General features: G+C 69.4%; 44 protein-coding genes (1 of these 44 running past the window's edge). 19 read left to right on the plus strand and 25 right to left on the minus strand.

Going from position 1 to position 57671, the window contains the following annotated elements; genetic code table 11:
* Positions 1-259: 259 nt before the first annotated feature.
* The 4 genes from ASD47_RS14430 to ASD47_RS14445 all read right to left on the minus strand — a co-directional run bounded on the left by ASD47_RS14430 (position 260) and on the right by ASD47_RS14445 (position 4672).
* Positions 260-1285 carry an IS110 family transposase gene (locus tag ASD47_RS14430; RefSeq protein ID WP_056757798.1) on the minus strand — a complete coding sequence of 342 codons (1026 nt, stop codon included), beginning with the start codon at positions 1283-1285 and terminating at the stop codon, positions 260-262.
* A 222-nt stretch (positions 1286-1507) separates the two neighbouring features.
* Positions 1508-2497 carry an alpha/beta hydrolase gene (locus tag ASD47_RS14435; protein WP_056757801.1) on the minus strand — a complete coding sequence of 330 codons (990 nt, stop codon included), beginning with the start codon at positions 2495-2497 and terminating at the stop codon, positions 1508-1510.
* Positions 2498-2576: 79 nt separating this feature from the next.
* Positions 2577-3383, minus strand: coding sequence for an RNA methyltransferase (locus tag ASD47_RS14440; protein WP_056757804.1), 807 nt, complete (start codon positions 3381-3383; stop codon positions 2577-2579).
* A 17-nt stretch (positions 3384-3400) separates the two neighbouring features.
* Positions 3401-4672 (minus strand): MFS transporter, encoded by a 1272-nt coding sequence (locus ASD47_RS14445; RefSeq protein WP_056757911.1) that lies wholly within the window; start codon positions 4670-4672, stop codon positions 3401-3403.
* Between ASD47_RS14445 and ASD47_RS27015 the strand changes: the two genes are divergently transcribed.
* Positions 4605-4835, plus strand: coding sequence for a hypothetical protein (locus tag ASD47_RS27015; RefSeq protein WP_162251647.1), 231 nt, complete (start codon positions 4605-4607; stop codon positions 4833-4835). The two genes, ASD47_RS14445 and ASD47_RS27015, sit on opposite strands and share 68 nt — an antisense overlap.
* 56 nt (positions 4836-4891) lie before the next feature.
* On the plus strand, positions 4892-5947 hold the full coding sequence (locus ASD47_RS14450) for a LacI family DNA-binding transcriptional regulator (RefSeq protein ID WP_056757807.1): 1056 nt from the start codon (positions 4892-4894) through the stop codon (positions 5945-5947).
* A gap of 6 nt (positions 5948-5953) precedes the next feature.
* Here ASD47_RS14450 and ASD47_RS14455 read toward each other — a convergent pair whose 3' ends face one another.
* On the minus strand, positions 5954-7477 hold the full coding sequence (locus tag ASD47_RS14455; protein ID WP_056757810.1) for a TolC family protein: 1524 nt from the start codon (positions 7475-7477) through the stop codon (positions 5954-5956).
* Positions 7478-7570: 93 nt separating this feature from the next.
* On the opposite strand from ASD47_RS14455, the gene ASD47_RS14460 reads away from it, so the two are divergent.
* The 3 genes from ASD47_RS14460 (at position 7571) to ASD47_RS14470 (ending at position 10841) form a co-directional block, all read left to right on the plus strand.
* Complete coding sequence (locus ASD47_RS14460) at positions 7571-8254, plus strand: ABC transporter ATP-binding protein (protein ID WP_056757812.1); 684 nt, start codon at positions 7571-7573, stop codon at positions 8252-8254.
* Positions 8251-9462: an ABC transporter permease gene (locus tag ASD47_RS14465; protein WP_056757816.1), complete on the plus strand. Its 1212-nt coding sequence runs from the start codon at positions 8251-8253 to the stop codon at positions 9460-9462. The genes ASD47_RS14460 and ASD47_RS14465 overlap by 4 nt, the downstream gene beginning before the upstream one ends.
* Before the next feature lie 68 nt (positions 9463-9530).
* Entirely contained in the window at positions 9531-10841 is a 1311-nt protein-coding gene (locus tag ASD47_RS14470) for an HlyD family secretion protein (RefSeq protein ID WP_056757820.1), read from the plus strand.
* A gap of 111 nt (positions 10842-10952) precedes the next feature.
* Here ASD47_RS14470 and ASD47_RS14475 read toward each other — a convergent pair whose 3' ends face one another.
* The 5 genes from ASD47_RS14475 to ASD47_RS14495 all read right to left on the minus strand — a co-directional run bounded on the left by ASD47_RS14475 (position 10953) and on the right by ASD47_RS14495 (position 16741).
* Positions 10953-11426, minus strand: coding sequence for a hypothetical protein (locus ASD47_RS14475; RefSeq protein ID WP_056757823.1), 474 nt, complete (start codon positions 11424-11426; stop codon positions 10953-10955).
* 239 nt (positions 11427-11665) lie between these two features.
* Positions 11666-12205 (minus strand): RNA polymerase sigma factor, encoded by a 540-nt coding sequence (locus ASD47_RS14480; RefSeq protein ID WP_056757825.1) that lies wholly within the window; start codon positions 12203-12205, stop codon positions 11666-11668.
* Between the two features lie 65 nt (positions 12206-12270).
* Positions 12271-15237 carry a TonB-dependent receptor gene (locus tag ASD47_RS14485; protein WP_056757828.1) on the minus strand — a complete coding sequence of 989 codons (2967 nt, stop codon included), beginning with the start codon at positions 15235-15237 and terminating at the stop codon, positions 12271-12273.
* 158 nt (positions 15238-15395) lie between these two features.
* Positions 15396-16010, minus strand: coding sequence for a TetR/AcrR family transcriptional regulator (locus ASD47_RS14490; RefSeq protein WP_056757831.1), 615 nt, complete (start codon positions 16008-16010; stop codon positions 15396-15398).
* A 116-nt stretch (positions 16011-16126) separates the two neighbouring features.
* Positions 16127-16741 carry a TetR/AcrR family transcriptional regulator gene (locus ASD47_RS14495; protein ID WP_056757834.1) on the minus strand — a complete coding sequence of 205 codons (615 nt, stop codon included), beginning with the start codon at positions 16739-16741 and terminating at the stop codon, positions 16127-16129.
* 318 nt (positions 16742-17059) lie between these two features.
* On the opposite strand from ASD47_RS14495, the gene ASD47_RS14500 reads away from it, so the two are divergent.
* From ASD47_RS14500 to ASD47_RS14525, 6 genes are all read left to right on the plus strand, one after another.
* Positions 17060-17920 carry a metal-dependent hydrolase gene (locus ASD47_RS14500; RefSeq protein ID WP_056757837.1) on the plus strand — a complete coding sequence of 287 codons (861 nt, stop codon included), beginning with the start codon at positions 17060-17062 and terminating at the stop codon, positions 17918-17920.
* The gene (locus tag ASD47_RS14505) at positions 17917-18321 is read left to right on the plus strand and encodes a DUF2147 domain-containing protein (protein ID WP_056757839.1); all 405 of its coding nucleotides are present in this window, start codon (positions 17917-17919) and stop codon (positions 18319-18321) included. Before ASD47_RS14500 ends, ASD47_RS14505 begins: the two co-directional genes overlap by 4 nt.
* Positions 18322-18385: 64 nt before the next feature.
* Entirely contained in the window at positions 18386-18757 is a 372-nt protein-coding gene (locus ASD47_RS14510) for a hypothetical protein (protein ID WP_056757842.1), read from the plus strand.
* A 51-nt stretch (positions 18758-18808) separates the two neighbouring features.
* Positions 18809-20053, plus strand: coding sequence for a TolC family protein (locus ASD47_RS14515; protein ID WP_056757844.1), 1245 nt, complete (start codon positions 18809-18811; stop codon positions 20051-20053).
* Positions 20050-21210 (plus strand): efflux RND transporter periplasmic adaptor subunit, encoded by a 1161-nt coding sequence (locus ASD47_RS14520; RefSeq protein ID WP_200945262.1) that lies wholly within the window; start codon positions 20050-20052, stop codon positions 21208-21210. Before ASD47_RS14515 ends, ASD47_RS14520 begins: the two co-directional genes overlap by 4 nt.
* Before the next feature lie 3 nt (positions 21211-21213).
* Positions 21214-24381: an efflux RND transporter permease subunit gene (locus ASD47_RS14525; RefSeq protein ID WP_056757847.1), complete on the plus strand. Its 3168-nt coding sequence runs from the start codon at positions 21214-21216 to the stop codon at positions 24379-24381.
* Positions 24382-24449: 68 nt separating this feature from the next.
* On the opposite strand, the gene ASD47_RS14530 is transcribed toward ASD47_RS14525, so the two are convergent.
* From ASD47_RS14530 to ASD47_RS14550, 5 genes are all read right to left on the minus strand, one after another.
* The gene (locus tag ASD47_RS14530) at positions 24450-27389 is read right to left on the minus strand and encodes a TonB-dependent receptor (protein WP_082564623.1); all 2940 of its coding nucleotides are present in this window, start codon (positions 27387-27389) and stop codon (positions 24450-24452) included.
* A 337-nt stretch (positions 27390-27726) separates the two neighbouring features.
* Positions 27727-29442: a glycoside hydrolase 43 family protein gene (locus ASD47_RS14535; protein WP_369800308.1), complete on the minus strand. Its 1716-nt coding sequence runs from the start codon at positions 29440-29442 to the stop codon at positions 27727-27729.
* A 17-nt stretch (positions 29443-29459) separates the two neighbouring features.
* A complete protein-coding gene (locus ASD47_RS14540) occupies positions 29460-31430 on the minus strand; it encodes a glycoside hydrolase family 97 protein (RefSeq protein ID WP_056757851.1) in 1971 nt (656 codons plus the stop codon).
* 213 nt (positions 31431-31643) lie between these two features.
* Positions 31644-32651, minus strand: coding sequence for a LacI family DNA-binding transcriptional regulator (locus ASD47_RS14545; RefSeq protein ID WP_156402254.1), 1008 nt, complete (start codon positions 32649-32651; stop codon positions 31644-31646).
* A 161-nt stretch (positions 32652-32812) separates the two neighbouring features.
* Complete coding sequence (locus ASD47_RS14550) at positions 32813-34273, minus strand: glycosyl hydrolase family 28 protein (RefSeq protein WP_056757854.1); 1461 nt, start codon at positions 34271-34273, stop codon at positions 32813-32815.
* Between the two features lie 441 nt (positions 34274-34714).
* On the opposite strand from ASD47_RS14550, the gene ASD47_RS14555 reads away from it, so the two are divergent.
* The 3 genes from ASD47_RS14555 to ASD47_RS14565 are packed head-to-tail and all read left to right on the plus strand — an operon-like array spanning position 34715 to position 38106.
* Positions 34715-35971: an oligosaccharide MFS transporter gene (locus ASD47_RS14555; RefSeq protein WP_056757857.1), complete on the plus strand. Its 1257-nt coding sequence runs from the start codon at positions 34715-34717 to the stop codon at positions 35969-35971.
* A gap of 3 nt (positions 35972-35974) precedes the next feature.
* On the plus strand, positions 35975-37177 hold the full coding sequence (locus ASD47_RS14560) for a glycoside hydrolase family 88 protein (RefSeq protein WP_200945263.1): 1203 nt from the start codon (positions 35975-35977) through the stop codon (positions 37175-37177).
* Positions 37174-38106, plus strand: a complete 933-nt coding sequence (locus tag ASD47_RS14565; protein WP_056757860.1) for an ROK family protein — start codon at positions 37174-37176, stop codon at positions 38104-38106. Before ASD47_RS14560 ends, ASD47_RS14565 begins: the two co-directional genes overlap by 4 nt.
* A gap of 1 nt (position 38107) precedes the next feature.
* Here ASD47_RS14565 and ASD47_RS14570 read toward each other — a convergent pair whose 3' ends face one another.
* The 3 genes from ASD47_RS14570 to ASD47_RS14580 form a co-directional block, all read right to left on the minus strand.
* On the minus strand, positions 38108-39214 hold the full coding sequence (locus ASD47_RS14570) for a LacI family DNA-binding transcriptional regulator (RefSeq protein ID WP_230983680.1): 1107 nt from the start codon (positions 39212-39214) through the stop codon (positions 38108-38110).
* A 213-nt stretch (positions 39215-39427) separates the two neighbouring features.
* Entirely contained in the window at positions 39428-39925 is a 498-nt protein-coding gene (locus ASD47_RS14575) for a type II toxin-antitoxin system VapC family toxin (protein WP_056757863.1), read from the minus strand.
* Positions 39925-40179: a type II toxin-antitoxin system Phd/YefM family antitoxin gene (locus tag ASD47_RS14580; RefSeq protein WP_056757867.1), complete on the minus strand. Its 255-nt coding sequence runs from the start codon at positions 40177-40179 to the stop codon at positions 39925-39927. Before ASD47_RS14580 ends, ASD47_RS14575 begins: the two co-directional genes overlap by 1 nt.
* A 206-nt stretch (positions 40180-40385) precedes the next feature.
* Here ASD47_RS14580 and ASD47_RS14585 point away from each other — a divergent pair, with 206 nt between their 5' ends.
* Positions 40386-41753 carry a cation:proton antiporter gene (locus tag ASD47_RS14585; RefSeq protein WP_156402255.1) on the plus strand — a complete coding sequence of 456 codons (1368 nt, stop codon included), beginning with the start codon at positions 40386-40388 and terminating at the stop codon, positions 41751-41753.
* 79 nt (positions 41754-41832) lie between these two features.
* Here the strand turns inward: ASD47_RS14585 and ASD47_RS14590 are convergent, their stop codons facing one another.
* The 5 genes from ASD47_RS14590 to ASD47_RS14610 form a co-directional block, all read right to left on the minus strand.
* Positions 41833-43602 (minus strand): hypothetical protein, encoded by a 1770-nt coding sequence (locus ASD47_RS14590; protein ID WP_056757872.1) that lies wholly within the window; start codon positions 43600-43602, stop codon positions 41833-41835.
* A 94-nt stretch (positions 43603-43696) separates the two neighbouring features.
* Positions 43697-45256, minus strand: a complete 1560-nt coding sequence (locus tag ASD47_RS14595; protein ID WP_056757876.1) for a tryptophan halogenase family protein — start codon at positions 45254-45256, stop codon at positions 43697-43699.
* A 69-nt stretch (positions 45257-45325) separates the two neighbouring features.
* Positions 45326-46846: a globin-coupled sensor protein gene (locus ASD47_RS14600; protein WP_056757878.1), complete on the minus strand. Its 1521-nt coding sequence runs from the start codon at positions 46844-46846 to the stop codon at positions 45326-45328.
* 197 nt (positions 46847-47043) lie between these two features.
* On the minus strand, positions 47044-48771 hold the full coding sequence (locus ASD47_RS14605) for a hypothetical protein (protein ID WP_082564625.1): 1728 nt from the start codon (positions 48769-48771) through the stop codon (positions 47044-47046).
* 112 nt (positions 48772-48883) lie between these two features.
* Positions 48884-50440: a glucan biosynthesis protein G gene (locus tag ASD47_RS14610; protein WP_056757881.1), complete on the minus strand. Its 1557-nt coding sequence runs from the start codon at positions 50438-50440 to the stop codon at positions 48884-48886.
* Between the two features lie 236 nt (positions 50441-50676).
* On the opposite strand from ASD47_RS14610, the gene ASD47_RS14615 reads away from it, so the two are divergent.
* Genes ASD47_RS14615 through ASD47_RS14630 form a run of 4 tightly spaced genes read left to right on the plus strand, consistent with a single transcriptional unit; the run spans position 50677 to position 54240 of the window.
* Positions 50677-51792 carry an MlaE family lipid ABC transporter permease subunit gene (locus ASD47_RS14615; RefSeq protein WP_056757883.1) on the plus strand — a complete coding sequence of 372 codons (1116 nt, stop codon included), beginning with the start codon at positions 50677-50679 and terminating at the stop codon, positions 51790-51792.
* 35 nt (positions 51793-51827) lie between these two features.
* A complete protein-coding gene (locus ASD47_RS14620) occupies positions 51828-52664 on the plus strand; it encodes an ABC transporter ATP-binding protein (RefSeq protein ID WP_056757933.1) in 837 nt (278 codons plus the stop codon).
* The gene (locus ASD47_RS14625) at positions 52664-53602 is read left to right on the plus strand and encodes an MlaD family protein (protein WP_056757885.1); all 939 of its coding nucleotides are present in this window, start codon (positions 52664-52666) and stop codon (positions 53600-53602) included. Before ASD47_RS14620 ends, ASD47_RS14625 begins: the two co-directional genes overlap by 1 nt.
* Positions 53599-54240, plus strand: a complete 642-nt coding sequence (locus ASD47_RS14630) for an ABC-type transport auxiliary lipoprotein family protein (RefSeq protein ID WP_056757888.1) — start codon at positions 53599-53601, stop codon at positions 54238-54240. Before ASD47_RS14625 ends, ASD47_RS14630 begins: the two co-directional genes overlap by 4 nt.
* A gap of 317 nt (positions 54241-54557) precedes the next feature.
* Here ASD47_RS14630 and ASD47_RS14635 read toward each other — a convergent pair whose 3' ends face one another.
* Together ASD47_RS14635 and ASD47_RS26160 are read right to left on the minus strand one after the other, a co-directional pair.
* Positions 54558-56183 carry a glycoside hydrolase 43 family protein gene (locus ASD47_RS14635; protein WP_056757890.1) on the minus strand — a complete coding sequence of 542 codons (1626 nt, stop codon included), beginning with the start codon at positions 56181-56183 and terminating at the stop codon, positions 54558-54560.
* A 57-nt stretch (positions 56184-56240) separates the two neighbouring features.
* Positions 56241-57671 carry the 3' portion of a glycoside hydrolase family 43 protein gene (locus ASD47_RS26160; RefSeq protein WP_082564627.1) on the minus strand. The gene runs 210 nt beyond the window's last position, so only the last 1431 of its 1641 coding nucleotides appear in the window; the start codon falls outside the window, past its right edge — the gene reads right to left on this strand; it ends in the stop codon at positions 56241-56243.

The raw sequence follows: 57671 nt of genomic DNA on the forward strand, positions 1-57671 counted from the left end.
AACCATCTGTGGACGCCCCCTTCAGCGCAAGACGGATTTGAAGCTTTGACGCTCGATCGGATGCTGCCATCTGTCCGGCCTGTTGTGCGCCCTTCAGCGCTGGCCTGTATGGAAGTTCGCGGATCAGGTCCAAATCACCCATAGCGTGCTCAAGAGAGGCACGGTGGTAAGCCCTGGTTTTCCCGATCCCGTCTCACCGACTGTGCGCCATACCCTCCGTCGTCCGACTACGCTTCGACGCCTCTGGAGCCGGCGGCTGTTAGGCCGTCAGCGCCGGAGCCCTGTAGACGCCGCCTCTAGCCAGCAGCGCCCAAATGATCCTCGCGGTCTTGTTGGCCAAGGCCACAGCCACGAGCATTCGCGGCTTGCGGGCCAGCATCTGCGCCAGCCATGATCCAGGCGGCGCGCCACGGATGAGCGCCTGCTTGATCACGGCGCTGGCGCCGATCACCAGCAATCGTCGCAAGGTTCGCTCGCCCGCCTTGGTGATCTGGCCCAGCTTCTGTTTGCCGCCGCTCGATCGTTGGACAGGCGTTAGGCCCAACCAGGCCGAGAAGTCCCGCCCGCAGCGGAAGGACTCTGCTCCCGGGGCCAGGGCGACCATGGCCGAGGCCGTGACAGGTCCAATGCCTGGGATCGTCATCAGCCGCCGAGCGACAAGATCCTCCTTGGCGCGACGGGCGATCTCGGCATCGAGGCTGGCGATCTCCGTCTCCAGCGCGGCCAGCATCCGCACCATGACTTGCAGGCTAACGCGGGCAGCCGGCGGCAGTTGGCTCGCGGGATCCTCGATCTCGGCAACCAGGCGCTGGACGTACATCACCCCCTTTGGGGCGACATACCCGAACTCGGCCAGATGGCCGCGCAGGCCGTTCATGATCTGCGTGCGCTGGCGCACCAGCAGATCCCGGGCGCGGAACACCACCCCGCTGGCCTGTTGCTCGCGGCTCTTCACGGGCACGAAGCGCATCGTCGGCCGCTGGGCCGCCTCGCAGATGGCCTCCGCATCGGCCTCGTCGTTCTTCTGCCGCTTCACGAAGGGCTTCACGTAGGCCGGCGGGATCAATTTGACCGTATGGCCGAGCGCCTCCAGCTCACGGCCCCAGTGATGGGCTCCGGCGCAGGCCTCTATGGCGACCAAGCAGCGAGGCTGCCCGGCGAAAAACGCCAGCAGCCGGCCTCGCCCAAGCTTCTTCCGGAATATAACCGTGCCGGCTGCATCGGCTCCGTGGGCCTGGAATACTGACTTCGCGATATCCAGCCCGATGATGGTAAGCTCGCCCATGGGCGCCTCCCTCGAGTGAAGTTCAACACACCTCACTCTGGCACGTAGATGCCGTCGGGGGGCGTCCACCCCATCACCCNTGATGGTAAGCTCGCCCATGGGCGCCTCCCTCGAGTGAAGTTCAACACACCTCACTCTGGCACGTAGATGCCGTCGGGGGGCGTCCACCCCATCACCCATAACGGACGTCCGGAGCGTCGCCTCAGCAAGCGGCGTCGCCGTTCAAACCCCGTGGCGCTTGGCGAAGGTCTCGAACAAGGTGGGCCACGCCGCGACCGGCTTGCCGTCGATCGAGCGCAGGCCGAAGCCGTGGCCGCCCTCCTCGAAGACATGCAGTTCGGCCGGAACCGCCTTGGCCTTCAGGGCGGTGAACATCATCAGGCTGTTGACCACCGGCACGGTCTTGTCGTCGGCCGCGTGCAGCAGGAAGACCGGCGGGACGCGGTCGGTGACGTTCTGGTCGGGCGAATAGAGCGCCACCTGCTCGGGCGTCGGCGACGGGCCCAGCAGTTGCTTGCGCGAGCCGGCGTGGGCCGGCCCCTCCACCATCGACACCACCGGATAGATCAGGCCCGACAGGTCGGGCCGGGCCGACAGGTCGTCGGCGGCGTCGACGCGGTCATAGACCTTGGCGTCGAAGCGGGTGGTCAGGCTGGCGGCCAGGTGCCCCCCCGCCGAAAAGCCCATGATCGCCACCCGGGCCGGGTCGAACCTCATCGTCGCCGCCTTCGAGCGGACCAGGCGCACCGCGCGCTGGGCGTCCTGCAGCGGCGCGTCGGGGCCCGCGCCCCAATGGTCGCCGGGCAGACGGTAGAGCAGGACGAAGCAGGTGTAGCCGCGGTCGGCCAGCCAGCGGGCGGTCTCGAAACCCTCCTTGTCGCTGACCACGCGCTCGTAGCCGCCGCCGGGCATCAGCACCACCGCCGCGCCATTGGCCTTGGCCGGGCGGAACACCGTCAGGATCGGCTTGCGGGTGTGGGTGGTGGCCCGGTCGGGAAGACCGCCGGCGACCGTGCGGTCGATCAGGGTCTCGACGGCCGTGACGCCGGCCGAGCCCGGCGGGTCGCCGGGCCACAGGGGAAGGACTTCGGTCGGATCCATCGGGGCCTTCGCGGGCTGGGTCGTTTTCGGGTCGGCCAGGGCGGCGCCCGCCAGCAGCGATGTCAGCAGGCCGCCCGTCAGGCTGGCCAGGGTTCCCCGGCGATTGAACATGCGACCTCCCTAAGCGACGCGCAGGAACCCTATGGCGGGGTTTCCACGGCGGCAAGTCACCGGTGTCATTCCTCGCTCGTCACCGCTTCGCGAACCGCAGATGGTGCAGCACGATCCCGCTGGTGGTGGCCACGTTCAGCGAGTCAAAGCCGTTCGCCATGGGAATGCCGATGGTGCGCGCCCGATCCATGACCGTCTTCGACAATCCTGGCCCCTCGGCCCCCAGCAGCACCGCCGCCCGGGCCGGCGGATCGAGCTCCGCCAGGGTCTCCCTCGCGCCCGGACTCAAGGCCAGCGCCTGGAAACCGTGGCGCGCCAACAGAGCGACCAGGTCCTCGCCCGGCGCCAGCCCGGCGGTCGGCACGCTGAGCGTGGCGCCGATCGAAACCCGGATGGCCTTGCGATAGAACGGATCGCAGCAGTCGCCGTCCAGGATCACCCCGTCGACGCCGAACGCCGCGGCGTTGCGGAAGATGCCGCCCAGATTGTCGTGGTTGGCGATGCCCATCAGCACCAGCACGACCGCGCGCGGGCCCACGCCGGCCAGCAACGCCTCCGCGGACAGCGGCTTCGGCTTGGCCCCGACCGCCAGGACGCCGCGATGCAGGTGAAAGCCGGCGATGGCGTCCAGCACGGCCTGGCCGGCCACGTGCACCGGAACGCCTGGCGGCAGGCCCGCCAGCACCTCGCCCAGCTTGTCGATCCGCTTGCCGTCGATCAGCAGCGACTGGACGCGCTGCGGGGCGTCGCGCACGAAGGCCGCCAGCACGGTCTCGCCCTCGGCGATGAACAGCCCCTGGCGCCCGACCAGGTCGCGCTCCTTGATGTCGCGATAGGCGGCGACGCGCGGATCGTTCGGATCGTCGATGGGGATCAGGTCGGGCACGGGGTTCTCGAAAAAGGCTAGCGCACGCCCCGTATCGGAAGGATGGCCAGACCGCCAGCCGCCGCCAGCCCGGCCGCCACCAGATAGAGCGCGTGATAGTTGACGTGGGCCGGACCCAGCACCCACATCGCCAGAATCGGCGCCATGGCCTGGGGCAAGGTGTTGGCCAGGTTGATCACCCCCAGGTCCTTGCCGGCGTCCTTCTGCGAGGGCAGCACCTGGCTGACCAGGGCGATGTCGACGGCGTAGTAGCAGCCCACCGCGCAGCCGAAGATCACGAAGCCCGCCACCACGACCGGCCAGCCCGGGACCAGCGAGAACACCAGCATCGCCGCCGCCAGCCCCATGGCCGCGCCGGCCGCGAACAGCTTGCGACGCTTCAGGCGGTCCGACAGCATGCCGCCCAGCATGCCGCAGGCCACGTTGGCGCAGGTGGCCACGGTGGTCAGCAGGGCCATGCCCTGCTCGGCGCGACGGCCCGGGAACAGGTCGGAATAGTGCAGCGCGTCCTGCAGGTAGAACAGCATGTAGCTCTGGGTCAGGGTGATCGCGACCAGCACCATGAACCGGCTGGCCCAGGCCAGGGCGAAGTCGGGGTGGGCGCGCGGATCGATCCAGAACCCGGCCACGAAAACGCGCCAGTCGAACGGCGGCCGCTCGCCCGGCGGCAGCGGCGGGTCGTTCAGACCCAGGGCGAACGGGGCGATCGCCAGCAGAAGCACTACGGCGATGGCCAGATAGCGCGAGGCCTCGCCGACCAGCAGTCCGCCGACCAGGATCGCCCCGGCCATCGCGCCGATCGGATGGCCCAGGCTGAGGAAGGCCGCCACCCTGCCCTTCTGGGCGTCCGGCACCCGGTCGGGCAGCACCGCCAGCAGCGCCGCGAACAGCAGGTTGAAGGCCACCTGGAAGCAGACGATCCCGGCCATCAGCTGGATCGCGCTGTGGGCGATCATGATCAGGAAATACGAAGCCACCGTGCCCAGGGCGCCGGCCACCATCCAGGGACGCCGTCGGCCGAAGCGCGAGGTGGTCCGGTCGCTGATCGCCCCGGCCAGCAGGTTGGCGAGGCTGGCGCTGATCGAGCCCAGGATGGCGACCTGGCTCAGCAGGATGGCCTTGCCGGCCGAATCGATGGTCTGGGCCTTCAGCGGCAGCAGCACCTGGAACAGGGGCATGAAACTGACATAGGCCCCGATCTGGGCCAGGGTGAACGCAGCGATGAAGCTGGGTTTCACCGGTATTGTCGGCCTTGCCCTGTCGATTCCCACCGCCTCCGCCGCCGTCATCATCCCTCCCCTGCCGGACGCGATCTCCGCCGCGATTGGCTCGGACACTGGCCTTCCGGGCCGGGGGACACAAGGCGCGAGCGGCGACAAAGCCCGCATTGCAGCTCTCGACCGCGCTTTTTTTGGATTCCGAACGTCGCCTTATGGCGCGCAGTTGCACTAGGCTGCCGGCATGAAGATGAGTCCCCACCACCAGGACCAAGGCGAACGGGCAGGCCCATGGCGTCGGTGACGATCTATGACGTCGCGGCGCGGGCCGCCGTGTCGATCAAGACCGTCTCGCGGGTCATGAACAACGAGCCAAACGTCCGGCCGCAGATGCGCGAGCGCGTGCTCGAGGCCGCCGGAGCCCTGGGCTATGCGCCCAACCTGTCGGCCCGCAGCCTGGCTGGCTCGCGCTCGTTCGTGATCGCCGTCTTCGTCGACGCCTCCCTGACCCTGGACCACTGGCGCAGCGAGCGCGGCTCGGACTACCTGCAGCGCATCCAGCTGGGGGCCACGGTCGAGACCAGGGCCGCCGGCTATCACCTGCTGGTCGAACTGGTCGACCACGACGGTCCACGCGTGCGCCAGGAAGTCGGCGCCCTGCTGGCGGCCCTCAAGCCCGACGGCGTGATCCTGACCCCGCCCTCGTGCGACAACGAGGTGGTGCTGGAACTGCTGGACAAGGCCGGTACGCCCTATGTGCGCCTGGGCCCGGAAAAGCCCGAGGGCCGGGGTCCCCGCGTGCACATGGACGACGTCGCCGCCGCGCGCGAGATGACCGACCACCTGATCGGCCTGGGCCACAAACGGATCGGCTTCATCACCGGCGACCAGCGCTACGGCGCCAGCCAGGCCCGTCTGGAAGGCTACGTCGCCGCCATGGAAGCGGGCGGCCTGACGATCGACAAGGCCTGGATCCGCCCGGGCGACTTCACCTTCGAGTCCGCCCACACGGCCGCCGCGGCCCTGTTGGGCCTCGACGAACGGCCGACGGCGATCTTCGCCAGCTCCGACGAAATGGCCCTGGGCGCCCTGGCGGCGGCGGCGGAGGCCGAGCTTTCCTGTCCAGGCGACCTCTCGGTGGCCGGTTTTGACGACAGCCCTGTCTCGCGCCTCAGCCGCCCGCAACTGACCACCATCCGCCAGCCGCTGGTGGAGATGTCGACCCTGGCCACCAAGATGCTGATCAATGGCGTGGCCCGCAACGCCGAGGCCGGCGCCCGTCCCAGGGACGAACTCATTCCCTTCACCCTGATCCACCGGGTCTCGACCGCCTCGCCGAAAGGGTGAGCCGCTTCAGTCCTGAAGGCTGACCTTCCAGGTGTCGAGGGTGGCGCCCAGCTGCTGGTCCAGCGTGGTCAGGGCGTTGAGATAGTTGATCGAGGCGCTCAGCGCCTGCAGGTCGGCCGAGCGCAGATTGGCCTCGAAGGTCAGGAGCTCGAAGTTCGAGGCCCGCCCGGCGCTCAACTTCTCGCGTTCCAGCTCCAGGGTCTTGGCCGCCAGGTCGCGCGACAGGCGCGTGGCCTCCACTTGCCGCCAGGCCAGTTCCACGCCCTGGACCGCGTCGCGCACCTGGGCCTCGACGGTCTGGCGCAGGTCGTCCAGGCGCAGCTCCTGGGTCCGCACCAGGGTTTCGGCCTGGATCTCGGCCTGGCGCGGGCGGTAGTCGCCCAAGGGGACGCGGAACTGCACGCCGACCGCGCCGCTGGTGCGGGGCAGGCCGGCGCCGGCCAGGGGGGCGCCGGTGATCGGATTGTCGAACAGGTCGCCGCGTTCGGTCTGGCGTTGCACCGCGCCATAGACCGACACGTCCCACAGACGGTTGTTCCGCGCCAGGATCAGTCCCTGGCGCGCCTGCTCGACCGCGCGCTTCTGCGACAGGAAGTCGGGACGGTTGTCCAGGGCCGTGGCGATCGCCTGGTCCAGGTCGACGGCCAGAGGCTTGGCGTCCAGCGCGTCGGCGGCCACCACGTCGGTGTGCAGGTCGACGGCGAGCAGGGCCAGCAGCGCGATCTGGGCGCTGTTACGCTGCTGCTCGGCCTGCAGCAGCGCCACCTGCTGGGCGGCGATGTCGGCCTGGGTCTGGACGATGTCGGCCGCGGCCATCCGTCCGGCGTCGATCAGCGCCTGGTTAGTGGCCAGCTGGGCGCGCGAGCGCTCCAGCGACTGGCGGGCGATCACCAGTTGCTGCTGGGCCTGCGCGAGGTTGCGATAGGCCAGGATGATGCGGCTGACCGTGTCCGACACCGTCGCCTTCAGGCTCAGGCGGTCGATGGCGTCTTGCAGCCGGGCCAGGCGCACGGGCGCGGTGTTGACGGCGACGCCGGCCCCACGCAGCAGCGGCTGGCTGACGCCGAGGGTGGCCACCTGCGTCGTCAGGTCGTTTCCGCCGCTGCGGACGGTCTGGCGCGCCCAGCCGAAATCGAACTGCGCCCCGGTCGGGACTAGCCATGAGGCGCTTGGGTTCACTTGCAGGGTCGAGCCGCGCAGGTCTCCCGCCCGGGTGGCCTCGGCCGAGCCGATGATCGCCCCGATCGGCCGAAACCGGGTCTCGGCCACGAACAGGTCGTACTTCTCGGCGGCCCGCACCACATAGGCCGACTTGATGGCGCGGTTGTCGCGCAGGCCCAGGAACACCGCGTCCGCCAGGCTGAGCGCCAGGCGCGGACCGACTGCGGCGGGCGGCGGCCTGGCCGGCGAGGCGACCGGCGCCTGAGCCCTGGCCGGCGAGATCGGGGCGAAGGCCAGCGCCGCCGCGACCAGCCGCCACCCCGTAAGGCGTGGGCGCGGGCGAGGCTCGGCAACCCGATACGCAGACATCCTCGCGCCACCCGACCACCGATATTGACACTAAAGTCAACAAAACACGCTCCGGGCTCTTGTTCAAGTTGCGCCGCTGCGCAAGATGAACGGGTGCTGGAAGTCCTCGACCTGACCAAGACCTACGGCCCGCCCGACCAGGCCACGCCCGTGCTGCGCGGCGTCAGCTTCAAGGTCGAGGCGGGGGCGTTCTGCGCGGTCGTCGGCCCATCAGGCTCCGGCAAGAGCACTTTGATGAACATCATCGGCCTGCTGGACCGGCCCACCAGCGGCGTCCTGCGCCTGGACGGCCTGGATGTCACGTTCGGCGATCGCGGACGGGAGGCCCGGTTTCGTGGCGCGACGATCGGCTTCGTCTTCCAGTCGTTCAACCTGCTGCCGCGCCTGAACGCCTGGGAAAATGTCGCCCTGCCCCTAGTCTATGCCGGCGTTTCGGCCCGCGAGCGCGAGCAGAGCGCCCTGGCCATGCTGGATCGGGTGGGCTTGTCGCATCGCGCTCAGGCCCGTCCGGCCGAGCTGTCCGGCGGTCAGCGCCAGCGGGTGGCCCTGGCCCGGGCTCTCATCCGCCAGCCCCGCCTGATCCTGGCCGACGAGCCGACCGGCAGCCTCGACAGCGTCACCGCCGGCGAGGTCATGGCCTTGCTGCGCGACCTCAACCAGCGCCTGGGCGTGACCGTTCTGATGGTCACCCACGACAGGGACCTGGCCGCCCGCTGCGAGCGAAGGATCGAGGTGCTGGACGGCCGGGTCGTGGCCGAGGCGGGCGCGGCGGCATGACCGTCCTGACCTCCCCCTCGCCGCGCGCGGCGCTACGGACCTGGAGCCAGTCGGGCGCCGAGGCGCTGGCCAACCTGCTGGCCCAGCGGCAGCGCTCGGCCCTGGCCCTGCTGGGCATCCTGATCGGCGCCGCCTCGATCGTGGCCATGCTGACCATCGGACACATGGCGCAGCGCGAGACGCTGAAGCTGTTCGCGCACATGGGCGTGGACATGCTGCAGATCCACGCCAATCCGGTGGGCCCCTTCCCTGCGACGATGGATCGGGCGGCGATCGAGGCCCTGCCCCGCACCGACCCGGACGTCGAGGCCGCCGTGCCCCTGACGATCGACCGGGCCAAGGTGGCGATCGGTCCGGCCAGCCAGGACGCTGGAATCATCGCGGCAGCCCCGAACCTGCCCGACCTGGTCCACCTCTCGACGGCCAGCGGACGGCTGTTCGCCTCGGTCGACGAGGGCAATCTGGTGGCGGTGCTGGGCGCCGACACGGCGGCGGCCCTGTCCGCGCCGGGCGCGCCGACGGGGCCGGGCTCGCGCATCCGCATCCGGGGCTATGTGTTCACGGTGATCGGCGTGCTCGCCCCCGTGGCGTTCACCGCCATGGACCCGACGGACTACAACACCGCCGTGCTCGTGCCGCTGGGCGACGCGGCCCGGATCATGGCCACGCCGGAGCCGAGCACGGTGCTGCTGCGCCTGCGCCCGGGCGCGGACGCCAAGGCGGTGGGCGGGCGGCTGGTCGCCCGGCTGGCCAATCCGACCTCGGCCCCGCAGGCCGTGAGCGCCCAGGAGCTGATCCAGAGCCTGAACGCCCAGAAGGCCATCCACAGTCGCCTGCTGACGGCGATCGGCGCGATCTCGCTGCTGGTCGGCGGCATCGGGGTGATGAACGTCATGATGATGGGCGTGATGGAGCGCCGGCGCGAGATCGGCCTGCGGGCCGCCCTGGGCGCGACGCCACGCGACATCCAGGCGATGTTCCTGATCGAGGCGGGGATCCTGGCCCTGATGGGCGGCCTCGTCGGCCTCGCGTTCGGCCTGCTGGCCGCCTTCGTGGCCGCCAGGGCGTCGGGCTGGACCTTCAGTCTGTCGGCCTATGTCCTGCCCCTGGGGCCAGGCCTGGCCGCCGTGGTGGGGATGATCTTCGGCTTCTACCCGGCGCTCCGAGCCTCCCGGCTGGACCCGATCGTGGCGCTGCGCGACGAATGAGCCGCCCGGGCCACCATCTACTGACATTGTTGTAGACGGCGATGCGACCTCGATCCTAAGGTTGAGCCATGGCGGCGCGCGGACAGGCCCTGGCGATCTGGCGTTCTCGAAAGTGGACGGTCGTGGCGGCCGTGTCCGGGGTCGCCGTTCTCGGGCTGTGCCTGGCCCTGGCGCCGCGCCGGGACGCCACCCCCGATCCAGCCGCGCCCCAGACCCTGACGCTTTCGCCCCGCCCCTTCGCCGCCACGCTGAGCCTGGTCGGTTCGGTGGTCCCCGGCGACAGCCTCGACGTCGTCGCCCCGTTCGACGGCGTGGTGCGACGCCTCGGCTTCGAATACGGAACCAGCGTCACGCCAGGCCAGGTCCTGGTCGAGCTGGATCCCGCCGAGATCGGCCAGCGCCGCAACGAGGCCGAGGCGGCCTATCTGAAGGCGTCGAAAACGGCCGAAACCCTGGCCGACTGGTCCAGCGGGACCGAGGTCGCCCGCGCGCGGCGCACAGTGGACGCCGCCGCCCTCGACCTTGCGGATCTCGACCGCAAGCTGGCCGAGACCCGGGGGCTGCTCGACCGCGGGCTGGTGGCGCGGGGCGAATATGACGGCCTGGCGCAGCAGAAGCGGAACCAGGAGATGGTGCTGGCCGGCGCCCGCCAGGACCTGGCCGCGGTGCTCGCCCAGGGCGCCGGCGCCAACCGTCGCGTCGCGGCTCTGGATCTGGCCAACGCCCGCGCCCAGCTCACCCGCCTGGACGGCCAGGCGGCGGGCGCGATCGTTCGCGCGCCGGAAGCCGGCGTCATCGTGCGGCCGGTGGGCAAGGGCGACGAGGCCGAGCCGCTCCACGCCGGCCAGGCGGTGACCCGGGGGCGGTTGATCGGCTCGATCGCCCGGGCCGGCGGGCTGGCGGTGGCCTTCCAGCTCAGCGAGACCGACGCCAACCGCGTGCAGCCGGGCATGGCCGTGACGGTCACCGGGCCGGGCTTCGGCGGGCTGGCCGTGGCGGGCCATGTGACCTCGGTCGCCGGCCAGGCCGCGGCGCCGGCCGTGGCCGGAGGACCGCTGGCCAGTTTTCCGGCCATGGCGCGCCTGGACGCCCTGACGCCCGATCAGGCCAAGGCCATCCGCATCGGCATGACGGCCAACATCACCGTGGACCTCTATCGCAATCCGGCCGCCCTGGTGGCGCCGCCGGCCGCGATCCAGGGCGCGGCGCTGGCCGCCTGGGTCAAGGTTCAGGATCGCCGCGGCGGTCCGCCGCGCACCGTCCCGGTCAAGCTGGGCCGGATCGCGCCGGACGGGGTCGAGATCGTCTCGGGCGTGAAGGCCGGCGACGTGCTGATGTGGGCGACGCCCACGGCCGGAGCCGCCTCCCCCGCATCATGAACCACCCGACTTTCGTGCAAAAAAGCGCCCTGACAACGGAGTCGTCAGGGCAGGACCGGTCCTGCGTCGCTGGGGTAGGGGGAAGGCGACGTCTCCGGGAGAGGGCGTGATTTAGGGGACGATGGTCAGGGCCGGGCTGGTCTGGACCGAGCCGTTGATGGCGCAGTCCGGGCTCAGGGTCTGGTTGTCGAAGGTGATCAGCCCCCCCGCGCTGACCGAGACGTTCACGGTGCTCGGGCCGCAAGTGCCGAACAGCGAGGCCGTCACCGCCACGCCCGTGATGGTGGCCGTGCCGGCGCCGGTGCCGGTCGCCGAAGTGGCGGTGGCGTTCCAGGTGCCGGTCTTGTGGATCAGGCCGCACAGGCCGCCACCGCCGCTGAACGTGGCGGTGTCGATCACGCCGAGGCCACCCGTGGTGTGGCCCGTGAAATTGGCGGTGCAAGGGATGGTCAGCGAGCCCTTCTTCAGGCTGGTGGTGCCCGTACCGGTGAAGGTGCCGTTGGCCGGGCTGAACGAGGCGGCCGAAGCCGAGGCGGCGAACGCGGCCGTGGCCAGCAGAGCGACGGCGGAAGCGAAGATTTTCATGGCGTTTCCCTAGTATTTATGAGGCGCTACAGCGCCGTTCGGGCGATTGCCTCACCCGATGTATTAGACGCCTCATAATAGAGTTAGGGGGGTATGTATCTTAAAAATATTCAATCATAGATTATGCACCTTATTATTCTGACTGATATCGGTGACCGGCGCACAGGTGCGACACAAAGCTTTGAAAGCCTTGCGGTCGAGCCTTGTGCAGAGATCGTCTTGCCGCGAGCGGCGGTGGGTCAGGCGCCCTTCAGGGCTTGGTCGAGGTGGGTGTTGGCGCGTCGCAGGAGCTCCTTGACGGAGTCCTTCGAGATTCCCATGCGTTCGGCGATCGCGCCGTAGCTGAGGTCCTCCATGCGGTTGAGGCGAAAGGCCATGCGGGTGCGGGGCGGCAGGCGCTCGATGACCGCCATGGCCCGGGCGTAGTCCTGCCGCGCGCCTACGATGCGCTCCGGCGACAGGTCCTCGGCGGCTTCGGACCATTCGGCGAACGAGCGTCGCAACTCGGCCGCGCGCACGCCCAGCCGCCTGGCCCGGCTGATCAGGACATTGTGGGCCACCGTGAACAGGTAGCGCTCGACCTCGACGATCGGCTCGTCGAGCTGGGCCGCCTGGACGCGCAGGAACACGTCCTGGACCAGGTCCTCGGCGTCGGCGCGCGGGGCCCGGCGCGTGAAGTAGCGACGCAGCCGGGGCCCATGGGTCGTCATCCAGGCGCCCAGGTCGGGGCGGGGCGGCGCGGAGTCCGCGGCGGGCGCGGGCGCGCGGGGTGATGCCATCGTTCGAACTCCGGCACGACAGCGGCGCCCGCCCCGCGGCCGGGACGGGCGCCGCGGGGTTTGGATCAAAAGCGCTTGCGGATGCTGGCGCCGATCATTCGCGGATCCAGGGTGAAGACATTGGTGGTCAGGGCGGTGTCGTCGCTGTTGATGAAGGCCCCGGTGATGGGCGTGTCATCCAGCAGGTTCTTGGCGTAGAGCTCGAACTCCAGGCCGTCGTCCGGCTTGGCCAGGGTCAGGCGCAGATTGACGTTGTACCAGCCGTGCAGCTTGTCGATCGCGTCCTCGTAGACGCGGGCCCAGGACTGCGACTGGTGATAGACGTCGCCGTGCACGCCGCCGACCCAGCCGCCCGACAGCGGCAGGGCGTAGTCGACGCTGATCGACTGGGTCCATTTGGGCTGGTTGGGCAGGCTGTGGCCCGACACGTCGGCATAGAAGCCGCGACCGACATTGGGCAGGTCAGCCTCGGTCGGGGCCGGGAACAGGAACAGGCCCAGGATCGAGCCGGGGCAGACGGCGCTGAGGCTGGCGTAGTCGGGCAGGCCGAAAGCGGCGTTGGTGGCCAGCAGGCTGGCGACATAGCTCTTGGACACCACGCAGTTGGACGGCAGGAACGGGCTGCCCTTCATCACCGTGAAGTCCGTATTGCCCTGGGTGCGGTTCTCCACGTCGATCGATCGGGAGCCGTCGGCCAGCTTGCTGCCCTGGTAGCCCAGGTTGACGGTCAGGCGCAGGTCGCGGGTCGGCCGCCAGGCGGACTCCAGCTCCAGCCCCCAGATCCTGGCGTCGAAGTTCTCGTTGATCGCGGTGCGATCCTGGATCTGCGAGACCTGGTAGCCCTTGTAGTCATAGTAGAAAGCCGCGCCGTTCAGCGTCAGGGCCCCGCCCAGCAGGGTGTTCTTCGCGCCCAGCTCGAAGGCGTTGACGTATTCGGGCTTGAAGGTGTCGGGATACGAGGTCAGCTGCACCAGCGGCGGCAGGCCCGGCTGGAACGGCTCGTCGCTGTAGCCGATGGCCGGCGGGTTGGCGCCGCCGCCCTTGTAGCCGCGATTGTAGAAGGCATAGACCAGGGTCTGGTCGGTGAACGACAGCTTCGGCGACCAGTCCAGGCCCACGCGGCCGGTCACGGCGCCCCACTTCTGCTTGATGTCGTCGCCGATCGGATAGCCGCCATCCACCGTGCCGCCGTTCGAGGACGACAGCAGCACCTGGGTCGGCACCGGCGTGAAGGTCTTGCGGTCGCGGGTGTAGCGCAGGCCGGCGGTCAGCTTCAAGTCGGGCGCGAACTCGTAATACAGCTCGCCGAACACCGCGGCCGACTTGACCTTGTAGATGTTCTTGCTGCGGAAGTAGTTGTGGCCAAGGCCGTCGATCTGGTCCAGCGGATGGGGATCGATATAGATGCAGCCGGTCGCGCCGTCCGGCGTGATCGTCGGCGTCGAGCCGTCGAAGCTGGTGCCGCACTTGGTCGGGTCGAGGCTGTTGTTGCCATAGCCGCTGCTCTGGGCGATGGCCGAAACGATGTTGAAGAAGACGTAGTAGTCCTCAGTGGTGCGATAGTCGGTGTAGTTGCCGCCGAGACTGAAGTTGACCGGACCATCGAAGGCCGACGACAGGCGCAGTTCCTGCGAGAACTGGCGGCTCTTGGCGCGCACCTGATCCAGGCCGGCGATCGTGCTGGAACAGCCCAGTTGCGGATCGCAATAGACGCCGCCGGGCGTCAGGTTCGGGGCCGGGGCGCCAGGCACCACCGCATTGTCCAGGCCGGTGGAGTCGTTGAACACCCCAGGCATGGTGTTGAAGCGGTTGTAGTCCTCGCTGGAGAAGTAGCGGTCGCGGTTGTAGGCCGTCTGCGAGGTCAGGGTCAGGTTCGGCGCCACGTCGATGTCGACGTTCAGCTCCAGCACGTCGGCCTTGGCGCGATACTTCGGATCGAAGATCGACGAGATGCGTCGCAGGTCTTTGGACTGCATCATGCCGCCGTAGGGGTCGGTCACCTTCATCAGGTTGACGGGGCCCGACACGCCGTCGGGATTGAGGCCCAGCACGGCGGTGTTGGTCACCGAGGCCAGGACGAACGGGATCGACAGGCCGTTAGGCGTGCCATAGGCCGCGTCGTCGTAGAGCGAGGCGTTCAGGCATCCCTGGCTGAAGAAGGCGCTGGCCTGCGGGCTGAGCGTGAAGCCGCCCATGGTCTGGGGGCCCGGATCGCGGGTGCACAGCTGCTTGGTGCTGCGGGCCCGGCTGTCGTTTTCGCTGAAGTGTTCCCAGATCAGGGCGCCGCGCACCGTCTCGACCGGCTTGAAGCCCAGGGTGACGCGGGTGGAATAGAGATCGCGACCGTCGATCTTGTTGCCGGTGACGTCGTTCTCGGCGAAGCCGTCCCGGGTGGTCGAGGCGCCGGCCAGCCGCAGGTCCAGCTTGTCGCCCGACAGCGGAATGTTGACGAAGCCGCTGAGCCGGCGGCTGTCATAGTCGCCGACCTCGCCCTTGATCTCGCCTTCGAAGACGTCGGTCGGCCGGGCCGAGATGATGTTGACCGCGCCGGCGGTGGCGTTGCGCCCGTACAGCGTGCCCTGCGGACCCCGCAGCACCTCCACGCGCTCGACGTCGAAGAATTCCTGCTCGAAGAAGCGGTTACGGATAAAGGCCGTGCCGTTGAAATTGATCGATACGCCGGGGTCGGTCGAAACCGACACGGCCTGGGTGCCGATGCCGCGGATCGTCAGGTTGACGCCGCTGAAGTTGGTCTTGGTGAAGCTGACGTTCGGGATCGCCTTCAGCAGGTCGGGCCCGCCCTCGATCTTCGCCGCGTCGAGGGCCTCCTGCGAGAAGGCCGAAATGGCGATCGGCACGTCCTGGGCCGCTTCTTCCTTGCGCTGGGCGGTGACGACCACCTCGTCGACCAGGTTGGACTTGGCCGGCGCCGCCGCCTGGCCCTGAGCTTGAGCCAGCCCGGCCGACAGGATGACGGCCACGGCGGAAACCCCCGCGATCCAACAGGCGCGCGCGCGGATGCGTTGAGACATATCCCCTCCCAAGGGTCCTCTCCCCAGTCGGGGGAGGACATAAAAAAGCGTTTCCTCGCCGCACTTTTTTGTTGGAGTCGCCAGCGGCCGGACGATCTCCTCACCCTAAGGATGCGTCTATTCACCTAGGTGTCAATACTTATTGACGACGGTGTTGATTATTCGATCAAGGCAGGGAGCAAATTGGCCGCCAACCGTCGCACGGCGTCGCGGTCGCGCCCGAGCATCTCGCGCAATGGGCCGCCGATCACCGCGTCGCCGAACGCGCACAGGGTGATCAGCAACAAGGCCGAGGGAATGTGCCGGGGCGGGTCGTCGCCAGAGGTCAGGACCTTCTCGCCGAGGGCCGTCACCAGGTCGACGACGGCCTCGCGCACGGGTTCCAGATGCTCATAGCGATTGGACAGGGCGATCCAGGCCGCCAACTGCCCCGCCCCCCCCTCGTCGAAGGCGGTGAACACGATGTCCACAACGGTTCTGGGCGCCCGCGCGTCCGAGCGGACATGGGCCACGGCCGACTCCAGCGCCACGGCCAGGTCGCGGACCATCGCGCCCATCAGGGCCGATTGCAGCGCGGCGGCCGAGCCGAAATGGTGGATCAGGGTGCCGTGGGTGACGCCGATGTCCTGGGCCACCGCCTGCAGGGTCAGGCCGTTGGGCCCATGGGCGATCAGCAGCTTGCGGGCGCTGACCAGGGCCTGGGCGCGGGCTTCGTCGGGAGAGCGTCGTCGCCTGACGGCCGTTTCGACCTTCGCCTTGCCCGCCCCCGCCATGACCGTCACTATTTATATTGGAGTCAACGACAGCATGGGCGACATTCGCATAGGATGTAAACCCGTCGCGGTTGACTTGACGTCAACCGCTGTCGCGAGGGCGCTGGACGCCAGCGTCAGAACAGGAAGGTCGGCAGCAGCCGGGCCACGATCTTGCGGCCCGCGTCGTCTTCGCGATCGAGCATGTCGCGCAATGGCGCGCCGATCACCGCGTCGCCGAACGCGTACAGCGCGATGAACAGCACCGCCGAGGTGACGCGGTGATGGGTCTGCTCGCCTTCGGCGGCGAAGGTCTCGCAGATGGCGTCGACCAGGTCGCGCACCGCGGCGCGAACCGGCTCCAGGTGCTGGAGGTCGCCGGACAGGGCGATCCAGGCGGCCAGGCGCCCTGCCCCGCCTTGGTCGAAGGCGTCGAACACCGCGTCGACCAGGGCCCGGGGCGCGCCGGGATTCGAGCGCAGCTGCTCCACCGCCGCGCCCAGCGCGTCGGTCAGGTCGCGGACCATCGATTCCATCAGCGCTGACTGCAGGCCGGCCGCCGAGCCGAAGTGATGGATCAGGTTGGCGTGGGTCACGCCGATCTCGTCGCCCACCGCCTTCAGGGTGACGGCCGTCGGCCCCGACCTGATCAGCAGCTGCCGCGCCGAGGCCAGGGCCTCGCGGCGCGCGACCTCGGGCACCCGACGTCGACGCTTGGCGGTCGTCCCGATTTCAGGACTCTCTATTGACATCAATGTAACTTACATGCATGTAGATATCGTCGGGCGTCGATATATTCCGCGGTCCGACGGCGATCTGGGCGGTCCAGAATCGTCGCCTTATTGACAGGCAGTTTAGGAGATGTTGCCGCCATGGCCCAGGCCTTTCCACGCCACGCCGCCGCGACGACCGGAGCGAGGTCGCGGAACCGGACGGTTCATGGCGCGCCCCGCGGCTCCCGATCCCGTCCGCCTCACCCCGCGCGGAGCTTCCGTCACGCCAGGCGCGTGACCGCCCGCGGCTTCCCATGCCAGCCGCCGTCGACGACGGCGCGCCAGGAGTCCCTTTAGATGAGCAAGCTGGACAAGACCCCGTCGGATCTCGACATCCGCGCCCGCGACATGGCCTTCGGCCGCGAAACGCCCACCGGCCGCTGGTGGCTGGGCGGCGACCCGGTGGGCACCGCGTTCTACAACGCCCTGTCGGTGACCTTCCCCCTGGGGGAGCGGTTCTTCATGGACGCGGTCCGCCACTATCGCAACATCGCTTCGCCGGAGCTGCGCCAGCAGATCGCCGGCTTCCTGGCCCAAGAGGCGATGCACACCCGCGAGCACCTGTTCTTCAACAAGCAGGTCGCCGACCACGGCTTCGACGTCGCGACCATGGAGCAACGCACGCGCGACCGCCTGGCCTTCGCCCGCAGCCGGCCGCCGCTGCAGCAGCTGGGCGCGACCGTCGCGCTCGAGCACTTCACGGCTATTCTGGCCCACGCCCTGCTGGCTGATCCGCGCCACCTGGAGGGCGCCTCGGACGAGGCCAAGGCCATGTGGCGCTGGCACGCCATCGAAGAGGTCGAGCACAAGGCCGTCGCCTATGACACCTTCATGCTGGCGGCCGCGCGGCTGCCGGCCTGGCGGCGCTGGACGCTGCGCACCATGACCATGATCGCCGCCACCCGCCTGTTGTTCGCCACCGTCGGCAGCAACATCGGCGACATCTTCACCGCCGACGGCATCAACAACGCTCGCAGCTGGCGTCAGCTCCTGCGCTTCATGCTGGTCAAGCCGGGCATGCTGCGGCAGGTGCTGGGGGCCTATTTCTCGTACTTCCGGCCGGGCTTCCACCCGTGGCAGCACGACGACCGGGCGCTGATGCGCCAGGCCGAGCGGGATCTTTCGGCGGCCTATGCGCCGGTGGAGGCGGTGGCGTGATCGCCGCCCTGGCCCTGGCCGCGTCGGTGAGCGCGGCCCCCGCCGACGTGACGGGCCTGTGGAACGCGCCCGGCGACGGCGGCTCGACCGTTCGACTGGAACGCTGCGGCGACGGCCTGTGCGGCTATATCGTCACCTCGCCGCACATTCAGGCCGATCCTGGCCAGAAGGACGTCCGCAACCGCGACGCGGCCCAGCGCGGACGGCCGCTGCGCAACCTGATGTTCATGAAGGTCCGGGCGATCGGCCCGGGCCACTGGGGCGACGGCTGGGTCTACAATCCCGAGGACGGCGGCACCTACAAGGGCGTCATGAGCCTGCGCCCGGACGGGCGGCTGAGCCTGAAGGGCTGCATCGTCGCGCCCTTCTGCAAGACCCAGACCTGGCGCCGCGCCAGCTGAGGCTGGCGGCGGTGTAATCATGTAACGCGTTCTCAAGGACGACCGCCGAAGCTATAGGACCGCCATGCGTCCGAAGATGACATGGTGGCGGAACCTGAGCGGCCTGATGGCCGCCTGCGTCCTGGCGCTGCTCGTCGTCGCCCCCTCGGTGAGCATGGCCGCCTGCGTCTGCGACAGCCCCGCCGCTGCTCTGGTTGGCGTCGAGACGGGCGTGGTCGCTGGCCAGGCCCTCCAGGACGATCCGCGGGATCATGGCGCGCCCTGCGAGGCCGCCTGCTGCGTCGGGGGCCACTGCCATCATGGCGGCGCCCTGCTCGACGCCCCGGCCGGGACAGTACCGGCGCCCGTCCCCGTTCTCTCCGAACACCCGGCGACCTCCGCCCAGGCGCTGGCCTCGCGTCCCCTGTCCGGACCCCACCGACCGCCTCGCGGCTGACGGCTCGCGCGCCTTGCGCGCGCCGTCGTCCATTGATCGCGAGGAATCTCCATGTCATCGAACCGATGGCCGCTACGCGCGGCCTTGGCCTGCGTCGCGTCCGGGGTGCTGGGCGCTTCGGCCGCGGCCCAGACTGCGCCGGCCTTCCCGGACCTGCTGAAACAGGCCCAAGCCTCCGCCCCCCGACTGGCCCTAGGCGCCGCCGAGGCCCGCGCCGCCGCGGGCCAGGCGGCCCAGGCCGCCGTCCGCCCCAACCCGACGCTCGGCCTGACGGTCGAGAACGCCGCCGGCTCCGGCCCTTACAAGGACTTCGGCGGCGCCGAAACGACCCTGTCGATCGACCAGCCGCTGGAGCTGGGCGGCAAGCGCGGCGCGCGGACGTCGGCGGCCAGGGCCGACCTCGCCGCCGCCCAGGCCCGCGCCTCCCTGGGAGAGGTCGACTTCGCCCGGGATCTGGCGCTGGCCTATGCCGGCGCCGAGGCGGCGCAGCAGCGCCTGGCGATCGCCCGCGACGGCGTCGACCTGGCCCAGGCCGACGCCCGGGCCGCCCGCCTGCTGGTCGAGCACGGCAAGGAGGCTAAGGTCCGGGCCGTCCAGGCCGAGGCGGGATTGGCCACGGCGCGGGCCGACCAGGGCGCGGCCCAGGCCGACGCCGAGACGGCCCTGGCTCGCCTCAGCGCCCTGACCGGCTCGGCTGATCGCTATACAGCGGTGACGGGCGGCCTGCTGGAGACCGTCCCGGCCCCGGCGCCGCTGGAGCCTCGCTTCAGCCCGGCCATCGCCGCCGCGCGCGCCGAACGCGACGCCGCCCAGCGCCGCGTCGACCTGGAGCGGGCGCGGCGCACGCCCGATCTCACCGTCAGCTTCGGGGTTCGCCGGTTCCAGGACGAGGACGCCACGGCCGCGGTGTTCGGGATCTCCGCGCCCCTGCCGCTGTTCGACCGCAACCGCGGCGCGGTCGCGGCGGCCACGGCCAACGCCCAGGCCGCCGAGGCCCGGCTGGCCATGGCCCAGGCTGAGCAGGAGGGCGACCGCCGCGCGGCCGCCGCCCAGGTCGCCGCCGCCGACCAGACGCTGGACGCCTCCCGCCAGGGCGAAACGGCCGCCGCCGAGGCCTATCGCCTGGTCAGGATCAGCTACGACGCCGGCCGGCTGCCGTTGTCCGAACTGCTGGCCGCCCGTCGCGACCTGATCGCCGCGCGGGGGCGCGCCGTCGACACCAAGCTGGCCCGCGTCAAGGCGCTGGCCGACCTCGCCCGCGCCCAGGGCCGCATCCCCTTCGGAGTCCAACCGTGATCGTCCGCCGCTCCCTCATCGTTTCCACCATCGCCCTGATCGCCGCCGCCGGGCTCGGCTACGGCGCCGCTCAGCTGTTCCAGGACCGCCCGGCCGCGCCCGCCCCCGCCTCTGAAAAGGACGGCGTCGAGCACGGCGACCATGGCGAGGCCGGCCTCGTGCCGCTCAAGCCGGCCGACGCGGCGGCGGCCGGTGTCTCGATCGTCACCCCCGGGCGCGGCGGCGGGGCCGACATCCTGCTGCCCGGGCGCGTGACCCTGGCCGCCAACGCCCTGGCCGCGCTGGGCGCCCCGGTGTCGGGGGCGGTCGAGCGGGTCCATGTCTCGCCCGGCGCGGCGGTCGCCGTCGGATCGCCGATAGCCACCTTGCGCAGCGCCGACGCCGCCCTGGGTCGAGCCAGCCTCGACGCCGCGGGCGCCGGCGCCAGGGCCGCCCAGGCCGCCGCCAGCCGCGACCGTCGCCTGTTCGAAGCCGGCGTGGTCTCGCGCCAGGACTGGGAAACCAGCCAGGCCGCCGCCGAGAAGGCTCAGGCCGACCAGCGCGCCGCCCAAGCCCAGGTCCGCGCCATGGGCGGGGCCGGCGCCAACGGCGCCACGGTCCTGCGCAGCCCGATCAAGGGGGTGGTCACGCGGCTCGACACCCAGGTCGGCGGCTTCCTGACCCAGGGCGCCCTGGTGGCCGAGATCGCCGACCCGAGCCGCGCGGAATACGTCTTCGACGCGCCCGCCGCCGCCGCCGACGCGATCCGGCTCGGCCAGGTGATCCACGTGCAGACCCCGGACGGCCAGGAGGCCCCGGCCACGATCAGCGCGGTGGCGCCCGGCGCGTCGGGGGGCAACACCGCCGTCGTTCGCGCCACGCCCTCGGGCAAGACCGCCCCCGTCGGGTCCGTCGTCTCGGCGCGGGTGATGACGGGCGCAAACGCCGGCGGCGCGATCATCGTGCCCAGCGAGGCGGTCCAGACCGTCGAGGGCCGTCCGGTCGTCTTCGTGGTCGAGGCCGGCGGGTTCCGCGCCACGCCGGTGACCCCCGGACGGATCGCCGCCGGCTCCACCGAGATCCTGCGCGGCCTGACAGGAACCGAACGCATCGCCGGCAAGGGCGCCTTCCTGCTCAAGGCCGAACTCGGCAAGGGCGAAGCCGGACATGAGGACTAAGCCATGCTCGCGCGCCTGATCGACCTTTCCGTCCACTTCCGCTGGATCGTCGCCTTGCTGGCCATTGCCCTGCTGGCCTATGGCGGAAGCCAACTGGCCGGCCTGCCCATCGACGCGGTCCCCGACATCACCAACCGCCAGGTGCAGATCAACACCATCGCCCCGGCCCTCGGCCCCGAAGAGGTCGAGCGCCAGGTCACCTTCCCGGTCGAGACGGCCCTGGCCGGCATCCCGGGGCTGGTCGAGACCCGCTCGCTGTCGCGGCATGGCTTCTCGCAGATCACCGCCGTCTTCACAGACGCCACCGACCTCTATTTCGCCCGCAATCTGATCAACGAGCGGCTGCAGGCGGCCCGGGCCAATCTGCCCGACGGGCTTGAGCCCGCCATGGGCCCGCCGGTCACCGGGCTGGGCGAGGTCTATATCTGGACGGTCGAGCTGTCGGGCTCCGCGGCGCGGCCTGGCGCGGCCTACGTCACCCCCGAGGGCGACCGCCTGACCACCGACGTCGAGAAGGCCACCTATCTGCGCACGGTCCAGGACTGGATCGTCGCCCCGCAGCTGAAGACCTTGAAGGGCGTGGCGGGCGTCGACGTGCTGGGCGGCTACGTCAAGCAGTACGTGGTCCAGCCCGACCCGGCCAAGCTGGCGGCGTTCGGCATCAGCCTGCCGCAGTTGATCGAAGCCTTGGAGCACGCCAACCGCGTCGAGGGCGCGGGCTATGTCCAGCGCGGCGGCGAGGCCTATATCGTCCGCGCCGACGCCCGGGTGAAGACCCTGGCCGAACTGGTCGAGACCCCCATCGGACGGCGCGGTCCGGCGGTGGTCCGGGTTTCCGACGTCGCCACCGTCGTGGTCGGCCAGGCCCCGCGCCTGGGCTCGGCCAGCGAGGCGGGACGGGAGGTGGTGATCGGCACCGCCCTGATGCTGGCGGGCGAGAACAGCCGGACCGTCGCCGCGCGAGTCGGCGCGCGCCTGAAGGACATCCAGGCCAGCCTGCCGGCCGGCGTGGTGGTCAAGCCGGTGCTGGACCGCACCGACCTGGTCGACGCCACCATCGCCACCGTCGAGCATAACCTGGCCTTCGGCGCCCTGCTGGTCATCGCCGTGCTGTTCGTGGCGCTGGGCAACATCCGGGCGGCGATCATCACCGCCCTCGTCATCCCGCTGTCGTTCCTGTTCGCCGCCATCGCCATGCGGCGGTTCGGGATCAGCGGCAACTTGATGAGCCTGGGGGCGCTGGACTTCGGCCTGATCGTCGACGGGGCGGTGGTGGTGATCGAAAACACGCTGGGCCGACTGACGCTGCGCCGGAAGCAGCTGGGCCGGCCGCTGGACGCCGGCGAGCGGATCGCGATCGCCGCGTCCTCGGCCCGCGAGATGGCGCGGCCCGCCGCCTTCGGCCAGGCCATCATCCTGATGGTCTACGCCCCGCTGCTGGCCTTCGAGGGCGTCGAGGGCAAGATGTTCGGCCCCATGGCGGCGACCGTGATGTTCGCCCTGGCCGGGGCCTTCCTGCTGTCCCTGACCTTCGTGCCGGCCACGGCCGCCCTGCTGATCGGCGAACCGAAGGGGCACGGCGACATCCGGGTCATGACCGCCGCTCGCGCGCGGTTCGAGCCCCTGCTGCGCCGCCTCATGGCGCGGCCGGTCGCGGTGGCGGCGGGCGCCGGGGTTGCCCTGCTGGTCGGCGTCGTCGCGTTCCTGAGCCTGGGTCGCGAGTTCATCCCGACGCTCGACGAGGGCGACCTGATGGTCCAGGCCTCGCGCGTGCCGTCGATCTCGCTGGAACAGAGCCAGGCCATGCAGTTCCGGGTCGAGAAGACCCTGGCGACCATGCCGGAGGTCGCCCTGGTGTTCACCCGCACGGGCACCGCCGAAATCGCCTCGGACCCCATGCCGCCCAGCGCCTCGGACACCTTCGTTATCCTCAAGCCGCGCAAGGACTGGCCCAACCCGCGCCTGCCCAAGGCGGAGTTGGTCGAGCGCATGGAGACGGCGCTGGGCCGGCACCTGGGCAACGCCTACGAGTTCACCCAGCCGATCCAGATGCGGTTCAACGAGCTGATCGCCGGCGTCCGCTCCGACGTCGCCGTCAGCGTCTATGGCGACGACTTCGAGGTCATGGACCAGACGGCTCAGAAGGTCGCCAAGGCGCTGCGCGGGGTGCGTGGCGCGGCCGACGTCAAGGTCGAGCAGGTCTCGGGCCAGCCGACGATCACCGCCACGGTGGACCGCACGGCCGCCGCCGCCCTGGGCGTCCACGCCAGCGACGCCGCCGACGCCCTGGCCATCGGCCTGGGTGGCCGCGAGGCAGGCCACATCCTGGAAGGCGACCGGCGGTTCGACGTCGTCGTCCGCCTGGACGAGGAGCGCCGCAACGATCCGGCCGTCATGGGCCAGCTGCCGGTCATGCCCGAAGGCGCGCCGCCTGGCACGGCGGCGATCCCGCTGTCGACCGTGGCCCGCTTCGACGCCGCCGAGGGCCCCAACCAGATCAGCCGCGAGAACGGCAAGCGCCGGATCATCGTCCAGGCCAATGTCCGGGGCCGCGACCTGGGAAGTTTCGTCGCCGACGCCAAGGCCGCCGTGCGCGACGAGGTTCCGCTCCCTGCCGGCTCGTGGCTCGACTGGGGCGGCCAGTTCGAAAACCTGGAACGGGCCTCCGCCCGCCTGACGGTGATCGTACCGGCCGTCTTCCTGGTGATCGCCGTCCTGCTCTATTTCGCCCTGGGCTCGGCGGCGGAGGCGGCATTGGTCTTCGCCTGCGTGCCTCTGGCCCTGGTCGGCGGGGCGATCGCCCTGGCGCTGCTCGGCACGCCGTTCTCGATCTCGGCCGCCGTCGGCTTCATCGCGGTGTCGGGCGTGGCGACGCTGAACGGCCTGGTGCTGATGCAGAGCATCAAGCAGCAGCTGGCCGCCGGGCTCGAGCCCGTCGAGGCGGTGGTCACCGGCACGGCGAGCCGGCTTCGGGCGGTGCTGACCACCGCCCTCGTCGCCATGCTGGGCTTCCTGCCCATGGCGGTCGCTATCGGCCCAGGAGCGGAGGTGCAGAAGCCTCTGGCCACGGTGGTGATCGGCGGTCTGCTGACCTCCACCGCCCTGACCCTGCTGGCCCTGCCCGTCTTCGCGGCCTGGCTGGCGGCGCGGCGCCGGCGGCCCGCGAGCTGACTGGGCTGTCCGCAAAAAAGGCGCCGCCCCGAAGGGCGGCGCAGCAGGGGGAGGATGAGTGATCGGGTTTAGCCGCCGAACTTGTAGCGGAGGCTAACCCCATAGATGCGGCCGTTGGCGTAGGACTGGCGCAGGATGTCGGTGTCGTAGCCGTTGTCGGGCTCGCCCACATAGCGCTGAGGCGCCTTGTTGGTGAGGTTCGACGCCGTCAGCGACAGGGCCAGGTCCTTGCGCAAGTTGAAGTTCACCGACGCGTCGAGCAGGCCGTAACCCTTCAGGTAGCGGCCGTCGATCGGGTTGGCCGAAACGCCGAACAGCACGTAGTCGGAGCGATAGGTGTAGACCAGGCGAGCCGACATGAAGTCGTTCTCGTAGAGGCCGGCGATGCTGTAGTTGTTGTCCGACTGGAACGGCTGGCGGACATTGGTGACCGGTCCCGAGGCGCCGGTCAGCTTCAGCGGCAGTTCGGTCTTGACGTAGGTGTAGGAGCCCTGGACGCCGAAGTTCTTCAGCATATCCGGCAGGAACCCGTAGTCGAAGAAGGTCTGGAAGGCCAGCTCGACGCCCTTGGCGTAGCCCGGTTGGGCGTTGACCGGCGTGGTGACACGATATTGGCCGGTCGGGCAGCTGTTCGGCGTGGTCCCCGAATAGGGCGCGGCGATCGCCACCGTCTGGCATTGCTCGACGCCCAGGACGAAGCCCTTGACGTCCTTGTAGAACACCGCGGCGGACACGTAGCTGGTGTTGTTGAAGTACTTTTCGAACGACAGGTCGTAGCTATCGGCCCGCAGCGGCGCGAGGTCGGCGTTGCCCTGCGATCCGGTGCCGTTGGTGGTGTTGACCGAGATCGTCGGATTGATGTCGCCGACGCTGGGGCGCGTCAGCCCCTGGCCGTAACCGAACCGCAGCAGGGTGTCGGGGGTGATGTAGCCGGTGATGTTGAAGGTCGGCAGGATGTCGGTGTAGGCGTTGCTGCTCTTGTTGGGGACGATCGTACCCGTGGCGTCGGTGATCCGAGCCTCGGCGTCCAGTTCGGTGCGAACTACCCGCGCGCCGATGTTGCCGCGGATCTTGTCGTTCAGGAACGAGAAGTCGGCCACGCCGTAGCCGGCGAAGGTCTGCTCGGTCGCCAGGCGGCGCGACAGGACGATCTCGGGCAGCGAGTCCTCGGCCGGAATGCCCGCCAGCGGGAAGCGATTGCGGACATTGTCGCCCAGCAGGGCGTCCGGGTTGAAGGTCAGGAAGCCGCCGCCGTAGCCGGCGTCGCCATCCAGCCAATTGGTGTGCGAGCCGTTGACCAGGTCCGCCACGCTGGTGGCGAAGATACCGTTGGACTGGTTGGCCGCCAGGGCGGCGCCGTCGGTCGTCAGGTTCTTGCCGCTGAACGAGTAGTTATAGAACTTCGACTTCTTGCGATAATACCGCGTGCCGAACTTGATGTCCTCGATGAAGCTGTCGTGCAGCTTGTACTTGCCGTCGAACTGGGCCGCCAGGCCGGCGTCATCATAGACGTTGTTCGTGCCGTTGGCGTAGTTCTGGAGAACCCAGCTCCCAGCGCTGCCCAGATCCGGACCCGAGATCGAAACCTGTTGCGGCGCGCCGATGGCTCGGGTGGTGTTCCAGGCCAGGCCCGCCCGGGGAACCATGTTGACGGCGCGGTTGTCCTGATGCTGGTCGGCCTTGACGTAGGAGACGTCCAGTTTCAGGTCCAGGTCGTCGGTCGGGCTCCACTTGCTGCCGCCGGCCAGGATCCAGGTCTTGTAGAGGCGGTGCTCCTCGCCGCCGGTGCTGCTGAAGGTCGAGCCGACGAACGTGCCGCTGGCGAAGCGCTGTCCGGCCAGGATCGCGTCCTCGCCGCCATTGGCGTTGCGGCTGGCCAGGCCTTCGGTGGTGCTGAACGGCGTGGTCGTCAGGTTCTGGACGTAGCGGCTGTCGCTCGAGTTCAGGAACCGGTAGCTCTGGTGATACAGATACGAGTTGTAGTTGCCGTCGATATAGAACTCGAGGTTCGACTTCGGCTTCCACTGGAACGCGCCGTTGACGCCCTTGCGGGTGCGCTGGATGTCTTCTTCGTTCTGATTGATCTGCACGCCGGCGAAGTTGATCAGGTTGGCGCGCTGGGCCGGGGTCATGGCTAGCGCATCGGCGTTGCTGACGGAGATCAGGCAGGACAGGTCCGAACGGCTGGACAGGGTTGCATTATAGGCCCCGCCGAGGTTGGCGGCGCTGCAGTCGCTGCTGTTGGCCGCCGCCGCCCGGCGCAGGTTCGTGCCGCCGGGGCCGGGGCCGTTGTCGGAACGGTTCCAGCTCTTCTGGTAGTTGGCGGCCAGCAGCAGGCCCATCTCGCCCTCGCCGACGTTCCAGCGATTGGCGACCAGGCCGAAGTATTCCGGCTGCAGGCTCTTGACCATGTCGTTGTACTTGCCGCTGATCGCGGCGCTGGCGGTGAAGCCCTTCAGGTCCAGAGGCCGGCGGGTGCGCACGTCGACCAAGCCGCCGATGCCGCCCTCAATATGCTCGGCCGACGGGTTCTTATAGACGTCCAGTCCGGCGATCATGCCGGGAATAGCGGCTTCGATGTTGAACTCGCTGCCGCCGGCGGTGAAGTAGGCGCGGCCGTCGACCTGCGACGCCGTCTGGCCCGACAGACCGCGGATGGTCAGGCCCGAGCCGACGCCGACCGGCGAGGCGCCTTCGCCGCCGTAGCGGTAGCCTTGCACGCCCGGCACGCGGGTCAGGGTCTCGGCGACGTTGGGGTCGGGCAGCTTGCCGATGTCCTCGGCGCGGATCGAGTCCACCACTTCCATGGTGTTCTTTTTCATCGCCACGGCCGACTGCAGGCTCTGGCGGATGCCGGTGACGACGACCTCCTCGACGGCCGCGTCGTTGGCGGGTGCGGCCGCGGTCTGGGCGTTGGCCGCCGTCCAGCCGACCGCCAGCAGGGCGGTCATGGACGCGGTGGCCAGGAGCCGGTGGTGGGTCGATCGGTTATGGGTTGGCTTCGACATGGTTTCCCCTCCTTGTTGTTTCGTTGCGCCCCCTTGTGGGAGCGACGTTAGCGCACGGCCCATCCGGCTCTGCCGTGACGCTCCGACGCGGTTGCGGTGGCCTCTTCGTTTCGCTCCAGAACGGCCCGCGGCGTCGCCGAAGCCATTTCATTTTCGTCTTGGCGGTCATCTCCGCCGCCTTGATACTGTTATCGATATCAAGCGAAATGGCAATATGTCAATTGTCCTACTAATACCCTTTATCGGCCTGGGTGAGACAAAACGATGCCTTTATTCGCCAGGGCGCACGCTGGGGTGGTTATCGATATCATTCCCGCGATATCGACGCCGCGACCGGTCAGGGCGTCACGTCGAACGAGTCGATGTCGGTCCATCCGATCCGGGTGGCGGTGAAGGCCGGCCGGCCCGCGGCCGCCTGGCTGAAGACGCCCATCTGCGCGCCGACCCAACGCCCCGGCTTGCTGACGAACGGCTCGCCGAGCGGCGTGTAGGACACCCCGTCCAGGCTGTAGCTGAACACCACCCGGGCGTGGGTCGAGCGCAGCATCGACGGCGCATAGTGCGGGAAGTTCGGCGGCGGGTCGGCCACCGTGACCGGCGAGGCGCTGAGCTTCAGATAGACGCTGGCCGGCGCGGAGGTCAGGCCGATCGTGACGCGTTCGGGCTGGAAGGCGTCGGCCCCCACGCGGTCCACCCGGACCAGACGTACGCCGTCGGCCGTCTTCTCCAGGCCGATCCAGGCGTAGTCGGCGCCGAACATCACAAGCCCGGCGCGCTCGCCGACCGTCTTGGGCGCGAAGTCGATCCGGGTCGTCGCGCTGAAGGTCGGGCCCGGCAGCTTCTGGGTCAGCAGCGCGCCGGCCTCCCAGAGATTCTCCGGCGAGGAGATCGATTTCAGGCGCAGGGCGCCGGGCTTGGCCGTCAGGCTGGCCCAGTCGTCACTGGGATTGGCGTTCCACTGCCAGGCCAGGGACAGGGCGCCATCGAACGTGTCGCTGGTCGGCGCCGCGACCGGCGCCTGGGCCCCGTCCACCCTGGGCTTGCGCCAGCGCAGCACCGGCTCGCCCCGCCCGTCGCCGTCGAGATCCTGGCCGATCACGGGCCAGCCGCCTTTCCAGGCCATGGGCTCCAGCCAGACCCGCCGGCCGTAGGAGTCGGTGTCCTGGAAGTGCAGGAACCAGTCCTCGCCCTTGGGAGTCGTCATCCAGGCGCCCTGGTGGGGCCCGTTGATCTGGGTCTTGCCCTGGTCGAGCACGTTGCGGCCCTCGTAGGGCCCCAGCAGATCGCGAGACCGGAACACCCCTTGCCAGCCGCCCTTCACGCTGCCGGCGGGGGCGAAGATGTAGTACCAGCCGTCCCGCTTGTAGAGCTTGGGTCCCTCGGTGGTGAACCAGGGCGACGGGCCGAACGTGGTGGCGACCTCCGGCAGCTTGGCCCCGTCAATCAGGGTCACGGGCTCGCCGACCGTCCTGTCCCCCGCCGCGTTCAGGCGACGCGCGGTGATGACGTTGCTGAACCCCGCCCGGCTGCCGGCCCAGGCGTGCACCAGCCAGCCCTGGCCGTCGTCGTCCCAGAACGGCGCCGGGTCGATGGCGCCCTTGCTGTCGTCGACCAGCACCGGCGCGCTCCAGGGTCCGGCCGGATCGCTCGCCGTGACCCGGAAAATCCCGAAGTCCGGATCGGGGTAGTAGATCATGAACCTGCCGTCGTGGTGACGGATGGCCGGCGCCCAGACGCCTCCGCCGCGCCGCGGCGTGGCATGATGCGCCACGGGCGTGATCCGCGGCAGGGCGTGGCCGATCAGCGTCCAGTTGACCAGGTCGGTCGACTTCAGGATCGGCAGGCCGGGCACGTTGGTGAACGACGAGGCGGTCAGGTAGTAGGCCTCGCCCACCCGAACCACGTCCGGATCGGAATAGTCGCCCGCCAGCACGGGGTTGCGGTAGGTCCCGTCCCCCTGGTCGGCCGCGAAGGGGGGAGGCTCTGGCTGGGCCAGAACCGGCGCGCCGGTGGCGCAGGCCAGAAGCGCGCCCAGGAGGAGGGACTTGACCAACGGCACGGGCGTCTCCGCTATACGGGCTCGAACAGGATGGCCTGGCCGCCGCTGGGCGCCAACGCCAGCGACAGCACCGTCGCGGCGGTGACCGGGACCTTGCGGATGACCACGGGCGTCTCGAACGCCTTGGCCGCGGCGGGACCGTCCGCGAACACCGTCGCCATCCACCGCCCTCGTCCCAGGAACCCCAGCGACGCCTTGAGGACGCGCGGCGACTCGTTGGTCATCGCCCCCAGGAACCAGCGCTTGCCATGACGCCGCGCGACCATGACGTGCTCGCCGATCGCGCCCGACAGCGCCCGGGTCTCGTCCCAGGTGGTCGGGCATTCGTCGAACCATCGAAGGTCGGGCCAGGCGCGGCCGGCGTACTTGTCCGGGGTGTCGTACCAATAGAGGAAGGTCAGCGGATTGTAGTAGACCGCCGCCATCGCCAGCTGGTGGCCGTTGGTCGTCTGGTTCTTCGGGTTGGCGTAGCAGATCGTGTAGTCGATCGGCCCGGCCACCGCCCGCGTGAACGGCAGGGTGACGTTGTGGCGGGCGGTCGGGAACTGCTCGTTGCCCCGCACGCCTTCCAGGGCGACATAGTTGGGCAGGGTCCGCTCCAGGCCGGCCGGACGCAGGTTGTCGTGCAGATTGACCAGCAGCCGGTGCTCGCCGCAGGCCTTGACCAGGTCGAAGATGAAGTCGTTGTCGGCTTGGCGGCCTTCCCAGACGAAGCCGAACTTGATCCCCGCCACGCCCCAGCGCCGATAGGTGTCCAGGATCGCGTCCCGCTGGCGCATGGCCGGCACCCGGTCGACATAGAGGATCATGCCGATCCCCTGGGCGCGGGCCGTGTCGATGATGCGCTGCAGGTCCAGGCCGGCGATCGGGACGGTGGCGTCGCCGGGATCGGTGCCGTCGCCGTACCAGTGGGCGTCGAACTCGACATAGTCGAGCTTCCGCGCGGCCGCGAACGCGACGACCTTCAGGGCCGCTTCGGTGCTGTAGGGCTTGCGGATCCGCACCGCCCTGCCCGGCTTCACCCAGCTGACGTCGCCCAGGATGTTGGGCGTGGCCAGGGTGGGGATCAGGTCGGCGCGCTCGATCAGGCCGGCGACGGTGTCGGCGAGGATCAGAACTCGCCACGGCGTGGTCTGGCCGACGTCGAGCCGGAAGGTCGGGGCCGGCGGCGTGTCGCCGGGGCCGGACCAGCCGGTGGCGCGGCCCGGATAGTGCATCAGATGGACCGTCAGTCCTTCGGCCGGGTCGGCGGCCGGACGCAGCATGGCGCGCGGATAGTGCAGGCGGTCCGATTCGGCGATCAGCACCCCGCTCCCGTCGGCCGCCACGGCGGTGACCGGCAGGTCGGCCAGCGGGCCGACGTCGGAGCTTCCCGTCAGGTCCGGATGCACCACCGGCGCCAGGGCGGCGGGCGTCGAGCGCTGGTATTCGCCTTCGTCCCGGCTGGAATAGACCTCGACGCCGGCGGGCAGGTTGAAGGTCGTGGCCTCGCCGCCCACCGTCACGCTCTGCCCGCCCGGCGCCTGGCGCAGGACGTAGCGAACCGCGCAGCCGGCGTCGTAGGCCCTGGCGACCACGGCGAAGGCGATCCCCGTCCTGGGATCCCGCAGATCGACGGTGATCTCCTCGCAGGCCTGGCTGTAGGTCGCCTTCACGCCGAAGGTCGGCGTCCAGGTCCCCGTCAGACGTCGCCGCGTCGCCGAGACGACCGTCGCGCCCGCTCCAAGTCGGGCCCCATCCGCGAGGTCCAGTCCCAACCGGCTTGGCCGGAGAACCCCGCGGCCGTCGCGCGCGACGCTCCAGGACAGCTGGCCCTGGCGCGTGTCCAGTTCCAGCCGAACCCGCCCGTCCGGCGAGACCACCCGTAGCGGCGCGGAGGTCTCTGTGGGCTTGGCCAGGGCCGCGCTCGCTGCTCCAAGCGGCGCGGTCGCGGCGGCGGCCAGAAGCACGAAGCGACGGCGGTCGACAGGCGAACGGATCATCAGCGCGCCCCGGATTCGCGGCCAAGGCGAGCGCGAACGGGCTTGAAGAACAGGCTGATCATCGAGACCTCCCAGACGGTTCCGGCCTTCGGCGCGCTGGCCGTGGCCTGTTTTCTTTGATCGCCGCCATCGGCCGGGCGAACGATTGATATCGATATCACCCCTCCTCCGACGCCGTCAATCAGAGCCCGACGCGGACCGTGAAAGCGCGCTTCAGCTGGCGGCCGGTGCGGTCGATTGGCGGACGACCAGGGTCAGTTCGGCCAGCACATGCCTGCGCGGCTGGTCATCGTCGGCGTCGCGGCGGGCCAGGCCAGCGGCCAGTTCCACGGCGGTGGCGGCCATGTCGGCGATCGGCTGGTGGATGGTGGTCAACTGCGGCCAGATGGTCGAGGCGACGGGCGTGTCGTCGAATCCGGCGATGCTGAGTTCGGTCGGCACGGCGATTCCCATGCCATGGGCGACGGCGCTGACGGCCGCGGCCATGTCGTCGTTGCTGGCGAAGATCGCCGATGGCCGGCGGCGCAGGCCCAGCAGCTGGCTGGCCGCCGTCAGGCCCGAGCGATAGGTGAAGGCGCCCTCGACGACATAGGCGTCGGGCACCGCCAGGCCCGCTTGCGCCATGGTCGCCCGAAAGCCCTCTTCGCGCCGCGTCGAGGTCGAGTGCGACGGATCCCCCCGGACAAGGGCGATATCGACGTGGCCCAGCGCGATCAGGTGCCGGGTCATCATCGCCGCGCCCTCGAAGTCGTCGATGGCGACGGAGGTCACGTCCGGCGACGGCCTGGCCGTGGCGAAGCTGACGGGCGCGACGCCGGCGGCGGCCAGCAGCTTGAGAATCTTGGCGTCGTCGCACAGCGGCGGCGGCAGGACCACGGCGCCGACCCCCGCTTCGATCAGCTTGGCCACCGCCCGGGCCGGGGTGGGATGGGCGGCCGTGGGCTCGATCAGCAGTTGGCAGCCGATTTCACCGGCCTTGCGGAAGGCGCCCATCAGGAAGGCGCTGAGATTGGACGAGTTGGGATTGGAATACAGCACCCCCACCTGGGCGACGCCGGTTCGTGTCGCGCGCGCCACCGCGTTGGGGCGATAGCCGAGTTCCTCGATCGACTTCAGCACCTTGGCCCGCGCCGCCTCGCTGATGAAGGCGTAGTCGTTGATCACCCGCGAGACCGTCATCGAGGACACGCCGGCGTGCCTGGCGACGTCGTGAAGGGTCACGCCGGGTCGTCGTTTTCCGCTCAAGAGGCTCTCCCCGTGGATCGTCGCGGGCGCGAACGGTCTTTCCACGGGGCATTCTAGCCAAGATTTGGCTTCGACCGCCTAGGCTAAATCGCCGAGCCGCGACCGCGCGGCGGCGCACGGCCGTCCGGCCACCGATCCTATTTGAAGGAAAGACCGCTCACATAGGGGCCCACATCGAGGATCTCGGGCGCCGGTCCGGTCAGTTTGCGGCCGGCGATCGTGACGTTGTCGAAGGTCACGTTGCGCACCGGCCGGTCTGGGGCGTAGCCGGCGATGATCGACGGTCCGGCCCAGCCCGATCCCGTATAGCTGACGTTCCTGAAGTGGACGCCGTCGATCAGCAGGCCCGGGCTGGTGTTGTACTTGGCGTTATAGACCACCCGCAGATTGATCAGCTTGCCCTCCTCGACATGGTCCAAGCGGATGTTGCTGAACGTGACGTCGCGGACGGTGTTGGTGTCGCCGGCGCTGATGGCCATCGCACCCTCGTATTCCGGATCGTCCTCGTCGAGGTTGAGGACGTCGATGTCGTCGAAGACGATGTCCTGCAGGGTGTTGGGCTTGGCGCTGTCGCCATGCAGGCCCACGAACATGGCGTGGGCCACGTCGGGCCAGAAGATCGAGCGGCTGACCCGCACGCGGCGCGTGTCGCCCACGCCGTTCTTGCGGGTGGCGTAGATGGCGACGCTGTCGTCGGAGGTGCGGATGAAGGCCCTGTCGATGTCGACGTCCTGGCAGGCGAAGACGTTGATCCCGTCGGACCACGCGCCCTTGCCGAACGCCTTGACGTCGTGGAACCGCACCTGACGCGACGAACTGCACGCCAGCGAGCCGTGCACCGGATTGAGGAAGGTCGGCCCCTCGATCAGGACATTGGTGGAGTCCTGGACCACCAGTTGGTCGGACTCCAGGAACATCCCGTGGCCGATGATCTTGAGGTTCTCGACCTTGGTCGGCTGGAACACGCCCTGCATCAGCGCGCCGCCCGCCAGATAGATCGTCTGGTTGGAGGCCGCCGGGAAGGACGTCGCGCCGTCCGGCGGGACGTGCAGGCCGGGTCCGTAGACGACGACGCCGGGCCCCGGCGCCGGCCGGGCGATCGGCTCGCCCGCAAGGATGTGCAGGTTGCCCAGGCGGTCGCCGTCGAACTCCACCGAAAGGTTCTGCGGCCGATCGAGGGTGAAATAGACGACGCCGCCCTTCACCGTGGTCTTGACCGCGTTGCGCCGAGGCCGGACCTCGACCCTTCGGAAATCGCCGTTGTTCTTCTGGACCGCGATCTCAACGGTCCCGCGGAAATCGAATTGGACCAGCGAGGCGTCGTGCGGGCGGTCCTGGTCGACCTTGATGTTGTACTCATAGAGATCGCGCCAGGGCCCGCCCGGACGCCGGACCCGCACCGTGAAATCATCGCTGTGCAGGCTGTAGACCAGCTTGGCGGGCGGAGTGGGGTAGATCTGCAGGTTCGGGTCGACCTGCGCCGCCCCGGCCGGGTCGGTGTCGCTCTGGGCGACGGCCGCGCTTGAGAGTCCCAGCGCCAGGAGCAGGGATGCGGCCAGAGTCCTGGCCGCCGATCTGGAACCCCTGTGTCTGCGCATGACGTCACTCCCCGCGGACGGCTGGAGCGCCGTCACTTGATATCGATATCATCGAGTCATAGTCATGTTGGCGGCGCGTGTCACTAGCGGGCTCCAAGCTTGGCGTCGACGGGAAGAGTGAGATCGTCGGGTTCTCGGGTCCGGCATGCCGCCGCCGGAGTCCTCGATATCGTCCGAAAAACGCGGGGCGCCGGCCGAGCCAGGCGCCCCGTTCCCGGAGTCAGGAGAATCCACCCGGGAAAATTCGCAGGACAGGGGCCTAAGGGCCCGAGATAACTGTTATCGATATCATCGCTGAATGGCAAGCCCTTTCCGTTCGGAGCCGGTACGGTGGATTTTGATTGGTATCGATATCTCTTTTCGATTATCACAGAGCGACCCGAGCGGCTCCAGAGCCGCGCCGCCACCTGGCGTCAAACGGGGGAGGAGTCGCTCGAGGCCATGAACAAGAAGAACTACGCGCTGCTCAGCGCCTTTCTGTTCCTCTACTTCTTCGCCCAGGCGATGAGCATCTCGCTGCTGGCCCTGTGGCTCAAGCGTACCCTCGGCCTGACCGGCGCCCAGACCGGCGTGGTGTTCTCGGCCAACTTCATCTTCGCCATGGCCTCGCAGCCGATCTACGGCTTCCTGTCCGACAAGGTGGGCTTCCGCAAGACCATCCTGTGGGTCATCGCCGCCCTGGTGATGCTGTCGGGCGCCTTCTTCGCCTTCGTCTACGGCCCGCTGCTGAAGAGCAACATCCTGCTGGGCGCGGCATTGGGCGGGCTCTATCTGGGCGTCACCTTCATCGCCGGCAGCTACGCCCTGGAGTCCTATGTCGACCGCGTCGGCCGCAAGGACGGGTTCGAATACAGCCGCGCCCGGCTGTGGGGCTCGCTGGGCTTCGCCTTCGCGGCGTTCTTCTCGGGCCGGCTCTACAACATCGATCCGCTGATCAATTTCTCCCTGGCCTCGCTGGCCGGCCTGCTGCTGCTGCCGATCCTGGCCATGACCCGGATCGAGGGCGCCGCCGGCGAGCAGGCCCGTTCGGAAAGCCTCAGGCCGCTGGACGCCCTGGCCATCCTGAAGCTGCCCAAGTTCTGGGGCTTCATGGTCCTGATCCTGGGGGTGACCAACCTCTACCTGGTCTTCGACCAGCAGTTTCCCGCCTACTACGCCTCGCAGTTCGCCGATCCCAAGCACGGCGCGGCGATGTTCGGCTACCTGAACTCGGCCCAGATCTTCGTCGAGGCGGGGATGCTGTTCGTGGCCCCGTTCATCGTCAACCGCACGGGCGCCAAGAACGGCCTCCTGCTGGCGGCCGCGATCATGATCTTCCGCATCACCGGCTCGGGCCTCGTCGAGGGGCCGGTGGCGATCTCGGCGATGAAGATGCTCCATTCTCTGGAACTGCCTATCCTGGCGGTGTCGATCTTCCGCTACATCGCCGCCCATTTCGAGGCCCGGCTGGCCTCGACCCTCTATCTGGTAGGGGTCAGCTTTGGCCATTCCCTGGGCCTGGCCGTCCTGTCGCCGATCGTCGGCAAGTCCTACGACCTGATCGGCTTCCCCCACACCTATCTGCTGATCGCCCTGGGCGCGGCGCTGTTCTGGACCGCCTCGCTGTTCGCCCTGTCGCCGACGCCGGCTTCGGCGAGCAAGGCCGATCCTGCGCTAAAGACCGCCCTCCCCGACGCCGATCTAGCCAAGGTCGACTGATCCATGCCGCCGATGCCCCCTCCACCGACCTCTGATCGCGAACCGCTGAAGCTGCGCGCCGCCCTGGAAGGCCGCGCGCCCGACCGCGCCGCCCTGGACGCGATCCTGGCCGCCGTGCTCGCCCGCATCGACGCCAATCTGGCGGTGTTCACCGACGCCTTCCCCGCGCCGTCCAGCGTCGGCGGAGTCTATCCCGCCATGGGCAATGTCGAATGGACCAACGGCTTCTGGACCGGCATGCTGTGGCTGGCCTACGAGGCCAGCGGCGAGGCCCGCTACCGGCAGGCCGCCGAGCGGCAGGTGCAAAGCTTCAAGGACCGGGTCGACCGCCGGATCAATGTCGACCACCACGACCTGGGCTTCCTCTATTCGCTGTCCTGCGTGGCGGCCTACAAGCTGACCGGCGACGTCCAGGCGCGCGACGCGGCGCTGGAGGCCGCGCGCCTGCTGCTGGCCCGCTACCTGCCGCAGGCCGGCATCATCCAGGCCTGGGGCGACCTCGGCGATCCCGCCCAGGCCGGCCGGATGATCATCGACTGCAACCTGAACCTGCCCCTGCTCTACTGGGCGAGCGAGACGACCGGCGACCGCGCCTTCGCCGACGCCGCCGACCGCCATATCGAGCAGGCCGCGCGCCACATCGTGCGGCCTGACGGCTCGACCTTCCATACCTTCTTCATGGATCCGGTCACCGGCGCCCCGCGAATGGGCAAGACCCACCAGGGCCATAGCGACAGCTCGTGCTGGGCGCGCGGCCAGGCCTGGGGGATCAGCGGCTTTCCGCTGGTCCACCGCTACAAGGCCGATCCGTCGATGCTGGCGCTGAGCGCCCGGCTGGCCAACTACTACCTCAACCGCCTGCCGGCCGACCTGATCTGTTGCTGGGACCTGGTGTTCACCGGCCCGCCACACGAACGCGACAGCTCGGCGGCGGCGATCGCGGCCTGCGGCCTGCTGGAACTGGCGCGCGGACTGCCGCTCACAGACCCCGACCGCGCCGCCTACGAGGGCGCGGCCCTGGCGACGGTCGAGACCCTGGGGACGCGCTACCTGCTGCCGCCCGGACCGCCGGGCACGGGCGTCCTGGCCCACGCGGTCTACCACATGCCCAACGGCGTTGGCGTCGACGAGGCCTGCATCTGGGGCGACTACTTCTTCCTTGAGGCCCTGGTCCGGCTGACGCGCGCCTGGGAGCCCTACTGGTGATCCAGGTCGGTATTGATTTCGGCGGGACCAAGGTCGAGGCCGCCGCCCTGGACGCCCAGGGCAATTATCTGGCGCGGGTGCGAGCCCCCAATCCCGGCGCCTACGACGCCGCCATCGAGACCGTGCGCGACCTGATCGCCCAGGTCGAGCAGCAGGCCGGCGGCCGCGGCACGATCGGCGTCGGCTCGCCCGGTTCGATCTCGCCGACCACGGGCGTGATGCGCAATTCCAATTCGGTCTATCTGAATGGCCGCACCTTCCGGGAGGACCTGACCGCCGCCCTGGGTCGTCCGGTGCGCCTGGCCAACGACGCCAACTGCCTGGCCCTGTCCGAGGCGGTGGACGGGGCTGCGGCCGGCGCCCGCGTCGCCTTCGCCATCATCCTGGGCACCGGGTGCGGCGGCGGCCTGGCCGTGGACGGACGCCTGGTCGAGGGCCCCAACGGCGTCGCCGGCGAGTGGGGCCACATCCCCCTGCCCTGGCCGACCCCGCAGGAGCTGCCCGGCCCTCGATGCTGGTGCGGCCAGCACGGCTGCCTGGAAATGTGGGTGTCGGGCACCGGCCTGCAGCACGACTTCGCCGCCGCCACCGGCCTCCAGGTCACGGGCGAGGCGATCATCGGCCGTTTCCGCCAGGGCGAGCCCGCGGCCGTCGCCGCGTTCGACCGCTATGTCGACCGGCTGGGCCGAGCCATCGCCGTGCTCGTCAACATCGCCGATCCCGACGTGCTGGTACTCGGCGGCGGGCTGTCCAACGTCGGCGAGATCTACGAGCGCCTGCCGGCCCTGATCGCGCCCCGGGTATTTTCCGACCGCTGGTCGGCCCGCATCGCGCCGGCCCGCTGGGGCGACGCCTCGGGCGTGCGCGGCGCGGCGCGGCTGTGGAACGACCAGCCCGACACCCAGGCCGCCCTTCGGGTCCCCGCCTAGGTCACGCCTTCGCGGCCCGGCGGCGCGACGGGGCCTTCGCCGGCGCCGGACCCGAGGAACCGCGCTTGACCAGGGTGAACTTCATCAGCTGATGGGTCGGGCCCGGGGCGTTTCCGGCCCGCTCGGCCTTGATCTCGTCGACGATCAGCGACACCGCCGCCCGACCCATGGCGCTGATCGGCTGGTGGATGGTGGTCAGTTCGGGCCAGACGGTGCTGGCGATGGGCGTGTCGTCGAAACCGACGACGGTCAGCGCCTCGGGCACGGCGATCTGCAGCCCGTGGGCCACGGCCAGGGCGGCGGCGGCCATGTCGTCGTTGCTGGCGAAGATGGCGGTCGGCCGCTCGTCCGGGCTCAGCAGCAGCTCGGCCGCCGCCAAACCCGAGCGATAGGTGAACTGGCCCTGGACCACCCAGTCGGGATCGACTGGCAGGCCTGCGGCGGTCATGGCGTCGACGAAGCCTTCGTAGCGCAACTGGGTGGGGGTGTGCTGCGGGTCGCCCTTGACGAAGCCGATCCGCGAATGGCCCAGCTCGATCAGGTGGCGGGTCATGGCCGCCGCGCCCTGGTAGTCGTCGATGCGCACCGACGAGACGTCATGCATCGGCCGCGCGGTGGCCAGGGCCAGCACCTTCACCCCGGCCGCGTGCAGCATGTTGATGGTCGGGCGGGAGTCGCACAGCGGCGGCGGCAGGATGACCCCGTCCACCCCCTGGTCCAGCAGGCGGCGCACGGCGGCCTTCTGGCTGGCCAGGCCGGTCGAGCGCTCCAGGACCAGCTGGGTGCCCAGCCTGGAGCTCTGCTCGATGCCGCCCAGCATCACCTCGCTGAGATAGGAGGCGCTGGGATTGCTGTAGAGCACGCCGACGCGCGGCCCCGTGTTGCCGGCCCGCGTATTGCGCGCCGCCAGGTTGGGCGAATAGTTCAGCGCCTTGATCGCCGCCTGCACCCGCTCGCGCATGGCGTCGCTGACATAGCTGTTGCCGTTGACGACGCGCGACACGGTCATCGAGGCCACGCCGGCGTAGCGCGCCACGTCGTGGATGGTCACCGCTCGTCCGGACTCCGGCGCCGGGGGCGTTTCGACTTTGGTCTTGCCCTTGGCCAAGTGCGGGCTCCTTGAGCGTTCTGGACGAAAGGTTCGCGGCCGTGATCCACGCCCCGCCAAGGGCGAGCGGTGAGCCGCGCCAGGCCGCCGAACGATTCCGGCGCCTCTCGTTCGTTATCGATAACTTCTCAGTCCTAGAAGGGCTTGGCAAGTTTTCGTCGGCCGCCGCGCGGGGCGAAGCGGGCGTCGCGCGGCCCTGACCGCGGAACGGCCTCACCCCCGCACGAAGATGTTCCGCAGCCATTGCGACCCGGCCTTGGCGGCCTGACCCCAGTCTTCGTTGTCGTCCGACGCCTCGGGCTTGTAGCCCCACGGATTGAACAGCTTCAGGCGGTTGACCTTGAAGGCCGCGATATCGCGGGTGACCAGGGTCAGGCCATGCTCCAAGGCGGTGGCCGCCAGCAGGGCGTCGCGGGCGTCGGTCAGCGGCAAGCGGCCTCGCCCCCGGACCACGGCGGCGTCGACGGGCAGGATGCGTCCCTCGAAGGCGACGGCGACCTGCTCGGTCAGCCAGGCGCGCAGAGCCAGGCCCGCCGCCTTGTCCTTGCGCTCGACCCGCGCCGCGCCGGTCTCCAGTTCCAGCAGGGTGATGGCCGAGATGAACAGGCTGGACCGGGCCTGGCCGGCCGCCCAGTTGACCAGGCCCGGATCGGTCGTGCCGGCCTTGGCGTTGCGCAGTTCGAAGACGATGTCGGTGTCCAACAGGTACATCAGCCGCGCCTGTTCACGGGATTGTCCCACGCCTCGTCCGACCGCGTCTCGGCCACGTCCAGCGCGACCGGCGCGGCCATGGCCAGGAGGTCGACGATGGTCTCGCTCTGACCCGACAGCTTGCGATAGGCCTCGATGCTCATCAGCACGTGGGTGGTCCGGCCCCGGTCGGTGACAAACACCGGCTCGATCCGCGCGGCGCGCTTGGCCTGGCTGACATCCTGGTTGAAGTCACGGCTGGAGATGACTTTCATGTGCCTACGTACCTACATTGACAAGGCTGTCTTGTAGGTAGGTTACTACATTGTGACGTTCCAGCAACAGGTAATTCCCCAGCAAAAACAATCTTCTGCACAGGGGCATCAAAAGCGCGGTTTCGACTTGCGGCCAAAAGCCAAGTCTGCGCGGCTTAGCCTCAACGGCGGGCAAACGCCGAGAAGGATTCACCAAGGGGGGCGCTTTGTCCGACGTCATATCCAGCCTGATCAGCACCGTGGCCGGCATATTGGGCCCGCACGGTCCGGCCACCGCGGCCGCCGCGCACAGCTACGCGCCCGCCGATTTCAGCGTTCACTTCTTCCTGCAGCTGGCGGCGATCGTGCTGGCCTGCCGCGTCGTCGGCTGGCTGGGCCAGAAGGTCGGCCAGCCCCAGGTGGTGGGCGAGATGGTCGCCGGCGTGATCCTGGGCCCGTCCCTGCTGGGCCTGCTGTTCCCGCACTTCCAGGGCATGTTGTTCCCCAAGGAAACCAAGAACGTGCTGTATGTCGGCGCCCAGCTGGGCGTCGGGCTCTACATGTTCATGGTCGGCACCAGCTTCCAGGCCGACCACTTCAAGGCCAAGGCCAAGAGCGCCATGAGCGTGTCGTTCGCCGGCATCGCCGCGCCGTTCCTGATCGCTGCGATCATCACGCCGTTCCTGCTGAAGGTCCCCGGCCTGTTCGCCCCGACGATCAGCCAGGGCGCCGCCACCCTGTTCATGGGCGCCTGCATCGCCCTGACCGCGTTCCCGATGCTGGCGCGGATCATCAATGAGCGCGGCCTGGCCAAGACTTCGCTGGGCACGCTGTCGCTGACGGCGGGCGCCTTCGACGACGCGGTGTCGTGGTGCGTGCTGGCCGTGGTGCTGGCCACCTTCGGCGGCGGCCCCGGCGTGGCGGTGCTGGCGATCGGCGGCGGCCTGGCCTGGGTCGCCTTCGTGACGATCCTGGGCCCGAAGATCCTGGCGCCGCTGGGCCGCATGGTCGAGCGCGAGGGTCAGATGAGCACCTCGGTCCTGGCCATGATCATCCTGGCCTTCTGCGTCTCGGCCTTCCTGATGGACGCCGTCGGCATCCACGCCATCTTCGGTGGATTCATCCTGGGCGTGGTCATGCCGCGCGGCCTGCTGGTTCAGGAGCTGAAGAAGAAGGTCGAGCCGATCGCCGTCGTGCTGCTGCTGCCGATGTTCTTCACCTATTCGGGCCTGAACACCCGGATGGACATGGTCAACTCACCCGAGTTGCTGCTGATCGCCCTGGGCGTCCTGGCCGCCTCGGTCCTGGCCAAGTGGGGCGCCTGCTACGTGGCCGCGCGCTTCTCCGGCGAAAACCACCACACCGCCATGGGCATCGGCGCCCTGATGAACTCCCGCGGCCTGATGGAGCTGATCATCATCAACATCGGCCTGCAGAAGGGCATCATCGGCCCGACGCTGTTCTCGATGCTGGTGTTGATGGCGATCGTCACCACCGTGATGGCCAGCCCGCTGTTCGAGGTCGTCTACGGCCGGAAGGCCCGGGAAACGGGCGAACTGGACGCCATCGACGGAACCATCGCCAAAGCCGCCTGATCCGGCTTCAAAGGTCGCTTCCCTGCCCTCGCTCCCTCGCCGGAGCGAGGGCTCCTTTTTGCGCGGTCCCCAGCGTCGCTCAGCGGGTGTCGGCCCAGTTGTTGTAGATGTTGTAGGCCGAGACGATGTCCTGGTAGTCGTCGGCCAGTTCGGGGCCGATCGCCGGATTGCGGCTCTGCTGCTCGTACAGGGTCACCGTGGCCGCGGTCAGGCCGTCCTGCGCCGTATAGGCGTCCAGCAGCTGGGCCTCGGACGGCGTGGCGTGCTCGGTGAGCCAGGCCTTGGCCTCGTCGGTCAGACGGCCCGTGCCGGCGTCCACCAGCTGGCCCGAAAAGTCCTTCACCGCCGTGCCGATCGGGCCCGCGCCGAACAGCTGGCCCAACGCGCCGGTCACCGCGTCATTGGCCTTGCTGGGCAGAGGCAGGGCGGTCAGGGCCAGGTCGACCGTGAAGCCGATCAACTCTTCGCGCTCGGCCTTCTCGGCGGCGATGTCGATCTGGATATTGCGCACCGCTTCAACCGTGGTGGCGCTGAGCAGGGCGATGCGTTGTTCGGACAGGTTGCCCGGGTTGGCGCCGCTTTCGACGATCGCGCGCTGGTCGCCGATATAGTCCAGCACCTTGTCGCGCACCGCGGCCCCGCCGATCACGTCGGACGCGAACATCGTCCTCTGCAGGAAGCCGGAGAAGGTGTCGAGATTGTACTGCCACTGGTTCATGTCGGTGTCGCGGTAGTGCTCGGACTCCACGTCGGGGTTGGTGAAGCGATCGAGCACCGCGTCGGAATGGGTGATGAACGCGCTGGTGATCGCCTGAGTGCGTTCGGTGGTGGCCAGGCTCTCGTGGGTGTTGGACAGCTCGGGCGGGTTGGCGACCAGGCCGGTCAGCTCCGTGGCCAGCCAGTCCGAGGCCTCGGTGGCCAAGGGTGGAACCAGGTGGGTCGGCACGTTGCCGCGATAGCCGTCGGCCGCCTGGGCCAGGGCGATCACCGGATCGTCGATGGCGTAGCGGCTGGCCTGCTCGTCGCCGCCCCACATGTCGGTGATATGCTGCAGGTAGGCCTCGGACGTGTAGAGGCCGCCCTGGGCGGCGTACTGGGCGAAGGCGCGGAAGCCGTCGGGATTGGCGCCATAACGGTCGAACAGGACCTGCGAGGCCAGCTCGCGCGGCGCGGCGCGGTCCGCCAGGATCTGAGTCGCGAAATGGGCGGCGGCGTCGCGGACGTCGTAGTTCTGCTGCTTGGGGTTCTCGACATAGGTGTCGATCAGGTGGTTGGCGTAGTTCTGCCGGAACTGCGCGACCTCGGGACTGGGCGAGGACCCGAAGAACTCCAGGAACTGGTTGATGTTGTCGGCGTACTGGTAGGCCGCGGGCAGGCCGTCGACCTCCTGGTGAGGGGCCAGGCCGGCGTTCTGGACCGGGATCTGGTCGAAGGCCAGGCTGGTGGTGATCGAATAGGCCGCCTGGCCCGGTTCGACGGGAATGGCGCCCTTGTTGAACCCCAGGGCGACCGCCTCGGCCAGGCCCGATCGCTCGTTGTCGGTCAGCCAGCCGTCCTTCACCAGCGTGTTGACGCTTTCGGGATTGAGCCAGCCGTTCAGCGCCTCGGGGTCCTTGGCGAACACCTCCCGCACCAGGGCCTCGCGCTGGTCGGCGGGGGCGGCGTTGTAGGCCGTGGCGAAGGCCTGGGCCTTGGCTCGGTCGTCGGTCTGGCTGGTGACCCGCTGGGCCTCGCTCTGCGGCGTGACCTGGGTCGCGACCTGGCTGGCGATCTGGGCCGAGAGGCCGTGGTCGACCTGGTTGGTATGGGATGTGGCGGTAACCGAGCCGCCGCCGTCCGCGCTCAACATGGATGGGCTCCTTCCACGGAAGGGCGAGAGCCTGCGCCCTCGCGCCGGGAAGAAACAGCTGGGGAATACCCTAGTGTCGCCCGTTCCGGTTCACTCAGGCCGGCTCGAGCGACCGGTCGAAGCCGAAGCGGTTGATCTGGGCGATCAGGTCGCGGTGGCTGGGCAGGTCGTGGGTGGCCCGTTCGCCGAAGTTGCGGATCTTGGCAAACAGCTTCTCGGCCCCCGCCACGTCCGGAAACTCGCTGCGCCCCGGCGACAGGTCGGTTTTGAAGCCCATGCCGTACAGGATGTACTGATAGTTGAAGAAGGCGAAGGTCTCCAAATCCAGGATGAAGTCGTAGCGGGTGGGCGGGCGCCAGCGCCACTGCTCCAGCAGATCGACCAGCCGCTCGGGCATTGAGGCCGGGTCGGCGTTCTGGCGCCAGAACGGCTCGGTTCGCCGGCTCAGGCAGTAGTGCAGCTTCAGGAAGGTGATGATGTTGTCGAAACGGGCGGTCATCAGCTCGTTGAAGCGCAGGGCCGGGGCGCTGATCGGGCCGTTGTGCGGGAACAGCTCGGCGATGATCGCCACCGCGGCCTCGATCAGCACCACCCCGGTCGATTCCAGCGGTTCCAGGAAGCCCGCCGACAGGCCCACGGCCACGCAGTTCTTGACCCACTGCTTGGTGCGGTAGCCGGCCTCGAACGCCAGGGCGCGCGGCGCGATCTCGACGTCCTGGCCGACATAGCCGCGCAGGATCGCCTCGGCCCGGTCGTCGTCCATATGGTCGCTGGAATAGACGCAGCCGACGCCGCGCGCGTCCTTCAGCCCGATGTCCCAGATCCAGCCGGCCTCGTGGGCGGTGGCGATCGTGAAGCTCTGGATCGGGGCGTCGGGACGGTCGTAGGGCGCCTTGCAGGCCAGGGCGCGGTCGGCGAACAGGATCGGCCGCGCCGACTTGAACGGCGCCTTCAGCGCCTTGCCGATCAGCTCGGCGTGGAAGCCCGTGCAGTCGATATAGAGCTCGGCCTCCAGCCGGCCGTGCTCGGCGCAGACGACGTGGTCGATGGCCCCGGTCGCGTCCAGCTCGACCTCCGTCAGCCGCCCCTGCAGGTGCCGCACGCCCAGCTCGCGGGCCCGCTCGGCCAGAACCTGGGCCAGCTTGGCCGCGTCGAAATGGTAGGCGTAGTTCAGTGGGCCCGAGAAATTGCCCTCGTGCGGGCGCTTGGGGGCGCGCTGGGCGTCGGCGACCCGCGCCTGGATGGTCATGGCCTCGGCGAACGGTGCGCGGGTGGCCTCGTTCTGCAGCAGCCAGTAGGGCGCGAGACTCGCGCCGTCGGTCGAGAACGGGGCCTCGAACGGATGGAAATACTGGTGGCGCTCGCCGTCTTGCCGCGGCGCCCAGGCCCAGTCGTTGAAGCGGATGCCCTGCTTGAAGGTGGCCGAGGTCTCGCGGATGAACCGGGCCTCGTCGACGCCCAGGAACTGCAGGGTCGTGCGGATGGTCGGGAACGTGGCCTCGCCGACCCCGATGATGCCCACCTCGGGCGATTCCAGCAGGGTGATCTCCAGATGCGCCTGTTCGGCGACCCGCAGCGACTTGGCCAGGTACGCGGCCGTCAGCCACCCGGCCGCACCGCCGCCGACGATCAGGATTCTGCGTCTACGCTCCATGCCGCCTTGATAGCGCCCTCCAGCCGACGGGGACAGGCGCATGTGCCTGTCCCCGACCGTGCTCGGCGATTACCGTCCGGACCGGGCGAAGGTCGCCACGCGTTCGCGGGCCTGATGCACCGCGTTGTCGCCGGACGCCGGGCCCGTGCGGAAGCCGCTCACATGGCTGGCCAGGTCCGCGGCCTCCACGCGCAGAGCGCGGGTGGCCTCGGTCGACTGCTGGACCATGGCCGTGTTGCGCTGGGTCACCTGATCCAGCTGGTTGACCGCCACATTGACCTGGCCCAGCGCCGAGGCCTGCTCGTTGGCCGAGGCGGCGATCTCGTCGACCAGGGCGTCGATCACGCCCACCTTCTGGACGATGCCGCGCAGGGCCTGGTTGGTCTGGCCGACCAGGTCGACGCCCTCGCCCACCTGCCGGCTGGAGTCGGCGATCAGGGTCTTGATCTCCTTGGCGGCGTCCGCCGAGCGCTGGGCCAGGGCCCGCACCTCCTGGGCGACGACCGCGAAGCCGCGGCCCGCATCGCCCGCGCGGGCGGCCTCGACCCCGGCGTTCAACGCCAGCAGGTTGGTCTGGAAGGCGATCTCGTCGATCACGCCCAGGATCTGCGAGACCTTGGCCGAGGAGGTCTCGATCTGGGTCATGGCCTCGGCGGCGCGGGTGACGATCGCCCCCGAGCGCTGGGCGTCGGCGGCGGCCTCGCTGACCTGGGCCGAGACGGCCTTGGCGCTCTTGGCCGTGCGCTCGACCGTCGCGGTCAGCTGCTCGACGGCGGCGGCGGTCTCTTCCAGGGTCGCGGCCTGGTGCTCGGTACGCTGGGCCAGGTCGTCGGCGGCGTGGGCGATGCCGTCGACGCCCGAACGGATGCCGGACGTGGCGCGCTCGACGGCCTTGACGGTGTCGGCCAGGGCGGCGGCGGCGTGGTCGAAGTCGGCCTTCAGGCTCAGGAACTCGGGCGACAGCGCGCCGTCCACCCGGGCCGACAGGTCGCCGGCCGCCAGCCGCGACAGGGCCTGGCCCACGGCGGCCACGGCGGCGGCCTGGCGCTGCTCGGCGGCCTGGCGCTCGGCGGCCATCCGCTCGCGCTCTTCCTGCAGGATGTCGAGATAGCTGGAGATCGCCAGGTCCATGTCCAGGAAGGTGGCCTTGAGCAAGGCGACGACCTGGTCGGCGATCTCGCCCTCGCCCTTGCCGCCGAACAGGCCGCCCTTGGTGCGCTTGGCCAGCACAGCGCGGATCAGGTGCTCGGCGACCAGGGCGTAGCCGCCGATGTACCAGCGCGGCTCCAGCCCGGCGCGGACATGGGCCTGGCCGACGCGTTGCACGCCCGCGGCGTAGTCGGGGCCGAACTCGGCGCTGGCCAGCTTGCGCCAGTGGTCGCCCTGGCGGGCCTGGGCGGCGTCCATCTGCGCCCGGCTGGCGAACAGCTCGCGCACCTCCGGATAGGCGCGGACCTGATCGTAGAAACTGTCGAGCGCGGCCTGGATCTCGCCGTCGACCATCGGCTTGGCCGCCTTCAGCGCCGCCCGCGAGCGGTGGTCGAAGCGCATGAAGGCCATGCGCTGGTCGAGTTGCTGGTTGACGCTCATGCCACTGCCCCGAGTCCCGAAATCCACAAGGCCCGAACAGGTGACCGGATTTGGTTAACCGACGCTTGAAATCCGCGGCCCTTAAGGGCTCGGGCGATGGCTGTCGCGGGTCTTGGCCGCCGAGGCGTCCCGAGCGCAGCCGGCGGGTAGAAGCCCGCCAGCTCCAGTCGGTACGCCGACCGGCGCTCGAAGCCCGCCTATGGCAGCCCTTCGATGCTCCACTGCGCGTTCAGGTTCTTGGGGTTGCCTGACCGCGTCAGATAGGGCTCGTCGCCGGACAGCCAGATATACTGGTTCCAGTAGGTGCTGCGGATCGATCGCCCCTGGCCAGCGGGCTTGAGGTCGTAGCTCGCCGGCTCGCTCACGCCGGGGGCGTACAGCTTCACCGCGCCAGTCGCGGCCCGGTAGTCGAGGAACAGGAGCGGGTCGACGGTCGAGCGGAACATCGCCCGGTTCTGTGGTCCGACCACCACGAAGTCGAGCGGCGTCCCGGCGCGATTGTAGATCAGGGAGTCCGGGACGATCCCGTCCGGGGCGATCATGTACTTCTGGTTGGCCAGGCTCTTGATGCGAACCCGCGTTCCGGTGTCGGCGGCCTGGGTGGGAATCCGCCAGCCGGCCGGGGGATTGCTCATCGCCCCCAACGGCCCGTTGCGCCAGCGCCAGGAATACCAGATGTGCAGCTGCGGATCGAACTGGTTCGAATAGCCTGACCACGGAATGGCGTTGTAGAGGCACTGGCGCTGGGTGGCCTCCAGCTCGCGGACGCGGGTCTGCTGGTCGGTCGTGCCCACGTCCAGGCCGGCCATGCACTGGGCCTGGGTCTTGCCCTTGCCGGTCTGCCCCGCGGCCAGGACATAGGTGGCGTCGCGGCGGGCCGGGTCGTCGTACCAGGTCAGCATCTCCTTCTCGTCGAAGCTCAGCCAATGGTCGACCAGGGTGTTGGCCTCGGCCCGGGCGGCGGCTTCGCGCTGGCCCGGCGGCAGGCCCATGGTGCGGACGAAGGCGGCCCAAAGGTCCTTGGTCGCCTCGGCCGCCACCAGGGCCACCGGCTTCATGTTGCTGGCCTTGTAGGCGTTCCAGCTGGGATTGAGCCGGCCGTCGATCGTGCTCTTCCAGATCACGTCGCCGCTGGAATAGTCCAGGATCGCCGAGATCGCGTGGCTGTGCTGTTCGGATCCCAGCGCGCAGAGATAGCTCTTGACCTGCCGGACCTTGACGAAGTTGTCGTCGGGGATGCGGACGGTGTGCTCGGAGCTGAACGAGTCCTCGAACAGGTGCGCGGCGCGCCCGAACAGGAAATAGTTCTTGTCGACCGAGACCGCGGAAGCGGTGACCCCGCCGTCATAGACCGAGATCGTCGTCTTCGGGGCCGTGGCGGCCCCGACGAAATAGGCGACGAAGCGTTCCTGCGAACGCCTGGCGGCGTTCACCCCGCCCTGGCCGCCGGCGTCGTCATAGCGGCGCATGAAGTGGTCGTACTGGATGTCGGCCGGTTCCTGGGCCACGGCGTCCCAGCACTTCTTCGACTGGGCGACGCTGTAGCCGCCCAGGTCGACCCAGCGCTCGCCGATGATGGCGTCCAGCACGGGCTTGTAGCGCGGGGCGTAACGGGTGTCGCCGGAGGGCTGGGCCTTGATGCGCCTCGCCTCGTCCTGCGCGCCGGGCGTGGTCAGGGTGGTGTTCCAGGCCAGGCCCTTCCCCACGCGCCAGCCGATCCGCGGGTCGTTGGGGTCGGGCACGTCCGGGGGCGTGACCGGCGAAACGCCGAGCACCTCGATCGCCGCCATGCGGGTCAACCACTCGTGCCCCATGGGGAAGATGCCCGTGACGCTCTGGGTGAAGGCGCCGCCCTCCCAGGCTACGCCCAGGCCGACGAGCAGCGCGACCGCGGCTCCCACCTTACCGATGACCGACGCCCGCATGTTCCGCCCTCCATGGCCCTAACGCACGCCCACGTTAAGACGGAGACCGAATACCCGCAATAGGGGAATAATTCCGATACGCGCGCTTAAAGAGCGCCCGCCTTGCGGCGCCCTACGCCGTCCAGAGGTACCGCCAGGTCTCGGAGATCACCTGGTCGCCCCGGGTCAGGCGCAGCGACAGGTCGATGTCGGCCGCCCTGGGCCGCACGCCGAACGCCACGCGGGCCGCCGCCTCGTCCGGATAGGGCGACAGGTCGCGCCAGGCGATCTCGCCGCCCTGGGCCTGAAGATCCAGGGTCACGCCGTCCAGACCCTCGGCCAGGGCCCCGCCCTGCAGGTCGACGGTGAACAGCCGCAGGCCGGCCTGGGCGTCGGCCCCCGTGCGGGTGCGGAACACGCGGGCGTCTGGGCTGGCGAAGCGCTCCTGGCCCCAGTGCAGGCGATAGCGCAGGTCGACCTGCGACCCTGCCGCCCAGGGCGCCTTGGGCCGCCAGAAGACGGCGATGTTGTCGTCGGTCTCCTTGGTGGTGGCCAGTTCGGCCAGATGCACCGCGCCCTCGCCCCAGGCGTCCAGGGGCTCGACCCACAGGCTGGGGCGCAGGTCGTAGCGGGCCTGCAGGTCGCCGAAGTCCTCCAGGGCCCGCGCCCGCTGCACCAGGCCGAAACCCTTGGGGTCTTTGTCTAGGAAGCTGCTGATGCGATGGGCCCTGGGGTTCTGCAACGGCCGCCAGATGTGCTCGCCCTGCCCGTTCCAGATCGCCAGGCCGTCGCTGTCGTGCACGGCGGTGCGATAGTCCGGGACCGGCGACGGGTCGGCGACATTGAACAGGAACATGCTGCTCATCGCCGCCACGCCGGCCTTGGTCATGTCGGCGCGGGGAAAAACGCTGGCGGCGACGTCGAAGACCACGTCATCGCCCGGGCGGATCGTGAAGCTGTAGACGCCGGTGCAGCTGGGGCTGTCCATCAGGGCGTGGACGACCACCGTCTCGCTGTCGGCCGCCGAACCGGCGCCGGGCGGGCGCTCCAGCCAGAAGGCGGTGAAGTCGGGGAACTCCTCGTTCGGCTCGCCGGCCCCGATGGCCAGGCCGCGCGCCGACAGGCCGTAGCGCTGGCCGCGGCCTAGGCTGCGGAAATAGCTGGCGCCCTGGAACACGGCCACCTCGTCCAGCTTGCCGGGCTCGTTCAGCGGCCACAGCAGCCGGAAGCCCGAAAAGCCGTTCCAGGCCTTGGCGACGTCGGCGTGCTCGCCCGGGATCTCGAACATCGCCGGGTCGAAGGCGATCGGCCGCGCCAGGCCGGCGGCGATCTCGTAGATCGGCAGCGGGCGCGGATACAGCCAGGCCGGCGGAAAGAACTCGGCCCGGAAGGCCGTCGGGCCGTCCTTCCACAGGTCGGCTTCCGAGCGGAAGCGGATGCGGAAATAGTCGTCGTAGGACAGGCCCGTCATCGTCGGCGGCGCCGGCGGCTTGGCGTAGGGCGCGGCGGCCAGGGCGCGGGCCTTGTCGCGCAGCCCCTCGACGGAGAACGGCTGGCCGGCGTCATCGACGGCGGCGGAACCCTGGACCGCGGGGGTCTGGGCGGCGGCCATGCGCGGCGCCAGGGCCAGGACGGCGGACAGCGAAAGCCGGCCGAGCGCGGCGCGGCGGTTTAGCGGGCTGGAGAACATTCAGGCCTTTTAGAGCAACGCCCCCGTTGCAGGCCATACAACGCACCTTTAGCGACAAAGCTCCGCGCATTCGCCCTATTCCTGAACATAGGTCCAGAAGGCCGCTGGCGCGATGCGGCGCACCCGCCTATTCCTAGTGCAGTAAAGCGTTGCAACAAGCCTGGCCTTGGCACGTTTGGGCTTGGTCGAGCGTCTTGGTAAGTTCGACGGCGGATGACAGGGACCGACGGGACTTCATGGGCGCTCCGGCTGATTTCACCCTCAAGGAGACCGCCGGTCACAAGACCGCCGTGCTCTCGGGGGACTGGACCGCGCGCGGCATGGTCGACGCCGGCGAGCGCCTGGTCCAGGCGATGGAGGGCTCCCAGGCCGTCAACCTGGACCTCAGCGACATCAGCCGCTGCGACACGGCCGGCGCCTACGCCATCCTCCGCGCCGCCGACGGCCGGCTCGACACGGGCCGGATCAAGGCCAGTCCGCGCACTTTGCGCCTGCTGCAGCTGGTCGACGACGCCATCCAGGTCGAGCCCGAGGCCGCGCCGCCGCGCAAGGGCTTCCTGGCCCTGCTGGAGCGCATCGGCCGCGGCGTCTACGGCCTGGGCGGCGACCTCTACGGCACCCTGGCCTTCCTCGGACACCTGCTGGTCGCCATCGGCCGCTGCATCGCCAAGCCCAGCCGGATCCGCTGGGCGCCGGTGGTGTCCCTGGCCGAGCGCGCCGGCCTGGACGCCATCCCGATCGTGGCCGTCACCACCTTCTTCATCGGCGCGGTCGTCGCCCTGCTGGGCGCCAACCTGCTGACGCAGTTCGGGGCCCAGGTGTTCGCCGTCGAGCTGATCGGCGTGTCGGTGCTGCGCGAGTTCAACATCCTGATCACCGCCATCCTGCTGGCCGGCCGCTCGGCCTCCAGCTTCGCGGCCGAGATCGGCTCGATGAAGATGAACCAGGAGATCGACGCCATGCAGGTGATGGGGGTCGACCCCTACGAGGCCCTGGTCCTGCCGCGCTTCGCGGCCCTGCTGATCACCATCCCCCTGCTGACCTTCGTGGCCACCCTGGCGGGCCTGGCCGGCGGCATGCTGGTGACCTGGGCGGCGCTGGCTCTGTCGCCGACCTTCTTCCTGCAGCGCATGCAGGACTCGATCGGCGTGCAGCACTTCTGGATCGGCCTGTCGAAGGCCCCGGTCATGGCCATGGTCATCGCCGCCATCGGCTGCCGCCAGGGCATGGAGGTCGGCAACGACGTCGAGTCCCTGGGCCGGCGCGTCACCGCCGCCGTCGTCCACGCCATCTTCGCGATCATCGCCATCGATGCGGTCTTCGCCCTGATCTACATGGAGCTGAACCTGTGAGCCCGGCCCAGCCGCCGAAGGGCCGGTCCAAGGACCTGACCGCCCCCCCGCGGCCGGTCGGGGACGAGGCCCCCTCGACCGCCGAAGCCCCGCCGATCCGGGTCACGGGCCTGGTCTCGCGGTTCGGCGACAACGTCATCCACGACGGCCTGGACCTGACGGCCGAGCGCGGCGAGGTGCTGGGCGTCGTCGGCGGCTCGGGCGCGGGCAAGTCGGTGCTGCTCAACACCATCATCGGCCTGAAGATTCCCGACGGCGGCTCGGTCAAGCTGTTCGGCCAGGACATGGCCGACGCCTCGCGCCGCCGCTGGAACGTCATCGAGCGCCGCTGGGGCGTGCTGTTCCAGCAGGGGGCGCTGTTCTCGAACCTGACCGTGCGCGAGAACGTCGCCGCGCCGCTGCACGAGCACACCCGCCTGCCCAAGGGCGAGATCGAGCACCTGGCCGACCTGAAGATCGCCCTGGTCGGCCTGCCCGCCCGGGCCGGCAACCTCAAGCCCGCCGAGCTGTCGGGCGGCATGCGCAAGCGCGCCGGCCTGGCCCGCGCCCTGGCCATGGACCCCGAGCTGCTGTTCCTGGACGAACCCACCGCGGGCCTGGACCCGATCAGCGCCGCGGCCTTCGACACCCTGATCAAGGACCTGTCCGACAGCCTGGACCTGACGGTGTTCATGATCACCCACGACCTGGACACCCTCTACGAGATCACCGACCGCATCGCGGTGATCGCCGACAAGAAGGTGGTCGCCACCGGCTCCGTCCAGGAGCTGGAGAAGAACGACCACCCGTGGATCCAGGACTACTTCATGGGACCGCGCGGCCGCGCGGCCGCCGGCCAGGCGACTCCCCAGACCGCACCGAGGACGAGCTGATGGAAAGAAACGCCAACTACGCCCTGGTCGGCGCGGCCACGCTGATCCTGTTCATGGGTCTGCTGGTCTTCGCCGTCTGGCTGGCCAAGCTGAGCTTCAACCAGGAATACGACCTGTACGACGTGCTGTTCGTCGGCCCCGTGCGCGGCCTGTCGGACGGCGGCGAGGTGCACTTCAACGGCATCAAGGTCGGCGAGGTCACCAAGATCGCCCTGGACAAGTCCGACCCCAACCGCGTCATCGCCCGCGTGCGCGTCACCTCGGACGTGCCGATCAAGACCGACAGCTTCGCCACCCTGGAGCCCCAGGGCATCACCGGCGTCAACTACGTGCAGATCACCGCCGGCGCGCCGTCCAAGCCGCTGCTGAAGAGCACGGTCAGGAGCGGCGAGGTGCCGGTGATCCGCAGCCAGCGCAGCGCCCTGTCCGACCTGCTGGAAGGCGGCGGCACGGTGCTGACCCGCACCATCGAGGCCCTGGACCGCGTCAACCGCGTGCTGTCGGACGACAACGTCAAGACCTTCAGCGCCTCGCTCAAGGACGTCCGGTCGGTCACCGCCGAGCTGCGCGAGCGCAAGGCGATCATCGCCGACGCCCAGAACGCCCTGCAGAGCATCGAGGCCACGTCGACGAAGATCGGCCAGCTGTCGGACTCGGTCAACGGCCTGGCCAACGGCGACGCCAAGCGCACCCTGAAGAACCTGGGCGACGCCGCCGACGAGCTGAAGGCCACCGCCAAGGACGTGCGCGGCATGGTCGGCAAGCTGGAAGGCCCGACCAGCGACTTCGCCACCACAGGCCTGCCGCAGCTGTCGTCGGCCGTCGTCACCCTGCAGTCAGCCGCCGAGTCCCTGGACCGGCTGGTCAGCGAAGTCGAACAGAACCCGCGCGCCCTGGTCGGCAAGGCGCCGGCCAAGGAACTGGAGGTCAAGCCATGATCAGCCCCCTGCGCATCCCCCTGCGGTCGCTGGCGTTGGCCGCCGCCGCCGTGGCCCTGACCGGCTGCATCAGCCTGTTCCCGAAGAGCGAGCCCGCCGGCCTCTACCGCTTCGGCCACGCCGCGGCCGAAAGCTCGCGGCCGGCAAGCGACAAGAGCTTCGGGGTCTACAAGACGCCGACCGTCTTCACCCGCGCCGCCATGAGCGACCGCCTGCTGTCGGTGACCAACGGCGAGGCCGCCTACATCGCCGACGCCCGCTGGGTGTCGCCGGCCATCGTGCTGTTCGACGAGGCGGTGGCCCGGGCCTTCGAATCCGACGCCAGCCCGGCGCGGCTGGTCACCCGGGGCGAGGCCCTGAAGGCGTCCATGGCCTTGCGCCTGGAGGTCCGCTCGTTCGAGACCGACTATGTGGACGGCCCCAAGGCCGCGCCCGAGGTGCTGGTCGAGATCCGCGCCGTCACCACCCGCAGCAACGACCGCGCCCTGCTGGGCGACAAGGTGTTCGTCGCCCGGGTCAAGGCCGCCGACAACCGCCTGTCGGCCATCATCCCGGCCTACGACCAGGCCGTCGGCCAGGCGCTATCGGAGATCGTCGACTGGGTCGGCGAGACGGGCGCGAAGCTGCCGGCGTCTTAAGGCGGATCGGCTTTCAAGGCCGTGTTGAATCAGGGCCTGCCGTAGAGGGCGAAGCCGAGGTCAATGGCGGCGCCGGACTTGTCCTTGAGCGGCTGGCCGGCCCCGAGCGCGGCGCCGGCGGCATAAACGTCGCCTCGGCTGGCGCGCAGGTAGACCGTGAGCGCCTGGCGCTCGCCCTCAGCTCCAGCACATAGCGGCGCCGCCAGCCTTCAGCAGGACCGGCCTGGCGGTGGCCAGCTCGAAGCTCAGCAGACCCAGCCAAGCCACTATCCCGACGACAAACGCGCCTAGGGGGCGCCTCTCGTCGGCGGGCGAAGTCAACGGGCGCTGCCGCTTGCCTCGATCCGGTAGTAGTCAAAGTCAACACGACCGCCGGCGGTCTTGGTCGAATAATAGAAGAGGGCGAAGCGATAGCCCATGAAGTGCGGGAAGGTGTAGGTCAGGCGCGAGGGACGACCAATGGGGGTCCAGGATTTGCCGTCGAGACTGTAGGAGAAGCGGGCGACCTCAGGCGCGGGTTCGAATTCGCATTCGACCCTCAGATAGACGGTTTTTCCAGAGAGGGGAATGGAGGCCATCTCCTCGGGATGGTCGGAGTCGGCGCTCACCATCACGAGAGATTTCGCGCCTTCGCTCATCTTGACGCCAACAAAACCATAGCGTTTCTGAAAAGCGGCCAGGCCGGCCCAGTCGCCGTCTTTCATGCCGCTCACGTCGATGCTGGTGGTGGCGGAACTGCCAGGTCCAAAGGTGCGCTGCGTGAGGGTGTTGGGAGCCTCGGTCAGCGTGGAAACCACCCGGTTGGTGACGAAGCTCAGATAGCCGGGACGCTTGGTGAGCGACCAGTAGTCAGGCTCGGGATTGTGATTCCATTGCCAGGCGAGCGGCAGCTTGGGGGCGCCGGGCCGGCGGTCGAATTCGTCGGAGGCGACGATGCCGGAGGCGCCGGAGACGCCCTGTCCGCCGGCGGGGATGTCGAGCGTCATCGGAACCTTGCCGTCCTGGCCGAGCACGGGCCAGCCGTCCTTCCAAGCCACGGGCACGAGGTATGGGATGCGGCCGACAGAGCCGTTGTCCTTGAAAAGATAGGCATACCACTTGCCTTCCGGGGTATCGATGAGACCGCCCTGGGCGATACCGCGATCATCGAGCGCGAGGCGCCCCTCGTAGGGACCGTCGATTGCGTCGGCGCGGTGGATGATGACACTGCGCGCCCAGCGGCTCCCCGGCGAGGCGATGTTGACGAGGTAGTAGCGGCCGTTGGCTTTGAAAAGCTGCGAGCCCTCGCCTTTGAGCCCGCCCTGGTCGGCGCCGAAGACGGCGTTCACGTTATCGACGATGACCTTGTTCACGCCGCCGGGCTTGATTCCGGAGAGATCGGGCTTCAGCTCGACGAGCGTGATGCGCCCGCCTCCGAAAACCATGTAGACGCGGCCGTCGTCGTCGAAGAACAGGCTGTGGTCCCCCAGCGAGGGCTCGAAACTCGTCTCTTTCCACGGACCGCGCTCCGGATCACGCGTGGTGTAGATGTGGGTACGTCCCGTATTGGCCGAGAAGGTCGAGGCATGGAACAGGCCGTCGTGGTATCGCAGGCTGCTGGCCCAGGAGCCTTCACCGTAGGCGTTCTTGCCGTTCTTGAGGCTGAGGGCGTCGTTGTCGGCCAGGGTATCATAGGCGTAGGACGCCATCCGCCAGTTGACCAGGTCCGTCGACTTCATGATCGGCAGGCCCGGGCTCATGTGCATCGTCGTGCTGCTCATGTAGTAGGTTTTTCCTACCCGGATGATCGCGATGTCCGGAACATCGGCCCAGATCAGGGGATTGTGGGCGGGAGCTGCCTTTGCCGATGGGTCCGCCGCAACGGCGTGAGACGCGACCGAGGCCAGGACGACCGCCATCATGGAAAAAATCCGGCGACTCAGGCTTCCAGGATGCTTGCCCATATTTTGCCTCCGAAGTGAATTTGCGAGGCCGCCAAGCGCTGACGGCGTGTGGCCGTCTCAGCGCCCGTAGAGGGCGAAGGCGAAGTCTATCGACGCGCCGGACTTGTCCTTGAGCGGCTGGCCGTCCCCGAACGCGGCGCCGGCGGCATAGACGTCGCTGCGACTGGCGCGCGGGTAGATCGTGAGCGCCTTGCGCTCGCCGCTCAGCTCCAGCACATAGCGCCGCCCCGCCTTCAGCAGGACCGGCTTGGCGGCGGCCAGCTCGAAGCTCAGCAGGCCCGCCCCCTGGGGCTGGTAGGCGACGGCCAGGCCGCCCGGGGCGCCGAGCAGTTCAGTTCCGCCGTCGACGCCCTCCACATCGCCCAGGTCTCGCAGCGACAGCCGCAGCGACCGCCCGTCACCGGTGCCGAGGCCGTCGCCCGCGTAGAGGCTGATACGCGCAAGGGTGATGTCGGCGGCCGGCACGAAGGTCTGGGCGATGTGATTGAGACCGCCGTCGCGGTTGAAGCCCACGGGCTCCGGCGCCTGGTTGAAGGGGTCGGCCACCGACGCCAGCGCCGGCGCGCCGGGCCAGGCGGTCGGATAGCCCTGGGCGAACTGCCGCACGCGCACGGCGGGGTCCGAGCGGCCGTAATCGATGGTCGGCGCGGGCGCGGCGGGCGGGGGCGGCACGCTGATGCCGGCCTCGGTCTGTGTGATCGGCAGGATGCCGCCGTCGGCGCCGTAGCGCAGGTACTCGATGGTGACGCTGCGGCGCTGGGTGGCGCCGGTCTGGCCGTCGGGCAGGGTCAGCGCGCCATTATGGTAGATCAGATAGGACCGGCCCTTGAAGTCGAGCAGGCCGGGATGGATGGTGAAGCTGTTCTTGGCCGGGCCGGTGATGAGGCCGCCATAGGTCCATGGCCCGCGCGGGTTGGGCGCCGTGGCGTAGGCCAGGTGCTCCCACTCGCCCTGGTGGGCCATCGCCGCATAGGTCAGGTAGTAAAGGCCCTTGCGCTTGGACAGCCACGGCCCCTCGGTGTAGTTGGGCAGGGCGATCGTCTCGATGGGCCCGTCCAGCTCCGTCATGTTGGGCTTCAGCCGCGCCATGTGGAGCACCGGGTTGCCCCAGGCCAGCCAGGCCGTGCCGTCGTCGTCGACCAGGACGGTGGGATCGATGTCGTCCCAACCGTAGGGGCCGGGCGTCGAGGCGTCGGTGATCAACGCCGAGCCGCGCGCATCCTTGAAGGGGCCCAACGGATTGTCGGCCACCGCCACGCCGATGGCCCGACCGGGGTGGCTGTTGTCATGGGTCACGGTGGCGTAGAAGTAGAAGCGTCCGTTGCGCTGCACCGTCTGCGCCGCCCAGGCCTCGCCCACCGCCCAGCGGAAGTCGGTCGGCTTCATGATGGCGCCATGCGACGTCCAATGCTTGAGGTCGCGCGAGGAATAGACGCGCCAATCGTTCATGCGGAAGAATTCGTCGCCCTTCGCCTCGTCATGACCGAC

Source organism: Caulobacter sp. Root1472 (assembly GCF_001426985.1).
GTDB classification, from domain to species: Bacteria; Pseudomonadota; Alphaproteobacteria; order Caulobacterales; family Caulobacteraceae; genus Caulobacter; species Caulobacter rhizosphaerae.

Excerpts from the sequence above, each read along its gene's own strand:
- ASD47_RS14430 (WP_056757798.1), bottom strand. The coding sequence starts at position 1,285 with ATGGGCGAGCTTACCATCATCGGGCTGGATATCGCGAAGTCAGTATTC.
- ASD47_RS14435 (WP_056757801.1), bottom strand. The coding sequence starts at position 2,497 with ATGTTCAATCGCCGGGGAACCCTGGCCAGCCTGACGGGCGGCCTGCTG.
- ASD47_RS27015 (WP_162251647.1), top strand. The coding sequence starts at position 4,605 with ATGAAGCTGGGTTTCACCGGTATTGTCGGCCTTGCCCTGTCGATTCCC.
- ASD47_RS14445 (WP_056757911.1), bottom strand. The coding sequence starts at position 4,672 with ATGACGGCGGCGGAGGCGGTGGGAATCGACAGGGCAAGGCCGACAATA.
- ASD47_RS14450 (WP_056757807.1), top strand. The coding sequence starts at position 4,892 with ATGGCGTCGGTGACGATCTATGACGTCGCGGCGCGGGCCGCCGTGTCG.
- ASD47_RS14455 (WP_056757810.1), bottom strand. The coding sequence starts at position 7,477 with ATGTCTGCGTATCGGGTTGCCGAGCCTCGCCCGCGCCCACGCCTTACG.
- ASD47_RS14465 (WP_056757816.1), top strand. The coding sequence starts at position 8,251 with ATGACCGTCCTGACCTCCCCCTCGCCGCGCGCGGCGCTACGGACCTGG.
- ASD47_RS14470 (WP_056757820.1), top strand. The coding sequence starts at position 9,531 with ATGGCGGCGCGCGGACAGGCCCTGGCGATCTGGCGTTCTCGAAAGTGG.
- ASD47_RS14475 (WP_056757823.1), bottom strand. The coding sequence starts at position 11,426 with ATGAAAATCTTCGCTTCCGCCGTCGCTCTGCTGGCCACGGCCGCGTTC.
- ASD47_RS14480 (WP_056757825.1), bottom strand. The coding sequence starts at position 12,205 with ATGGCATCACCCCGCGCGCCCGCGCCCGCCGCGGACTCCGCGCCGCCC.
- ASD47_RS14485 (WP_056757828.1), bottom strand. The coding sequence starts at position 15,237 with ATGTCTCAACGCATCCGCGCGCGCGCCTGTTGGATCGCGGGGGTTTCC.
- ASD47_RS14490 (WP_056757831.1), bottom strand. The coding sequence starts at position 16,010 with ATGGCGGGGGCGGGCAAGGCGAAGGTCGAAACGGCCGTCAGGCGACGA.
- ASD47_RS14495 (WP_056757834.1), bottom strand. The coding sequence starts at position 16,741 with ATGTCAATAGAGAGTCCTGAAATCGGGACGACCGCCAAGCGTCGACGT.
- ASD47_RS14500 (WP_056757837.1), top strand. The coding sequence starts at position 17,060 with ATGAGCAAGCTGGACAAGACCCCGTCGGATCTCGACATCCGCGCCCGC.
- ASD47_RS14510 (WP_056757842.1), top strand. The coding sequence starts at position 18,386 with ATGCGTCCGAAGATGACATGGTGGCGGAACCTGAGCGGCCTGATGGCC.
- ASD47_RS14515 (WP_056757844.1), top strand. The coding sequence starts at position 18,809 with ATGTCATCGAACCGATGGCCGCTACGCGCGGCCTTGGCCTGCGTCGCG.
- ASD47_RS14525 (WP_056757847.1), top strand. The coding sequence starts at position 21,214 with ATGCTCGCGCGCCTGATCGACCTTTCCGTCCACTTCCGCTGGATCGTC.
- ASD47_RS14530 (WP_082564623.1), bottom strand. The coding sequence starts at position 27,389 with ATGTCGAAGCCAACCCATAACCGATCGACCCACCACCGGCTCCTGGCC.
- ASD47_RS14540 (WP_056757851.1), bottom strand. The coding sequence starts at position 31,430 with ATGATCCGTTCGCCTGTCGACCGCCGTCGCTTCGTGCTTCTGGCCGCC.
- ASD47_RS14550 (WP_056757854.1), bottom strand. The coding sequence starts at position 34,273 with ATGCGCAGACACAGGGGTTCCAGATCGGCGGCCAGGACTCTGGCCGCA.
- ASD47_RS14555 (WP_056757857.1), top strand. The coding sequence starts at position 34,715 with ATGAACAAGAAGAACTACGCGCTGCTCAGCGCCTTTCTGTTCCTCTAC.
- ASD47_RS14560 (WP_200945263.1), top strand. The coding sequence starts at position 35,975 with ATGCCGCCGATGCCCCCTCCACCGACCTCTGATCGCGAACCGCTGAAG.
- ASD47_RS14575 (WP_056757863.1), bottom strand. The coding sequence starts at position 39,925 with ATGTACCTGTTGGACACCGACATCGTCTTCGAACTGCGCAACGCCAAG.
- ASD47_RS14580 (WP_056757867.1), bottom strand. The coding sequence starts at position 40,179 with ATGAAAGTCATCTCCAGCCGTGACTTCAACCAGGATGTCAGCCAGGCC.
- ASD47_RS14590 (WP_056757872.1), bottom strand. The coding sequence starts at position 43,602 with ATGTTGAGCGCGGACGGCGGCGGCTCGGTTACCGCCACATCCCATACC.
- ASD47_RS14595 (WP_056757876.1), bottom strand. The coding sequence starts at position 45,256 with ATGGAGCGTAGACGCAGAATCCTGATCGTCGGCGGCGGTGCGGCCGGG.
- ASD47_RS14600 (WP_056757878.1), bottom strand. The coding sequence starts at position 46,846 with ATGAGCGTCAACCAGCAACTCGACCAGCGCATGGCCTTCATGCGCTTC.
- ASD47_RS14605 (WP_082564625.1), bottom strand. The coding sequence starts at position 48,771 with ATGCGGGCGTCGGTCATCGGTAAGGTGGGAGCCGCGGTCGCGCTGCTC.
- ASD47_RS14610 (WP_056757881.1), bottom strand. The coding sequence starts at position 50,440 with ATGTTCTCCAGCCCGCTAAACCGCCGCGCCGCGCTCGGCCGGCTTTCG.
- ASD47_RS14615 (WP_056757883.1), top strand. The coding sequence starts at position 50,677 with ATGGGCGCTCCGGCTGATTTCACCCTCAAGGAGACCGCCGGTCACAAG.
- ASD47_RS14625 (WP_056757885.1), top strand. The coding sequence starts at position 52,664 with ATGGAAAGAAACGCCAACTACGCCCTGGTCGGCGCGGCCACGCTGATC.
- ASD47_RS14630 (WP_056757888.1), top strand. The coding sequence starts at position 53,599 with ATGATCAGCCCCCTGCGCATCCCCCTGCGGTCGCTGGCGTTGGCCGCC.
- ASD47_RS14635 (WP_056757890.1), bottom strand. The coding sequence starts at position 56,183 with ATGGGCAAGCATCCTGGAAGCCTGAGTCGCCGGATTTTTTCCATGATG.